The organism is Nocardia sp. NPDC051787, assembly GCF_040681325.1.
Classification (GTDB): domain Bacteria; phylum Actinomycetota; class Actinomycetes; order Mycobacteriales; family Mycobacteriaceae; genus Nocardia.
The window spans coordinates 56265-113935 of record NZ_JBFAYO010000017.1 but is presented as its reverse complement, the minus strand read 5'-3'; the positions used below and the strand labels follow the sequence as shown (position 1 = coordinate 113935).

Here is a 57671-nt window from a genome sequence, read left to right as displayed (position 1 = left end):
GTCGACCGACCCGGCGCTGCCGGTCTACGACCGTTCGAAGTGGGCAGGCGAGGTGGCACTGCGCAAGGTGATCGACCAGGGCCTGGACGCGGTGCTGTGCAATCCCACCGGCGTCTTCGGCCCACTGGACTATGGCAAGCCGCTGTCCAGGATCAACCGGACCATGAAGGATGCGGCGCTGGGGCGGGTGCCCGCCATGATCGGCGGCGGATTCGACCTGGTGGACGTACGCGACGTGGCCGAGGGCCTGGTGCTGGCCGGCGAACGCGGCCGCACCGGCGAGAACTACCTGCTGGGCGGGTCGATGATCTCGATGCTCGAGCTGTGCCGCGTCGCCGCGGCGCACGGCGGCAAGAAGGGCCCGAAATTCGCCATCCCCGCCAAGCTCGCCTCCGGCGTCATCCCGGTGCTGGCACCCATCGGCAAGCTGTTCAATTCCGACATCGTCTCCAAGGCCGCGCTCGGCGCGCTGATCTCCGCGCCGATCGTCGACTACGGCAAGGCCGCGCGCGAACTCGGGTACCAGCCGCGCCCGCTCGACGAGACCGTTCGCGACCTGGTCGCATTCTTCGCCGACCCCTCTCGGCTGGCGCCGCCCGGCGCCAAGCAGATCGCTTGACAGGTCTTAGAACACATGTTCGACTGAAGGGGTGCGGTGGCAAAGCCAAACCCTGGACGCCGAGGACGGCGCCCTGCCCGGGCTGTCCCGGGCAGGTTTGGTGCGCACCGTACAGACACCCGAGTTCGAGGGCATCACGTTCCACGAGGTGCTGTGCAAGAGCGCGTTGAACAAGGTGCCCGAGGCCACGAATCTGCCGTTCCAGTGGACGGTCAATCCGATGCGCGGCTGTTCGCACGCCTGCCGCTACTGTTTCGCGCGTGGCACGCACGAGTACCTGGACCTGGACGCGGGCCGGGACTTCGACACGCAGATCGTGGTGAAGACGAATATCGCCGCGGTGCTGCGCAAGGAACTCGGCAGGCGGTCCTGGCGGCGCGCACCGGTCGCGCTCGGCACCAACACCGATCCGTATCAGCGCGCGGAAGGCCGGTATCGCTTGATGCCGGGGATCATTCGCGCGCTGACCGAGTCCGGCACCCCGTTCTCCATCCTTACCAAGGGCACATTGCTGCGGCGGGATCTGCCGTTGCTCACCTCGGCCGCCCGCGAGGTTCGGGTCAGTCTGGCGGTGTCCATCGCGATCCTCGACGAGGACCTGCATCGCAGCCTGGAATCGGGCACGCCGTCACCGCGTGCGCGACTGGACTTGGTGCGCGCCCTCACCGACGCGGGGTTCGCGGTCGACGTCCTGGTCGCACCGGTCATCCCGTGTCTCACCGACAGCCGGGCACACCTGGACGCCATTTTCGGCGCTATCGCCGAGACCGGGGCGAGCTCGGCCGTCGCGTTCCCGATGCACCTGCGCGGCAGCACCAGGGGTTGGTTCCTGTCCTGGCTGGCCGAGCACCATCCGGCCCTGCTGCGCCGTTACCGTCAGCTCTACGGCCGCGGCGAGTCCGTGACGCCGGAATACTCGGCCTGGCTGCGCGCACGGGTCGATCCGCTGCTGGCCGAGCACGGTTTGACGCCGCACAGGCAGACCGAACCGGAGACACGGCCCGAAACCGCGGACACAACCGACCCGCAGCTGGCATTGTTCGCCTGACGCCGCCATCGCCGAATCTGGCGGGTCCGTGCGCTTCGCCGGGCGCGCACCGCATTCGACGGAGTAGTTTGGCGATGGCACCTCTCAGCGACGAGGAAGTGAAGCAGGCACATGGTTTCACACCAAAATGATGTCGGCACAGCAAAATTGGAAAAGGTCGTCATTCGGTTCGCCGGGGACTCCGGCGACGGAATGCAGCTGACCGGCGATCGCTTCACCCACGAGGCCGCCGCCTTCGGCAATGACCTGGCTACCCAGCCGAACTTCCCGGCCGAGATCAGAGCGCCGCAAGGCACCCTGCCGGGCGTCTCGTCGTTCCAGATCCAGATCGCCGACTACGACATTCTCACCGCGGGCGACCAGCCCGATGTACTGGTCGCGATGAACCCCGCCGCGCTGAAGGCGAATCTGGAGGACCTTCCGCGCGGCGCCACCGTCATCGTCAACACCGACGAGTTCACCAAGCGCACCCTCGCCAAGGTCGGTTACACCGCCGACCCACTGGCCGACGACACCCTGTCGGACTTTGTGGTCCACCGCGTCCCGATGACGTCGCTCACCCTGGGCGCCACCGAGTCGACCGGGGTGGGCAAGAAGGACGCCCAGCGCGCCAAGAACATGTTCGCCCTCGGCCTGCTGTCCTGGATGTACGGGCGCCCGATCGGCGGAACCGAGCGGTTCATGCGGGAGAAATTCGCCACGAAGCCGGACATCGCCGAGGCCAACGTGCTGGCGTTCCGTGCGGGCTGGAACTACGGCGAGACCACCGAGAGCTTCGCCACCACCTACGAGATCGCGCCGGCGAAGCTGGCGCCGGGAACCTACCGGCAGATCACCGGCAACACCGCGCTCGCCTACGGCCTGATCGCCGCCGGTCAGCTCGCGGGATTGCCCGTCTTCCTCGGTACCTACCCCATCACGCCCGCCTCGGACATCCTGCACGAGCTGAGCAAGCACAAGAACTTCGGCGTCACGACCTTCCAGGCCGAGGACGAGATCGCCGGGATCGGTGCGGCGCTGGGCGCTTCGCTCGGCGGCGCGCTGGGCGTCACCAGCACCTCCGGCCCCGGCCTCGCGCTCAAGAGCGAGACCATCGGCCTCGCGGTGATGACGGAGCTGCCACTGGTCGTCATCGATGTGCAGCGCGGCGGCCCCTCCACCGGCCTGCCGACCAAAACCGAGCAGGCCGACCTGTTGCAGGCCCTCTACGGCCGCAACGGTGAATCACCGGTGGCGGTGGTCGCGCCCCGCTCCCCCGCCGACTGCTTCGCCGCCGCGGTGGACGCGGCACGGATCGCACTCACCTACCGCACACCGGTGCTCTTGCTGTCCGACGGCGCGATCGCGAACGGTTCGGAACCATGGTCGATTCCCCGAGTGGCGGAGTTGCCCCCGATCGACCCGGCGTTCGAGCCGGAGGGCGACGACGGCGCCCCGTTCCAGCCCTACACCCGCGATCCCGACACGCTGGCGCGCCCGCTCGCAGTTCCGGGCACCAAGGGACGCGCGCACCGCATCGGCGGACTGGAGAAGGCGGACGGCAGCGGCAACATCTCCTACGATCCCGCCAACCACGAGCTCATGGTGCGATTGCGCCAGGCCAAGATCGACGGCATCACCGTGCCGGATGTCGAGGTGGACGATCCCGACGGCACGGCCGAGCTCCTGCTGATCGGCTGGGGCAGCTCCTACGGCCCGATCGGCGAGGCTTGCCGGCGCGCCCGCCGCCGCGGCGTTCCGGTCGCCCAGGCACACCTACGACATCTGAATCCATTGCCCGCCAACCTGGGTGAGGTCTTGCGCCGCTACCGCATCGTGGTGGCGCCGGAGATGAACGGCGGCCAGCTGGCCATGCTGCTGCGCGCGAGGTACCTGGTCGACGTGCGGCCGTGGACGAAGGTCGCGGGCACCGCGTTCTCCGCCCAGGAGCTGGTCGGCGTCATCGACGCGGCGCTGGACGGGTCGATCGGGGAGATGGAACAGAACAAGGTCTTCGCCGCCCGGGCGCGGGCCACCTATCGCACCACCACTGGGGGTAACGCATGACCATCGTGGAAACGTCGCTTGTCGGCACGGACCTGGGCCTGACCGGCCTGTCCGGGGTGCCGGCCGCGGACGGACCGCAGAAGGCGAAGGACTTCACCTCCGATCAGGAGGTCCGCTGGTGCCCCGGCTGCGGCGACTACGTGATCCTGGCGACGGTGCGCGGCTTCCTCGCCGAACTCGGCCTGCGCAGGGAGAATCTGATGTTCGTGTCCGGGATCGGCTGCTCCAGCCGCTTCCCGTACTACTTGGAGGCGTACGGCATCCACTCGATCCACGGCCGGGCTCCCGCGATCGCGACCGGCCTCGCGGTCAGCCGTCCCGATCTGTCGGTCTGGGTGGTGACCGGTGACGGCGACGCGCTGTCCATCGGGGGGAACCATCTCATTCACGCGTTGCGCCGCAATGTGAACATGACGATCCTGCTGTTCAACAACAGGATCTACGGGCTGACCAAGGGCCAGTACTCCCCGACCTCGGAGCAGGGCAAGATCACCAAATCCACCCCCATGGGTTCGCCTGACCACCCGTTCAACACCTTGTCGGTGGCGCTGGGCGCGGAAGCGACCTTCGCGGCCCGCGCGCTGGATTCCGATCGCGCGGGACTCACCGAGGTGCTGCGCGCCGCCGCCGAGCATCGCGGCACGTCGTTCGTAGAGATCCTGCAGGACTGCCCGATCTTCAACGACGGCTCGTTCGACGTGCTGCGCCGGGAGAACGCCGCGGAGCACCTCATCCCGCTGCGGCACGGCGAACCCATCCGGTTCGGCGCCGAAGGCGAATTCGCGGTGGTCCGAAGCGGTTTCGGGATGAAAGTGGCCCGTACCGACAGTGTCGCGGAGTCCGACATCGTGGTGCACGACGCGTACGCCGACAGCCCGGAGTATGCCTACGCGCTGTCGCGGCTGTCCGATCAGGGGCTCGACCATGTCGTCACCGGCGTCTTCCGCAGCGTCGCGCGGCCGACCTACGACGACGCCGTGCGCTACCAGACCGAGGTCGCACGGGAAACAAAACCGATCGGTCCGGAATCACTCCAAGCCCTGCTCACCGGGCCGGAAACCTGGACCGTCGAGTAGCGGCTCGGCGCACGCCGGCGCGGTGGAACGCGGCGTCGGCGGACCGGGCCGGACGCGCTGAGCGCCGCCGGGGCCGACGCTTGCGGGTCAGCCGAGCGCGGCGACCTCGGTGTCGGTCAGCACGATCGGCGACACCACGTCCTTGGCCCGCGCCAGCTGCACGGCCCGAAACAGCGGCCGCTCCTCCAGACCGGCATCGCGCGCCTCGGCACGCAATTGCTGCACCAGCATGGCGGAAACGGCCACCGCCGCGGCCAATCGACTGGCGGCGAGCGCGTCGGCGAGCCTGCGCAGGCCGAGCAGATGCAGCTCGCGGCCGCTGCCCGCATCGGTGTACATCGCCAGCGGGATGACCTGCGAGACCTCTCCGGCGGTGACCCGCAGGACGATACGGCTCAACCGCGCCGGGAAAACCAGCACCTCGACACCCGTCGCCGACGACATCTCCACCTGCCGTTCGCCGAACAGCCTGCGGGCGTGAATGATCGTCCCGGACAGCCACATTCGCCGCCGCCGCAACGCGATGGCGTACAAGACGGTTGGCGCGCCGACGACTACGCCGATGGCGACGGCGATCGGCCAGCTCACCACGGTCGCCGCCAGCAGCGCGGCGCCGAGTCCGATGCCCGACGCGGCCAGCGCGAGGCGGCGCAGCATCGGCGCGTACAGCTCGGGCGCGACCAAATCGAGCCCTACCGGCGCGAGCGCCTGCTCGTCATCAGAATTCGTCGACACTGTTCCGCCCTCTCGCGACCCCGGCATCGATGCGCCGGTCACGCTACCGTGCCCGCCGCTCGGCCGACGGCGGGTTCGGCGCAGAGTACCCCGGTCGCGGCGTCCATGCCGCGCAACCGGTGACCCGCGCCGACCTCGTCGCGGCTAGGCCAGCGACTCCCGGATCACCCCGACCACTTCGGCCAGCGGGATCTGCCGCTGCTCGCCGGTCGCCATGTCCTTGAGCCCGATGGTGTTCTCCGCGATGTCGCGGTCGCCCAGCACCAGGGTGAACGCCGCCCCCGACCGGTCGGCCGCCTTCATCGCGCCCTTCACACCGCGCCCGCCGTACGCGAGATCGACCCGCACGCCTGCCGCACGCAGCTGCGCCGCGAGCACGACCAGGCGCTGTTTGGCGGCATCGCCCAGCGGCACACCGAAGACCTCGCAGCGCGCCGGGTTGCCCGCCGACTTGCCTTCGGCCGCCAGCGCCAGCATGGTGCGGTCCACGCCGATACCGAAGCCGATGCCCGACAGCGGCTGCCCGCCGAGTTCGGCCATCAGGCCGTCGTAGCGGCCGCCGCCGCCGATGCCGGACTGCGCGCCGAGACCGTCGTGCACGAATTCGAACGTGGTCTTGGTGTAGTAGTCCAGGCCGCGCACCATGCGTGGGTTCACCACGTAGGGCACGCCGAGCGCTTCCAGGTGACCGAGCACCTGCTCGAAGTGCGCCTTGGCCGATTCCGACAGGTGATCGATCATCAACGGCGCGTTCGCGGTCATCGCGCGCACCTCGGGCCGCTTGTCGTCCAGGACGCGCAGCGGATTGAGCTGGGCGCGCCGCTTGGTCTCCTCGTCCAGCGGCAGCTGGAACAAAAACTCCTGCAGCAGTTCCCGGTACTGCGGGCGACAGGTCTCGTCGCCAAGCGAGGTGATCTCCAGCCGGAAGCCGTCCAGCCCGAGTCCACGGAATCCGGCATCGGCGATGGCGATCACCTCGGCGTCCAACGCCGGGTCGTCGACGCCGATCGCCTCGATCCCCACCTGCTGCAGCTGCCGGTACCGGCCGGCCTGCGGCCGCTCGTAGCGGAAGAACGGACCTGCGTAGCACAGCTTCACCGGCAGCTGGCCGCGGTCGAGGCCGTGCTCGATGACCGCGCGCATCACGCCGGCGGTCCCTTCGGGACGCAGTGTGACGCTGCGGTCACCGCGGTCGGGGAAGGTGTACATCTCCTTGGTGACCACGTCGGTCGACTCGCCGACACCACGGGCGAACAGGCCCGTGTCCTCGAAAACCGGCAGCTCGATATGTCCGTACCCGGCCAGTCGGGCGGCGCGGAGCAGGCCGTCGCGCACCGCGACGAACTCGGCCGAGCCGGGTGGCACGTAGTCCGGTACCCCCTTCGGGGCAGAGAAGCTGCTGGTCTTGGTCACGATGCTCCAGTTTCCACCACTACGCCCCCGCAAGTCCAACCGGTTCGCCGAACCGCCTCTCGGGAAGGATGCGGATCAGTCTCAGGAAGAAATGGCACACTCTTATCCCGATGTCACCGGATACGGGAGGAACGTGGTAGTGCCGAGCAACGAACAGCGACGAGCAGCGGCGAAACGCAAACTGGAGCGTCAGCTCGCCAACCGGGCCGAGCGGGCGCGCAAGCGGAAGCAACTCACGATCGCAGGATCGGTGCTGGGTATCGTCGTCGTGGTCGCCGCCGTCACCGGGGTGTACTTCCTGACCCGCGGCGAGGACAGCGGCTCCGACGCCGCCGACCCCTCGCTGTCCAGCGCCCCCACCGCCGCCACGCCGCCCGCGGCGAAGGCCAAGCCCGCGACGGTCGACTGTGTCTACCGCGACAGCGCCAAGCCCGCCGACAAGCCCGCGAGCAAGCCGAAGGCCGACGGCATCCCGACCACCGGGGTGGATGCCAAGGTCAGCGTCAGCATGGAGACCAGTCAGGGCCCGATCGGTCTGACGCTGAACAACGCCGAGTCGCCGTGCACGGTGAACAGCTTCGTCAGCCTGGCCGCGCAGAATTTCTTCGACGGCACCGATTGCCACCGGATGACCGCGGACGAGGGCCTGAAGGTGCTGCAGTGCGGTGACCCGACCGGTACCGGAATGGGCGGGCCCGGTTACGAATTCGACAACGAGTACCCGACCGATCAGTACGCGCCGGACGACCCGAACGCAACCAAGAACGCGATCGTCTACAAGCGCGGCGCCCTCGCCATGGCCAACGCCGGTCCCGGCACCAACGGCAGCCAGTTCTTCATCGTCTATGCGGATTCCCAGCTGCCACCGCAGTACACGATCTTCGGCACGGTGGACGAGAACAGCCTCGGCACCCTCGACAAGATCGCGCAGGTGGGCCAGGACAATTCCAACGGCCCCGGCGACGGCAAGCCGAACCAGCCGGTCACGCTCCAGTCGGTGCGCATCGACCGCTGATCGTCGAACTCTCGGGCCCGCCGCCGAACCGGCAGCGGGCCCGAGCCGTGTCCGGGGCGCATCCAGCCGGAGCGAGGATAGGCGAACCTTTGTTCGGCCAGGCTGTCCTCATCCCGAAGATCATCCGGCGCGTTCCGACGCGCGCCGGAAATGTGCGATATATGCTGATAAGCGGCACGCTCGTTCGATTGTGCCGACCTTTGTCGGGTAACCTCGAACCAAGGAGTTCCCGTAGCGTAGTCACCCCCTCGACAGGATCGCCCTGGGAGAGAGTGTGCGCCACGCCGCGAGTACTCCGGGTGTCCACGTTTGCAGGCGGGACCCGCTGCACGGGACTACAGTTCGCGTGGCGGCGTCCGTGACGAAGCACCACCATCATCCATAGTGATCACTGCAGCATCGGGGAGCAGCCATGTCCGAGGAACTGGACGACATCGGCCGGGAAACCGCGGCCATGATGAGGACAATGTTGCAGCTTGCGACACTCGTTGCCTTGAAGACCCGTGAGCGTGGTCAGAAGGAAGTCGAAGCGCGAGTCAAGCTCGCCGAGGCCCGCGTCAAAGAGGCAAGGGAACTGCAGGTCCGGGAGGCTCGCGACGCGAAGGCCAAGGATCCGCGGAACACGGAGCTGGCTCGGCTGATCGAGAAGCCGATCGCGGAAAAGGGTGTGTCCCTGGAGAAGGACCGCTTCTCCGCGCAAGCCGAGGCCTCGCGGATGGCCGCCACTGCCGCCGCCAACGCCAGGCCGGCGATGCAATACGACTCCCCGGAACGGCGGATGGCGATCGCCGCCCATCTCGCCAAAATGGGTGTCGCGCCGGAACTGGCCGCGGTGCGGATGCTGATCGAAGTAGGGCAGGCACAACCACCGGGCGAAGCGGTGCGCACTCGCCCCGGCGAGGCGGCGACGGTGACCAGAGGGGCGAGAGAACAGGAATCTCGCGGCTTGGAACGGACCAGATAAGCACCAGGAGTGAACGCCCGCTGGAGTTACCCAGCGGGCGTTGTTCTTTCGATGGCATTCGCGAGAATGGCTGCCACGCAACCGGTTAGGTGTGGAAGTCGCCGATGGTCGGATCGCCGAACATGCCGTGCTGCGGCGATTTCGTCGGCAGCGGGCTGAGCATGTCCTTGTGGCCGTTGCGCACACTGCAGTACTTGAACGGCCCTTTGGGGTCGAACAGCTTCGCCATGTGCGGGTCCGCGTGATCCAGGAACCAGACGCTCAGGCCGGTCGCCCCGTCCTGGCGGTAATGTTCCCAGGCCCGCCACAGCGCATCCAGCCGAGCGATCGCCTCGGCGTGCTGCCACCATTCCGGGCACCACACCGTGTCGCTGAGATCGGTGACCTGCCGCCGGTAGATTCCGCTGAGGTAGTTCTCGACGAAATCCACCACATTCGAGTAGGCCATCGGTTGTTGCTGCTGCTCGGTCATAGCGGCCGAACCTCCTCGATCGGTCCGTGCTCTGGCGGCGGCGTCGACTTGCTCAGCGAAGGCGCGCCGACCAGGTCCGTGATCTGGGTCTTGCGTTCCGGATCATGACGCGAGATGGACTGCTTCACGTCGGCAGCGTACTCGCCCTCCCACCACGGCACCGTACGCAGCAGCACCGGCGGCGCCCCGGACGGGAACAGGATGGCCCGGCCGCGCGGCAATGTCGCCAGCGCGTTGACCGTGAACGTCTTGGACGAACTCAGAGAGCGCGAATAGCTCTTGCCGCCTTTGGATTCGGAGACCGACTGCGAGATCGCGTCGTATTCGCCCAGCACGTCCGAACGCTCCTGCAGGAACTTGGTGTCGTCCACGCCGCTGCCGAGCACCTTGATGTTCGCCGCCGACCACAGGGCGTTCATGCCGCTCTCACCCCAGCAGCGCGCCCCCTGTGCCCAGGACTGCAGCACCGTCATCACCACGATGCCGCGCGAGCCGAAGTGGCTGTACTGCTTGGGCAGATCCTTCCAGCGCACCACGTTCGCGGCCTCGTCGAGCACCGCGAGCAACGGAATCGCCAGTCGCCCACCGGCCGACTGCGAGGCCTTGCGCATCGCGACGTCGATCACCGCCTCGGTGAGCGCGCTCACCAGCGGCGCGGCCGAGCCGCGGCCCTCCAGCGACAGACTGTACAGCGTTCCATTGTGGTTCAGGAACTCCATCTCGTCGAACTCCCTGCGGTCGCCGCCCCGGGTGATCCACGGGTGCACGTTCGACAGCTTCAGGCAGCGGATCATCTTCTTGGCGGTGCCGAAGATGCCGCTGCGCGTTCGCGGGTCGGTGTTGTACTGCGAGGAGAGGCCGGAAGCCGTGTAGTGGTGGCGGGCGGCGCGCAGGAGTTCGATGGGCTCGGTGTCCTGCGGATTGGTCACCCATTCCCAGACCTGCACGATCGGGCGGCTGCCGTTGCGGTCGCCGACCGCGGCGGCGAGGAACAGTCCGGCCAGCAGGTCCTCCGCCTCGGGATCGAAGAACGCGTCGGTGTTGGTGTCGCGGCCGTCGTCGCCGTCGGCGAAGTGCCCGGCCAGCCGCGCCGCGCGCATCTCGCACCCTTCGCGCTTCGCGTCCACCCAGGACAACGGATCCCAGAACCAGGTCGGCAATTCACCCGCGACGCCCTGCGGGTCGAAGACGAACGTGGGACTTCCCTTGGCCTCCCGGACATCTCGGGTGGCGTCCACCACATCGCGCTTGTTCGAGGTGGCTAGCACCGGCCCGATCGCGGTGAGGATCGCCGGGATCACGCGCGAGGTCGACTTGCCTTGGCGTGGGCCCCAGATGTCCAGGTGCAGATCCTCGTACGAGCCGTAGAGCATGACTCCGTCGGCCACGCCGACGCCGATCGGCACGCCGGGAACGCCACCGTCACGAAGTTTCACACCGAGCTGCTGGGCCTTCTCCCGCACGCCCGCCTCGGTGAGCATCGAGATCGCGCCGCCATTGCCCATCACGTCGGCCTTGTCGTCGACCGGTAGCCTGCCCTTGGACTGGCGCTGCTGCAGCCGCTTGCGAATCACAAGATAGCCGACCACGCTCATGATCACCAGCAGGACGATCACCGTGGCCGCGCCGGGCCACTGAAGCTTTCCCCTGGCCAGGTCGGCGGCGATGGCAATGGGGTTGATCGGGACTTTCTGCGGGCTGCCCGCGAGCATGTTGCCCAGATGGAGAGCGAGCCAGAGGGTTCCGAAGATCGCGAAGCCTGCGTAGATCAGGATCAGGCTGACGTCGGGTCCGGGTACGGCCGGATCCGTCACCTTTTTCTTCTTCGCCATGTGTGCCTCCTGGGTGGGCCGTCCGGTGGGAAAGCGGGTGGTCAGCGGAACGCGTCGAGCCGCCAGCCGTCGGGTGTGCGCACGACGGTGGCGATCACCGTCGCGGGCGGCAACGCCTCCTTGCGCCCGTTCGGGTAGACGACGGTCTGCTCGATCCCGATCTTGAACTGCTGGACGTTCGGATCGGTGAGGATCGGCGCCTTCTCGCCGGACGCGAAAGTGAACGCCTCCACACGCGCCTCTTCTCTCGCCCAATCCGCCCACTGCAGCGACGACTTCGGGGCTTCCACCACGGTCGGCGCCGTATCCAGCATACGAATCAGGCTGGGGCCGAGAAACTTCCGTGCCCGCGACAGCGAAGCACCCTGACTCTCGGTGGCGGGTTGCCAGCTGTAGATCTCCCGCAGCGCCGCGACCGCGACGCCGTCGGGAGTCACCGGATCCGGCGCGGGAGCGACCTCGAGGAGGCGGGTCGTGGACGTAGCCGGATGCGCCGCATCGGATCCCTTGTCCGCGCGGTCCGCGCGACCGCAGGCCGCGCTCAGCACCGCGACGCTCAGCACCAGCATCACCACCAGTTTCGCGCGTGCACTTGCTTTGTCATTCCAGGCTAGCCGCATCGCGCCGCGTCGCGGCAGCTCCCCGACCGCGTGTTCGGCGCGGGCACGCATTCCCGCACCTGCCACGCTCGGCTCCGTCATGACCGTCGAGGCGGCTGTACCGATCGCTCGCTCACTCATGCCTGCGCCTCGCTGACGCTCAGCTCCGGCACGAGCGAGTGCTCAGCTGTGCCGATTGTTCGCTCGCTCACAGCACCCTCCTCGCTCGTCCGTCTCCAGGCACCGCGACTTCCGAGACGCCGCCAGCGGATCGGGCGTCCGCGCCCGGAACCGACTGGATCATCCGGCCGTTCCCGGCGTAGATGCCGACCAGCGCCGGTCCGCGCGGCCCGAATGAACTGAACACCAGATCACCCGGCTGAATTCGGCTCATCGGCACCTCCGCACCTGCCTCCCATTGCTGTTCGGCCGTGCGCGGCAATGTCACGGTGCCGGAGGACGCCGCGAACACCGCAGCCGAGGTCAGTCCGGGCCCGTCCAGACCGCCTCCGCTGGGCCCCTGCGGCCCGCCACCGCCCCAGACATAAGGCGTACCGAGCCATTCGTGGGCGGCTTCGACGATCTGGTCGCCGGTCGAGCTCTCCCCCGGCGTGAACCGGCCGACCGAGCCCGGCGCGCGGTACTGCGCCTCCATCGCGAGAATGCTCCGCACATACGGCTGGGTCTCGGCGTAGTGCGCGGCGACCTGGTTGGGCATGCCGCCAGAGGCCAGCACCGCGCCCTCGCCCGCGTTGTACGCCGCCAGCGTGAGCGCGACAACGTCGCCTTGCACTCTGCCTTCGGACTGCCACCGCAGGATCTTGTGCGCGATCGCGCACATGTAGCGGCCCTGGCCGATGATCGCGTCGCCGTCGTCCCACACGCTGGCCACGCCGTTGCCGTCGGCATCGATGACATATGGCTGGCCATCATCGGGATTGATGCTCGCCGCGGTGCTCGGCAGGAACTGGGCCAGGCCCTGCGCACCCGCGGGCGAGACCGCGCCGCGCCGGAAACCGGACTCCTGCCTGCCCTGCGCGGCGAGCAGCGACGGCGTGACCTGCGGGCAGATCGAACCCGCGCGCCGGTACCAGATCTCCAGTTCCGGTGGCACCTTGCCCGTCGCGAGCGCGCCACCGGCGGTACCGAAGCCGAGGCTGCACCGCGGATCGCTGGAATAGGCATGCGCGCCACCGATATCCGGCGTCGGCGCGCCATCCAGCCAGGGCAACGGATCGATCTGCCGCCCGCCGGTGAACCGGCCGCCCGGCACGATCTCGAAATGCAGGTGTGGCCCACTGGATTCGCCTGCCGAGCCGACCGCACCGATGTGCTGACCCGCGGCCACCGTGTCGCCGGCGCGGACCAGCACACCCGAGTCCCACATGTGGCCGTAGACAGCCGAATACGCACGGCCGTTGGTGTCCACCGAATCGACGACGATCCAGTTGCCGAAGCCCGACGCCGGGCCGGCGGCGACGACACGGCCGTCGGACACCGAGAAGATCGGGGTGCCGTCGGCCGCGGCCAGGTCGACACCTCTGTGCGCGCCCCCACGTGAGCCGAAAACATCTGAGAGGGTGAACGTTCCGATAGCCAGTGGCAGAGTACGGCGCAGCGGACCGACACCCGCCGCCAGCGACGGCGTAGCAGTAGCGGACGGATTCGTCTGTGTTCCAGTGGGATTCGCTGTCGCTGCGGCGCGCCGATCGCCCGGCGTGTACCCGCCGAGCGGCGGCAGCGCCGACTGTGAGCCGAGCACCGAGCCGCCCTCGCAAGGGTCGTCCACCGCGGGCATGACGATGACCAGCACGACGGTCACCAGTCCGAGAACCGCGCCGAGCGCCGTCCACAACACCGATTTGCCGCTCATCACCGCACCCCGGCAGAATGCCGCGCACAGGCGTGTTTCACGTCCGGCGCCGGGCTTCGTTGAGAGTGTCGGCCAAGGTGCGGTTCATCTCGGCGGCAGCGGCCAATTGCTGTTGCAACAGAGCCACCTTGCGCCGCAACGCGGTCGCGTCCATGCGCTCCAGGCTGGGGCCTTCGGCCGCGCGCACCCAATTCCGCACCGAATTCGTGTGCACACCGATCTGGTCGGCGACCACGCGACAGGCCTCCGATTCGCTGCGCAGCTTGCCCGTGAGCGCGATGACCTGCGCGACCGCGGCCTCGCGCACCTCGGGTGAGACGCGGCGGTAGGACCGGTGCGGCATCATGCGGCACTCCCTGGCGAATCCGTTCCGCGCGAGGTCGATTCGGTGAATTCACTGAACCGCTGGTTGGTGTCGTGGATCCCGCTTTCCTTCTCCGAGAGCGTGAATTCCATGTGGAACGGGATGCCGGGCCTGCGGTCCTCACCGATCTTGAGCAGGAATTTACCGGTACCGGGCGGAGACGGCCGCAGCTGTCCGGGCTTGAGCGCCTCGCCCGTCAACGCTTGCGGTGCGGACCATCCGGTCACCATCTCCTCCTCGGCCGATGTGAACGGAACCGTGCTGTCGAGTCGTTTGATCTCCTCGGCCGGGAGCGCGCCGAAGATCTTCGCACGTGCGCGCTCGAGAAAACCGAGCGCTTTCGCTATCGCGGCTTCCGATCCGAGTGCTTGCAGGTCCTTGATGGTATGGCTGATCATGATCAGCGCGGTGGCGATGCCACGCTGTAGTCGGGTCAGCTCGTCGACGCGGTCGACCATGAAGTCGCCGAGACCGAGCACCTGCCACAGCTCGTCCATCACCACCTGGAAGTAGCGCTGCGGGCCGAGCTTCGCGTCGGCCAGCACGTGCGCGGCCTCGACCGAGGCGAATCCGTCGGCCCAGCAGGCCAGCATGACCGCGGCCTTGAGCTTCTTGTCGCCGGTCGGGATATGCGAGACGTCCATGCACACCGCGACCGCGCTGGTGTCGATCGGCACGGTGGTCTGTCCGTTGAAGACCGCGCCGAACGGGCCCTGGGTGAGCGCGCGCAGCGAGCGGCGCAGGCCCTTGATCGCCTCCTGGTACTCGGCCGGGTTGTCGGCGCCCGCGTCCAGCATCAATTCGTCACCGCCACTGACGATCACGTCGAGGAGGTTCTCCATGATCGGCGGCTTGTCCGGCGTATATCCACTGCCGGGCCGGTACAGGATGCGCAGTGCGGTGGAGATCAGCGTCTCCTCGTAGTCGCGGACGCGGTCGCCGCGCACCAGTTCGACCAGACCGGCGATCAGCGTCACCTGCCTGGCGCGCAGGTCCTGCAACACTTGCAGCTGCAGGGCCGGGAACTCTTCCAGCCGCGGAACCACCGCGCCGAGCACACCCGCGGCGAGCGGATTGAGCTTGCCGTGCCCGTAACCCAGGTCGATCACCTGACCGCCGACCAGCTCGACCATCTTGCGGTAGTCCGGTTTGACGTCGGCCAGGATCAGCGGCGTGATGCCCTGCGCGATGCCGCCGAGCACGATCCGGCGCACCAGCGAGGACTTGCCGAAACCGTTGAGGCCGAGCACGAACAGGCTGGGCGCGGTGATGAAGCTGCCGCGCATGAACCAGTTCATCGGGTCGAAGCACACCGGGGCTCCAGTGTGCAGATGCGAGCCGAGTGGGGTGCCGATCAGCGGCGCACCCGCGCCGACCGACCACGGCCACAAGCCGGCGACCTGGGCGGTGGTGGCGCGGTATTCGACCGGCCGGCCGACCACGTTCATCCGGCCGCCGCCCGGCCCCGCGTAACCGCGGTCGGTGAGTTGCGCCGTGCTGCGGTCGAATCCGTCCTCGATCGACTGCTCCGCCCTGGCCGCGTAGTTGCGGCGGCGGATGTCGTCGGTGCGGACCCGGAACTGCGCCCACGCCGCCCGCAGACCGCTGCCCTCGCGGGCGATCATCTCCAGCTTGGCGCGGGTGGCGTCGTCGAGCAGCGGAGGGCCGGACTGTTTGCGCCGATCCGCCTTCGCCTTCGCGCGGCGGGCCGCTTTGTCCTGGTACGGGGTACCCATGGCGCGATCGGCCGTGTAGTCGACCTTGGCGGGCCGCGCCACCCGGCCGTTCCTGGCGCCGTTGCGATCCGGCCGCCTGGCGATGCGCTCGGTGGCCGCGTCACGGGGGACGCGGGAGCCGCGCTCGCCGTGGGGGCGGTCTGCGCCCGCTCGCGAACGCCGCTCGGCTTCGCGTGCCGCGCGCCGATCGGACGTCTCGACGCCGTGCCGGTCCCCGCCGTTCACCCGCGCCGAATCCCGTGCGGGGTGCCGCGGCCGGGCCTGCCGCTGGCCCGAGTCGTCCCGACCGGACTGCTCGAGCCGTCTGCGGCGCGCGTCCTCGTCCCGTTCCCGTACGGGTGGCTCGTAGTCCCGTGCCATGAATCGCTCACCCCGCCAGTACCTTCGGAATAGTCGCGTGCTCCGGCAGGATCACCCCGCAACCGAGCGAAGCCGCGAAGGCCGCCGCCTGGTAGCGGTAACACCGCCGAATCTTCAAGCGCGCCTGGGTCGACAGATCGCGCGTGATGGCTTCGATGCGCGGCAGGTCGCCGCGCAGTGGCTCGGTGATGGTCACCAGCGCCCCGAAGCGGGTCACACCGTGACCCCTGGCCTGCTCCTCGCGGGCCTGCTGGGTCGCGCCCACCCGCAGCGTCGCCGCCGCGGACACGACCCCGCGTTCGCTTTGTTGGGCCACCAGCGCGTTCTTGAAATCGTCGTCGACGATTTCGGCGGCGTCGGCGGCTGAGTGCGGACGGTACACGATCGCGATACGTTTGCGCGGTACTTCCGGATTCGGCGCGAGCAACCGCTGCAGGACCCGCTCGTCGACCGCGCCCTCCGGGGCCGCGTCCATCTCCCAGGTGACCGACCGGCCGCCGTCGTGCACCAGATGATCCCACTTCTCGTCATGGGACACCGGACCCGCGTCCGCCCAATCCAGGCCGTGCCCTTCGGGTTCGCCCGCGGCGACCTCCAGATCGGCCTGCGAGGCGGGGTCGTAGCTGCGCCGGATGAACGCGATCACCTCGTCGGCCGACATCGGCTGTGCGCGCACGCCTGCCTCGGCGAGCGCGGCGCAGATACCGGGCAGGCGGCGGCCGATCTCGACGGCCTCCTCCGCCGGGTTCTTGCGGCGCTCGGCGGTGGTGGCCTTGAACGTGATCGCCACGCGCGGCAGCAGCTGCACCCGTTCCTGCGGCAGCTCGGTGGCCAGCTCGTACATCACCTGCTGGGCCAGTTCCGGCGCCTCAGGCCTGGTGATCGTGGAAACTTCGGTGAGCAACCGGTTTCCGGTCTCCGGCACGGTGTCGATGACCGGAACGACGGCGACGATGTCGCTGGTCTGGCCGACCGAGGCGAGGAAGGTGCCCCACGCCGAGACCCATCGGTCGATGACGGGTTGGTCCACCGCCTCGTGTCCTTGCGGCCACGCCCGCAGCACCACCGTGTACTGCGCGAATTGCGGCAGGTGGATCATGCCGAAGCTGTAGCCGCCCGCGTCGATGCCCTCGTAGAGCTTGGAGGGCGCCAGCAGACCGGGCAAACGGGTGACGCCGCCCGGGATCCGGGAGAAGCGGCCACCGCGGTATACATGCTCGCCACGACTACGCGAGCGCATCCAGTTGAACATCATCAATCCCGTCTCGTAGCCCGAACGACCTCCGGTCCGCCACACCAGGGGAACCATCACGACGACACCGGTGCCGCCGACGATCAGACCCCACTGGAAGCCGCCGACCATCGCGGTGATCAGCGCCGTGATCACGACCGCGAAGCCGAGTACGGTCTCTTCCCAGCGCAGGCCGAAAAGGCCCGCGCTGCGCGGCTTCTGCCAGAGCCCGTACGAGCGCCGCTCGTAGGTGTCGGTGACTGTCATCGCGGAATGGTGCTCCTCCCGAGGTCGGGTGAACGGTTCGTCCAGCGGTCGCCCGCGACGTCACCCATGGCTTGCTCGGCCCGGTTCAGTCCGCCGCTCGCGGCGCGCGCCGCGCCGATCCGGCCTGCCGTCCTGGCCGATCCGGAGGCTACTCCGGCCGCGCCCGCGGGTCCGGAGGCGCGCGGTGCCGCGCCGCCTTGACCGCCGCCACCACCCCGGGGCGTAGTCGGCGGCCGCGGCGCGCCGCCGCGCGGGCCACCCGCGCCGCCCGGCCGCGGACCGGTCCCGCTGCCGCTCACGTAACCCGCCGCGCCCGGCGCCGCGGCGCCCTTGACGCCAACGGCCTTGGTACCCATGGCACCCAAGCCCGCCACCGCGAGCAGGGTGCCGCCGGTCGCGGTGAGACCCGAACCGCCGCTACCGACGATCGCGACGGCCGGGGTGACCAGCCGCATGAGCGCGGGCAGCACGAACGCCACGCTGCACAGCAGCACGATCGCGACCAGCATGCGCTGGGCCTGCTCGCCGTCGGGCAGGCCACCGGTCGGGGTGAGCGAGTCGACGTGACCCGCGGTGGTGAAGGCGATCATGTAGACGATCGCCGCCACCGGTTTCCACAGCATGAAGGCGATGATCCAGCCGATCAGCTTCTGATAGGACTGCTTGCCCACGTTCATGCCGGAGGCCGCCGCCGCCAGCGGCAGCACTCCGGCCGCGATCACCAGCAGGCCTTGGCGGACAATGGCGAGCACGATCTGCGCCAGCGCGCCGAGCAGGCCGACGATCGCGATGATCAGCACCAGTCCGGGTGAAAAGGCTTGCAGCTTGCTGGTTTTCACCATCAGCTCGGCAAGGTCCTTGGCATTGCCGTTGGTCGAGTCGCTGATGATCCACTCCGCGAACCGATCCGAGGCCTGCGTGCCGGCCACGATCACCGCGCCGAGCATCCAGGAGCTGAACACCACGCGGGTGAACATCCGGAACGACTCGGCCGCCTCGTTCATCACGGCTCCGCGTCTGGCCTCGGCCAGTCGCGCGCCGGAAATGATCACCGACGCGATCAGCAGCAAGATCTGTGCCTGATAGGTGTAGTCGTTGATCTTCGTGAACAGTGAGCCCGAATCGCTGACGGCCTCGTTGGGCACCTTCATCCAGAAGGTCAACGCCAGGATGATGGCCTCGCCGAGGCCGTTCATCAGCGAGTCGACCACCTTGCCGAACGTCGAGTCCCAGGCCTTGTCCTTGACCGCCGTCGCCGCCTGACCCGGATGCGAGGCGGCATTGCCCGCCTTGCACGCGGCGGAGGCGGCGTCACCGAGGGAGATGCCGGGCAGGCCGACATTGTCGAGCGTGTCGTGGATTTCATTGCACGTCTCGTCGAAACCGTAGGTTTGTCCGTAGGCCACGGTCGGCGTCGCGATCATCACCGTGAAGATGACCGCGAATATCGTGACTATCCGCCTCACCATTGTGTCCACCCCTCGATGCTCCGCAGGGACTCGATCTGCACTCGCTCGTCGCCTGTCACCGCGGTGAGCTTCCAATCTCCGTCTCGCCACATGACCGCCAGGCGCATGCCCACCCATGTTGGTTGGCCATCAACTGTTTCTCGAGCCTTTCTCGCAAACTGCACTTTCGCGAAATCATCTGCATAGCTTTCGATCCGGAACGCGTCCGAAGCGAACAACAGGGGTCTGAGCTTGTCGGGCAGACGATCGGACACCTTGCCCTCGGCGACCAGCCGGTCGTACTCGGCCAGATACCCCGGCGTCACGTCGACCAGACGGACCAGCAGGTCACGATCCTTGGGATTGGCGTTGGTCCGCCAGTAGATCTGCTCGGCGGCCAGTGCGGCGCCCTGCGGCGTATGCGCGAATCCCACCGCGGCGGAACCATCGATCCTGGACGGCCCGTCGGATGTCGAGAAGCGCACGACGGGACCGCCGAATATCCGCTGCCACACCCCTTCGCCGTTGGACGGCACCGGCGCGGCGGCGGTCCCTCCCGGCGTGCCGGGTTGCTGCCGCTGGTCCGGATGCTGTTGCAGGGCAACGCCGGCAGCGGCGACCGGGACATCGACGCGTCGGCCGAACATGTCGGTCTCGGGGTTGCCGAATACCGCGGCGGCGCTGGGGACGGCAGACCCGAGTGCCGGAGCGCTCGCCGACATCGTGCCGGGCGTCGAGGCGCGGTCGTCACCGGAGGCGCTGTCCCCCACGGTGACAACCGTGACGATCGCGGCGATCGCAACGCTGAGCACCGCGCCCGCGCCGAGCAGGGCCAGGGGCGGACGACCGGAACCTCGCGTTGTCACCACTTCGTCCACCCCGCCAGCGACTCGAGATACTCCGTCTGCGCGTTGTTGGACGTGGAAGGCTTCAAGCGCCAGTCACCCGCGTCCCACACCATGACCAGGCGAGTAGCCGCCCACAGCTGCTTGCCGTCCACCACCGGTCCCCTGGTGGCCAGGCGGACGATGGCGAGATCGTCGGCGTAATCGTCGACTTTGAACGCATCGGAGGCGACGAAGTAGCGGGTCACCTTCTCTGGCTGCTGCTCGGGCAGGCGGTCGTCGGCCAGCGCCCTGTCGTAGGCGGCGATCTGCTGCGCGGAGACCCGGACCTGACGCATATACAGGTCGCGGTGGGCGGGGCGAGCGTTGAGCCGGTAGGTGATCTGCGCCGCCGCCAGCACCGCACCCTGCGGGGTATGCGAGTATCCGACGGCCAAGTCGTCCTCGATGCGGGTGGGCCCGTCGGAGGTGGAGAAGGGCACCGAGGCGCCGTACACGCGCTGCCAACCGTGTGGTTCGGTGGTACCTTCCGGCGCCGCGGTCAACCAGTCCGGGTCGCTGGGCTTGCGCTGCCGCGCGGGATCCTGCGGAAGGGTTTGTCCCGCCGCATTGTTCGGGACGTCGACGCGCCTGCCGAGGATGTCCACCTCCGGGCTGGCGAACCCGGTGCCGCCCGAACCTTCCGTGACGGCCGGAGCGCCGCCGACGCCTTGGTCGTCGCGGCCGACGAAGACGAAGATGCCGACGACCACGATGAGCGCTAGTACGGCAGCGGACGCGACGACACCGAAGGAGACACGATCGCGCGCGTACGACTCTCTGTCGCTCACGACTGCGCCTCGCCGGCGCTCGGCTCCGTCGTGCGCGAAGGCGCGCGGCGTCCTCGGTTCGCTCGCTGACGCTCGCTCACGTCGGTGCCTCCAATTTCACGATGTCAGTGGGTAATGCGTCGATCGAGTCGATGGGTCGTGCGGTCGAGCTGGGGTCGGGCAGTCGTAATCTCCAGTCGTCGCCGAACCACTCGACGGCGGTGTGGTGCACCGCCTTCGATCGATCGGAATACTCGGTGTACACGTCGACGGTGGAGTTCTGCTCGGTGAAGCCGGTGATCTGGTAGCCGAGCAGCCTCGGCGCGAACTCGGCGCTCGCCGGACCGGTGATCGACAGCTGCACCCGATTGATCGCCCACTCGTCCTTGGCTGGGCCCGGAACTACTTCCCGCGCGGCTACTTTCGCCCACTGGGTGTCGGCGGCCACCGCCAGCCGCACGGAATGGGTGACCGCGGCGACACCGGCGCCGCGCGGCGAATGCTCGAAACCGGTTGCCGCGCCGTCAGCCGTCGACTTCGGGCCCTGGTCGGTGATCGGCAGCGGCACGCCTTGGAACGGCTGCCAGCGCACGTTGGTCGGGGCCGCGGACAGATCCGGTCCCGCTGTGTCGTCGCCACCGCCGCAGCCGACCGCCGCCGCCAGCAGCGCGGCACCGACGAGTCCGGCCGCGGGCAGGCGGATGTCGCTGCGCCACCCCGCGCTGTCCGCCGTCCGCATTACCGTGGAAGTCATTCCCGCGTCGTCCCCATCCCGCCGCGGCTCACGCGGGCAGGAACGCCAGGGCGATCCCCGACGCCGTACTCGCCACCACAGCACCCAGCAGGCTCATCAGGACACCGTGCGAGGCGTCGTTCATGGCCAGATCGCTGCGGAAGGTCAGCCACAGCTTTCCCGCCGACAGGATCATCCAGGCCAGGCACACCAGCAGCACGAACCACAACAGCCAGTTCAGCAGCTGCATCAGCGGTGCGAGGACCTCGGCGGGCATTCGTTTGTAGGCCAGCAATTCGGCGGCCGATATGCGCACGATACTCATCGCGGACCTCAGGTGCCGATCACGGCGTTCATGATGGTGCCCGCGCTGGTGGCGACCACGCCGCCGATCATCGCTCCCGCCACCATCTTCGGCGACTCGAGACCACCGCCGGTCCACTTCTCCCACGCGAACTTGCCGCCCGCGTAGGTGATGCCGCAGATCCCGGACAGCAGGACGAACCAGGTGAGATACCGCACCAGCTGCAGGATCTTCTCCGAGCCCGGAGGCGCCTCGGGCGTCGGATTACCGACTTGCGCGAGTACGGTGCCGTACGTGTCCTGCACGGCGAGGAGGATCATGCTCATCGGGTGCCTTTCTCGAATAATGGTGTGTTGTCGCCGATTCGATGCGTACGTTCACTGATCGGGCGGCTTCCTCGGATCCGGACCCCGGCGATCGAAGGTGGTCTCCTCCAGTGCCGTCCGAGCGGCCGCGACGATGTCGGCGCCGAGCTCCCGGACATCGAGCGGGACTTCCTCCAGCAGATCGAGCTTGCGCTTCTTCGGTGGCAGCGGATCGCCGGGCGACCACACCGGCAGCTGCTCCGGTTCGACCAACGTCCATTCCTCGTACCACGGCACCTGCCACACCTGCCCGGCCAGTGAGCCGACCACGTCGCGGTAGCGCCGGATCTCGGGAGCCATCCTGCCGGGACGCGCGGCGACCGTGATCAGTCCGAGCACCTCGGAAGGGCCGGCGAAGCCCGAAAGATGCTGGCGCAGAAGGTCGTGCGCGCGGGACAGTCCTCCGATGGTCTCCCTGGCGACGAGGACGACGAACGGACTCTCGCGGTCGAAGACGCCGGGCCAGCGGCGGCCCGAATCCGCCGCTGGCGCAAGCACATGCGCGAGGGTACTTGCTCCCGCACCGCCGTGCACACCGAGCAGCCAGATCAGCGGAGCGCGGCCGACGCCGGGCACCGGGCGGTCCCAGATGGCGGCACGACGGGCCTCCGGCGGGGCGATCACACCGGCGGGCGCGGGATCGGGGTCGGGCTGACGCGGAAAAATCATGGCGGCGGTCATGATGCCACCCCGGCGAGCAGGCGCCCATATGCCCGGCGCGTCTCGGTGGCCAGCGCGGCGTGCCGCACGAGTTCACCACGGGCCAGGTGCGGATCGTACGGAATCTCCCTGATATCGCGAACCCACCCGGAGAGGTGTTCGCGCAAATGATCCGCTACCCGCGAATCACCGTCCGGATACTGGTGCGAAACAACAATGGTCGTGTCGCCGACGACCCCACCGCCATGTCCCTCGCCGGTGTCGCCGAACTGGTCGTCGAGCCATTCCAGCGCGACCCGCAACCGGTTGGCCGCGTCGTTGCGCGCCGGAATCGTCAGGACCAGAGCCACATCCGCGTCGTCGAGCAAGGGCAGCAGTTGCCTGGCGGCAATCGGATGCCCTCCGTCGTAGACCGCGGTGTATCCCGCGTCGCGCACCGCGCGGGCGACCGTGAGATACGTCGCACGCCTGCGCAACGGCGCGGCATCGCGCCAGAGCAGTCCGATGCCCGACGTCGCGCGCGACAGGCATTCCTTCAACGGCGCGGGCTCGTCGCCACCGCGACCGTACAACCAGGACTGCAGGCTGATCGGGTGCAGATGCTCGTCCGCACCGCGCAGCGCGAGATCGCTGCCCGCCGAGGTCGCGTCCACCGCGACCGTCGGCGTTCCGCCCGTGCCGAGCTCACCCGCCAGGCCCAATGCCGTCGTGGTGGTACCCGCGCCACCGCACCCGCCGACCACCAGAATCGGCCGCGGCACCGGATGATCCGCCCCGGACCCCTCATCTCTGCCGCGTCGCAACCGCACCACCGGAGCCTTGGAGCGCACCGGCCGGCCCGGCGGTTCGCCCTCCCCGGGCGACTCGTCGAGCCAGCGGCTCCAGTCCTCTCCCATCGCCTCTGCTCTCCTCTATCCGGCCGCGATACCCGTGATGAGGGTGCGGCCGTCGATCACCGCGGTGGTGACCATCTGCCTGTTGTACGTGGCGGGCACACCGCCGGGCCGGTATTCGGTGACCTCCACCGAATACCGGTTGTCACCGATCGTCACGATCCGCACGCAATGCGTGGTGCCCGCCGGGACGGTGTCGATACCCCGTTGGATGACCCACGCGGGCTGGACGGCGGCGTCCGGCGCGACCGCCGTCCTGGCGCGCTCCCCGGAACGTTCGACGTAGTACGCGTACTGGAACAACAGCACCGCGTCCGGCCCGGAGGCCGTCCCGCCCGCCTCCGCGCTGCGCACGATCGCGTCGCTGCGTTCGGTCGGGCAAGCGCCCGCGCCGATCGCGCGTGCGTCACCGGCCGCCTGCGCACTGCCGACGGTGAGCTGCACCGACGCGGGCCCGCGCGAGTCTCGCGGCGCGGCGGCGCGATCGGCCGCCGTACGCAGCACGACCAGCACGCACACGGCGGCCACCGCCAGCACCAGCACCGCCGCGATCACGATGAGCAGGATGCGGGCCCTGCGCATGGCGGGGTGGTCGCGGGCGGCTTGGCGCAGTGCCCGCGACACCAGTGGACGCGGTTGGCCGACCTGGTCGCTCTCGTCCTCGCCGGCCCACGGGATACGCGCGGGATCGGTCTGCTGCGGCGCGACGTAGTCGTCGTCGGGACCGGGCGCCCGACCGCTGACCACCCAATCCGACCAGCCGCCGGTGAATTCGCTGCGCTGCGCGGGTAGGTCCGCCGGGACGTCACCGGGCCTGCGCTGCGGCGGTTCGTCATCGTCACGAATGTAGCGCCGAGTGCGCGCGGGTTCGTCATCCTCCGCGGGGATGATGGTGTTCGCCTCACGTGGGTCTTCTGTTTCCGGGGCACCGGTTTCCGGCTCCAATGCGCCGTACCAGCGGGAAAGCTGTTTGTACGACTTCAACATTCCCCCATTCCCGCAGAGCAGGGCACGCAGTATCGCATCGTCGGACCCTCTCGGCGATCAGTTCGTGGAGAACGGGTAGGTGTTGGGTGTGCCGGGTCGGGCGGTGGGCGGAATCGATGTCACGCCGCCGGATGAGGCGCCATCGGCTCCTGTCCCGAACGGAAATTGTCCCGTACCGGACGAACTCGGCGTGGGCGACGCGCCGGAGCTGTCGCCGAAGAATCCGGTCGGCTGCTTCTCCAGCACCGCTCGCGGCGTGGCGTTGCCGCCGAAAGCGTCGGCGAGGTCGCGGGCGACGGCCGCGAACCACTCGGCGACGAAGTGGGTGGGAGCAGCACCGTTCGCCGACACGCTCGCACTGTTGTAGGCGGTGTGGCGCTGGATGGTGTCCCAGTAGCGCACCCACGTGGTGGTATTCAGCAGCTCGCTGTTGTCCGTGATGTTCTGCACCACAGCGTCGAACGCCTGCGTGACCAACCGGGCACCGGTCGTCGGCGGAACAAGCTGCGGGATGGCGCCGAGCAGCTTCGCGCCGAGCGACAGCAGCGCGACGGGCGGGTTGGACAGGCCCGCGGTGGCCAGTTCGGAGATGGCCGCCGGGTTGATGATCGTCCTGACCACCGTGACCACGGCGTTCAACCCGATCATGCCGATCTTCAGCATGGCCTGGAGCGCGCCGGGCAGATCCAGGGGGGTGCGCGGATCCGAGGCGTCGGCCAGACGCTGCGAGATCGACTTCTTCGGCGAGATCGATAGGGTCGCCAGCGAATTGCCCTGTACGTCCTCGTTGACCACCTCGGTAGCGGTCTTGATCGAGCTGAACGCCAGCGCCTGCGCGATCGACACCAGCGATGCGATCGGGTCGCCGCCGCTGAGCTTGGATTGGCCGACGAGGTTGGCGACCGCCTTCAGGACGGGGGCGCCCTCCGGGGCGTCGCAGGCGAGATCGCCCGCCGCGCAAAAGCTCGCCACGCGACCGGTGAGCGCCCCGAAGTTGGCGGCTTTGTCCCGTTCCGGTCCGATGCCGCCGCCACTGGCCGACGTCTGCGGAAGCGCCGCGAGGGACGCGAGCCGATCGCCCGAGGTTCCGGGCGCGGCCTCCGGCGTCGCCTTGCCGGGTGCGCCAGGGAACAGCGGCGCGCCCGGGTTGCGGGTCGGGTCGGCGAACAAGGCAACCGCGGCGACCTTCTCGGCGGGCAGCACGCCCTCGCCGTGGCCGATCTCCTGGGCGAACACCGACGCGACATGGGCGCCCTGTGAGTAGCCGACTATCGCGAAGCGGGTGTTGGGGCAGGTATTGGCGACGGTCGCGGCCATGGTCCGCAAACGGGCGAGGCCGCCGGCCACCGACTCCGAGTACGGCGCCGCGCCACCGGCTGTCGCACCGCCGAAGCCGGATTCGTATGGCACATAGGCCCGATCGACCAGACCGCTGTCGGGCGCTTTGGCCAGCATCGGCCGGAAGACCGTCGAGAGCATGCCGGTGTCGGTGCTGGGCGCCGCGTCCGGCGAGGATTCACCGGTGCCCTGAATTCCCAAGGCGTACAAGGCAGGACAGGTCGCGATCGAGATGTTCGTGGAAGGGCCGGCGGGATTCGGCGGCTGCGCCGCGGCGACTCCGGCGGTCGCCACAGCCACGGCGAATGCGACCAGCATCCCCGAGAGTCGTGCCGTGTATCCAGTCATAGCGATCCGCAATCAAGTCGTTTGCCGAACTACCCTCAACGCCATGAAACGCCATAGACCGTAACAGATTCCGGCTATTACCGCCGCATCGACGTAAAACTTCCGCGAAACGCCGACCTGCACGCGACACGCCGTGGCGCGTCCCGGGAGACGACCCGGCAAGTTTCCGATAGCCAGCAGCGTAGGACAACCCGGGGAAGCGGCCGACTACCCGCCACGCGAAACCACTTGGCGCATTAGCTAATTGGCAGCAACAATCGGCGGAAGTGCGCGGAGCGGTCAGGCGGCGGACGTGACCCGATAGACGTCGTAGACGCCCTCGACGTTGCGCACCACATTCAGCAAGTGCCCCAGATGTTTCGGGTCGCCCATCTCGAAGGTGAACTTGCTGATCGCCACCCGGTCGCCGTGCGTGGCCACCGATGCGGACAGAATGTTCACCTTCTCGTCGGCCAGCACTTTCGTCACATCGGACAGCAGGCGGGTGCGATCCAGCGCCTCGATCTGGATGGCGACCAGGAACACCGAGGACGGCGACGGCGCCCAGGACACGTCGATGATGCGTTCGGCCTGATCACGCAGCGAACCGGCGTTGGTGCAGTCGGTGCGGTGCACGCTCACCGCGCCGCCGCGGGTCACGAAGCCCATGATCTCGTCACCGGGCACCGGGGTGCAGCATTTCGCCAGCTTGGCGACCGTGCCGGGCGCGCCGGGGATCAGCACGCCCGCGTCGCCGGTGACACGCTGCCTGCTCGGCGTCGTCGACGGTGTGGAGCGCTCGGCCAGCTCGTTCTCCACGTCGCCGATGCCGCCGAGCTGGGCCATCAGCCGCTGCACCACATGGTGCGCGGAGACCTGGTGCTCACCGACCGCGGTGTAGAGCGTGGAAATGTCGCTGTAGTGCAGTTCATGGGCCACCGCGGTCATCGCGTCGACACTCATCAACCGCTGCAGCGGCAGCCCGACACGGCGGACCTCCTTGGAGATCTGCTCCTTGCCGCTTTCCAGGGCCTCCTCGCGCCGCTCCTTGGCGAACCACTGGCGAATCTTCGCCTTGGCGCGTGGGGACACCACGAAGTTCTGCCAGTCGCGACTGGGTCCGGCGTTCTGCGCCTTGGAGGTGAACACCTCGACGACCTCGCCGTTCTCCAGCTGGCGCTCCAGCGCGACCAGGCGCCCGTTCACCCGGGCGCCGATGCAGCGGTGCCCGACCTCGGTGTGCACGGCGTAGGCGAAGTCGACCGGCGTCGACTTCTGCGGCAGCGTGATCACGTCGCCCTTCGGCGTGAAGACGAAGATCTCCGGCGACTTCAGGTCGAAGCGCAGCGACTCCAGGAACTCGGCCGGGTCGGCGGCCTCCCGCTGCCAGTCCAGCAACTGCCGCATCCACGCCATGTCGTCGACCTCGGCGGTGTCGTTGGAGTGCTTACCGCGGGTCTCCTTGTAGCGCCAGTGCGCGGCAATGCCGAACTCCGCGGTGCGGTGCATGTCCTGGGTGCGAATCTGCACTTCCAGCGGCTTGCCGTCCGGCCCGACCACCGTGGTGTGCAGGGACTGGTAGACGCCGTAACGCGGCTGGGCGATGTAGTCCTTGAACCGGCCCGCCATCGGCTGCCACAGCGAGTGCACGACGCCGACTGCCGCGTAGCAATCGCGCACCTCGTCGCAGAGGATGCGGATGCCGACCAGGTCGTGGATGTCGTCGAAGTCCTTACCCTTGACGATCATCTTCTGGTAGATCGACCAGTAGTGCTTCGGGCGGCCTTCGACGATCGCGTTGATCCGGGAGGCGGCCAGCGTGTTGACGATCTCGGCGCGCACCTTCGCCAGGTAGGTGTCGCGTGAGGGCGCGCGGTCGGCGACCAGACGGACGATCTCGTCGTACTTCTTCGGATGCAGGATCGCGAAGGCGAGGTCCTCCAACTCCCACTTCACCGTCGCCATGCCGAGGCGATGGGCAAGCGGCGCAATGACTTCCAAGGTCTCCTTGGCCTTCTTGGCCTGCTTCTCCGGCGGCAGGAAACGCATGGTGCGCATGTTGTGCAGCCGGTCGGCCACCTTGATCACCAGCACGCGCGGGTCGCGCGCCATCGCGATGATCATCTTGCGGATGGTCTCCGCCTCGGCGGCCGCGCCCAGGTTGACCTTGTCCAGTTTGGTGACGCCGTCGACCAGGTGGGCAACCTCGGAGCCGAAATCCTGGGTGAGCTGCTCCAGGCTGTAGCCGGTGTCCTCCACGGTGTCGTGCAGCAGCGCGGCCACCAGCGTGGTGGTGTCCATGCCGAGCTCGGCCAGGATGTTGGCCACGGCGAGCGGATGGGTGATGTAGGGGTCGCCGGATTTGCGGAATTGATGCTTGTGCCGCTCGTCGGCCACGTCGAACGCGCGCTGCAGCAGCGTGAGGTTCGCCTTCGGGTAGAGCTCGCGGTGTACGGTGGCCAGCGGTTCCAGCACCGGTTTGACCGCGGCGATACCGCGCTGACCGGTCATGCGGCGGGCCAAGCGGGCACGAACGCGGCGGGAAGCCGAGGTCGGGACGGCGGCGGTGGTGCCGGGCTGACGCGCGGGCGACGCGTTCACGGCTGCCGGTTGCTTCGCGGGCTGCGCGGCGTCGGAGGCGGGCGCGGCACCGTTCGACTGCGGGCCCGATGTCGATTGCTCGACCTTCGCCTCGCCCAGATGCTGAGTCATGCCACCACCTCTCCGCGCCTCGATCGGAACACCCTATCCGACCGGTGCAACCTCCCGGACCACCACTTTAGTCCGGCCGAAGCACGCTCGTCCCGCTGAGCTGACACGGGACGCCCGCAGCGGTCTCCGCACCGGCCGCGGACACGGTCTCCGAGCAGGTCAGGCCGTCCGCACAACTGTCACGTAACAGACACGCCCGGGCCGCCCGCCCGGCGTGCGCGCCGCGAACGCGACTGTTCGACCACCCGCTCTACCAGCGTGAACAGGATTCTCGCCGCTACGAGTCGCCGCGTGGGTCAGGAGTCGCCGCGCCACGTCCCGCTCCCCGCACTGGCCGAGATCGGCGGTGCCCGGCTGGTCCGGCAGGGCGTGCGGCACGCCTCCGGAGTGGGCTATGGCGGCCCAGCCGTTCACTCTTCCGCGCCGAATGCCCAGACCGCGGCCGGTCGCCCGGTCGCTTTGACGCGACGCCGTTCAGCGGTGCGCGCCAGCCCCGGGATCGCCGCCAGGGTGCGGTTGAGGTTGGCGGCGTCGGGCCGCGCGCCCGACAGCGCCGTGGCGGCCTCGACCGCCCTGGTCGCCGGAAACTCCTCGCCGAGCAGGGCCCGGGTGAAGGTCAGGTCTTTCCACAGCAACCGCGTCAGCTGACGGCGGGCCACCTCGACGATGCGGTTGTGGTCGAACGCCAATTCGGGTATCTCGTCGAACTCGACCCACCGCGCCGGTCCCTCGTGCGGCCCTACCACTGCCCACATCGCGATGGAGAGTGTCGGTCCACGCGGATCACGGTTCGGCTCGTCGAAGGTGACCAGCTGTCCGACCGCGGCGATCGCGGCCTCCGGGACGCCCAGCTTCACGCACACCGCCCGCCGCGCCGCGACCGCCAGCCGCTCCCCTCGCCCGAGCAGCACGCCGGGCAACGCCAACTCGCCCGCGTACGGCTCCATCGTCCGAGGCGCGACCCCGATCCGCACTGCGCCGTCCTCGTCCCAGAACCGCACCGCCACGACATCCACCGAAACCACGGATTGCTCCACGCCGATCCATCCTGCCCGACGACCCGCACACCACGCGGACCCGTCTCGCGACTCGCCCGAAGGGTGCCCGCGCGGATTCACCGGCGGCGACCTACGTCACCAGCGTCTCGACCAGGCCGTCGGTGGTGAGCTCCAGCCGCCGGGTGACCCCGATGTCGTCGAGGAAGCGCGGATCGTGACTGACCACGATCAGCGCGCCCTCGAAGCCCGCCAGCGCCTGGGTGAGGTGCTCCAGACTGGGCAGGTCGAGGTTGTTGGTCGGCTCGTCCAGCAGCAGCAGCTTCGGCGCCGGCTCGGCCAGCAGCAGCATGGCCAGCGCGGCGCGCAACCGTTCGCCGCCGGACAGCGCCGCGGCGACGACGTCCGCGTCCGCGCCGCGGAACAGGAAGCGGGCCAGCTGGGCCCGGATCCGTTCCGCGGACGCGTGCGGCGCCGTCGACGCGACGTTCTCGAACACCGATCGCCGCTCGTCGAACACGTCCAGCCGTTGCGGCAGCATGCGCCACGGGACTTTCGGGCCCTGCTGCACTATGCGGCGCAGCAGCGTCGTCTTGCCGACACCATTGCGGCCGGTCAGCGCGATCCGCTCTGGGCCGGACACCCGCAACGACACCGTCGGACCGCAGGCCAGCTCCACCCGGTCCAGCTCGATCACGTCCTGGCCCGGATATAGGCGCGTGTCCGGCAGGTCCACCCGGATCTCCCGGTCGTCACGCAACAACTCCTTGGCCTGCTCGAGCTGCTCCTTGGCGGTATCCAGCTTCTCGATGTGGTTGTTGCGCAGCTTGCCCGCCGACACCTGCGCCTGCCGTTTACGTTCGCCCATCACGATTTTCGGCTCCCGCTTCTGGTCCCACATCTTCTGCCCGTAGCGCAGCCGGCGATCGAGTTTGATGCGTGCCTCGACGAGTTCTCTCGCCTGCTTGCGCACGTCGCCGCGCGCGTCCCGGATCGCCGCGCGGGCGGCTTCCTGCTCCGCGGTGATGATGCGCTCGTACTCGCTGAAATTGCCGCCGAACAACCGCAATTCGCCGTTGCGCAGCTCCGCGATGGCCGACATCCGCTCCAGCAGCTCACGGTCGTGGCTGACCGTGAGCACCGTGCCGGAGACCTGCCCGACCACCTCGTAGAGCCGTGCGCGGGCCACTTGGTCCAGGTTGTTCGTCGGTTCGTCCAGCAGCAGGACATCGGGCTCGGCGAGCAGCTCGGCGACCAGCCCGAGCAGGACGGTCTCACCACCGGAGAGGGTGTCGAGCGTGCGATCCAGCTGCTGCGCCGAGTCGGCGACGTAGTGCAAGCCGAGCCTGGCCAGTAGTGCCAGCGCCCGTTCCTCGACGTCCCAGTGATTGCCGACAACGTCGAAGTCGGTGTCGCTGCCAGCGCCGGATTCGATGCGATGCAACGCCTTTCGAATCTCCGCGATGCCGAGCACGGTGTCCACTCGCTGCCCGGCGGCCAGACCGAGGTCCTGGCGCAGATACCCGAGATGCCCGGGCACCGTGATGGACCCGCGCGCGGGCTGCAGCTGACCGGCGATCAACCGCAGGAGAGTGGACTTGCCCGCACCGTTTCCGCCGACCAGGCCGATGTGGCCGGGACCGAGGACGGCGTCGAGCCCGTCGAAGACGGGGGTGCCGTCCGGCCAGGAGAACGTGAGATCGGAAAAAGACAGATTGGTCATGCCAGCTCCCAGAGGTTGCGACGGATACGCGGTGCGCGAATGCGGACCGCCCGAGTGGCTACCTCAGATGAGCAACGGCATGACTCCGATCAACGGGAACAAGACCCGTCTAGGTTAAACACAGTATCGGCGGATGCGCCAGTGAAATTCCGATCACATCGATCCGGTTGTCCCGCAGGACGCCCGGTCGTAGCGCTAGACCTGCACGATGGAGGTCAGCGAGTAGTCACCCTGCCGTTCGCGGCCGCCGAGGAAGGTGAGTTCCAGCACCACCGCCGCGGCGACGACCTCCGCCCCCGCCTGCTTGAACAGCTCGGCCGCGGCGGCGAGGGTGCCACCGGTGGCGAGAACGTCGTCGAGCAGCAGAACGCGGCGGCCCCGCAGTTCGACGCCGTTCGCAGGGATCTCCAACGCGGCCGTGCCGTACTCGAGGCTGAATTCCCGGCTGATCACCGGCGGCGGCAACTTGCCCGCCTTGCGGACCGCGAGCACCCCGGTGCCGAGGCTCGCGGCGACACCGGCTCCCAGCAGGAAACCGCGGGCGTCGATGCCGGCCACGAGATCGGCGCCGGGTGCGCACCCGGCCAAGCAGTCGATCACCGCACGGAATCCCTCGGCGTCGGCGAACACCGGTGTCAGATCCGCGAAACGCACACCGGCTGTGGGAAAGTCGTCGTGCCAGCGGGTCAAACGATCGACCACCTCGGCGGCTTTGGTGGTCCGTTCGGCGGCTACGTCGTCGGATTCGATCGCCGCGTGCTTGCTCATCGACACCTCTCCATGATCACATCACCCACACCATCTGTCACCGCTCGAGCACCCACCGGTCCATGTTCCAGCCCGACCCGACCTGGGTGGGGGCTGCTATTCCGTTGCGCAGCCCCTTGCCGAAGGCGATCGTGCGCGGGGTGGCGAACAACGGGATGCTCGGCAGTTCCGCCCACAGCAGGTTCTCGGCCTCGGTGAGCAGATTCAGCTGCGCGGCCGAGTTGTTGTCGGCCGCAAGCTGCTCGGTGATCGCATCGTAACGGCCGTTGCCGAACCGCCCGACATTGAGCCCGTTACCGGTGCGCAACGCGCTGGTCGCGGCCACTCCCTCGATCGAGCCGGCCGGACCGGGCGCCGCTGCCGTGCCGCCGAGTACCGCGTCCACCTTGCCCTCGGTGAGCCGTGCCGGGGTGAAATCGGGCGCACCGGCGTCCACCACGGTGATGCCGGCCGGCTTGCAGGCGTCGGCGATCATCGTGACGGTCTGTGCGCGGCGATCGTCCGGACCCAGGTAGCCGATGCGGACGGTCGGGTTCGGCGCACCGGATGCGGCGACCGCCTTGGTCGCATTCGCCACATCGCCGCCGGAGTACTTCCCCGCCGCGCCGATGACCGCCGGATAGAACAGCGAATCCTGCTGGACGATATGCGCGTTCAGCGGGCCGGACCCGAGGCCGGACTTCGGCGCGTCCGGGACCTTGCCGAGTTTGTCGAACAGGGTCTGCCGCGGCAGGCACAGCGCGAACGCCCGGCGCGCCTGCACCGAGGCGAACACTCCACCGGTCGACAGCACCAACTGCTCGGCGCCGCGTCCCGGTACGGTGTGCACCGAAAAGCCGCCCAGGTTCAGGTCTTTCACCGAACCGGTCCCGATGTCGACCACGCCGACGGCGTTCTGGCCGACCTTCTGCTTCAGGTCGAAGGCCTTGGGCCACACTACGATACGCCCGGTCGCCGGCTTGTTGCCCCACCAGCGCTCGTTGGCGACCAGCACCAAACCCTCCTCCTTGCTGAAGGATTGGATGCGGTAGGGCCCCGACGATGGGAATCGCGCCGGATCGAGCGAGCCGTCGGCCGATATGGTCCAGCCGGTGTTCCAGAACTCCGCGAGCCTGCCGACCGCGTTCGGATCACCGGCCTGCAACGCCGACACCACGTTGGGCACGTTCGCCGCCCTGGCCGCGACGTGCGCGGGCATCAGCTCGCCCGCCGCGAACAGAGTGCGCCACGGCAGGTAATGCCGCCCGGGACGGAAGACCACCGTGGCATCCCGCGAGCCGGGCTGGCACTCGACCCGCTCGATGTCGTCGTAACCGGCGGTGCTCGCGGCGTCGAACAGGGGAACCGGCCCTCGGTCACCGGGTTTGGTGAACCGCCCGCTGCGGGCGGCCCAGGCCAGCACCAGGTCGTCGCACGAGGTCGGCACGCCGTCGGAGTACACCCCGTCGGGGTTCAGGCGGTACTGGATGGTCTGCGACTCGCCGGGCACCTCCTTGGCGGTGCCCAGGTCGGTATCGGCGACCTGCTGACCGTCCGGACCGGTGTAGAAGAACCCGGTGAGCACCCGGGAGAACACCGCGATGGAGCCGGAACTCGCACCTAGGGTGCTGCCGCCGTTGTAGCTGGCGATGGTGGCGTCGGTGGCGTAGCCGATCGACGGCACCTGGCTCGTGCTGGAGCAGCCCGCCACCAGCCCGGCGGCCAGCGTGCCCGCGGCGAGTGCCCCGATCAGTCGTACCGCCGTGCGTGGCTGTCGCATGAAACCCCCTGCCTCGTGGTGGTCAGTGCCGCCTCTTGTGCCGTTTTCCGCTCGGCCGCGCCCCCGGCCGCGGCGCCTGCCCGGCCGGACGCTGTCTGCGCGGCGTCTCCTCGAAGTTCCGGCCCGCCGCCATGCTCGCCCTGCGCTCGGCGGCGACGCCCGCGCGGGCACTGGCCGCCCCGGAGCGCTTGGCCAAGACCCTCTTCGTATGCGCCGCAACCGGTCCCCGGCGCTCCTTGATCGACACCAGCAGCGGTGTGGCGAAGAAGATCGAGGAGTACGTGCCGACCAGCAGGCCGACCAGCTGCACCAGCGCCAAGTCCTTGAGCGTACCGACGCCGAGCATCCAGACCGCGATCACCATCAGGCCGACGATCGGCAGAATACCGATCAGCGCGGTGTTGATCGAGCGCATCAGCGTCTGGTTCACCGCGAGATTCGCCTGCTCGCCGTAGGTGCGCCTGGTCAGGTGCAGGATGCCGCGGGTGTTCTCCTCGACTTTGTCGAACACGACCACCGAGTCGTAGAGCGAGAAGCCGAGAATGGTCAGGATGCCGATCACCGTCGCCGGGGTGACCTCGAATCCGACGAGCGAGTACACGCCCGCGGTGACGGCGACGTCGAAGGCAAGCGCGGCCAGCGCGGCGATGGCCATGTGCGGCTCGAAACGGACCGCGATGTAGACCGCGACGAGCACGAGGAACACCGCCAGCGCGATGAGCGCCTTGCGGGTGATCTGGCTGCCCCAGGTCTCGCTGACATCGGAGGTGCTGATCGCGGCCAGGCTCGGCTTGCCGCTGGAGTCCTTCGGCTGGAACTCGGCGAACAGCGCGTTGTTCAGCGCCTCCACTTGCTGCTGGTTCAGCGCCTCGGAACGGATCAGCATGGTCGCCGCGCCGCCGGTGCCCACGGTCTGCACCGAGACCGGGTCGGCACCGATCGCTCCGCGGTAGACGTCCTCGACCTCGCTGGTGCTCGCATTCCCCGCCGGGAACTGGATGCGCGAGCCGCCCTCGAAGTCGATGCCGAAGTTGAAGCCGCGCAAGAGCATGCTGCCCAAGGAGATCAGCACGATGGCAGCGGTGATGAGGTACCACATCCGCCGCTTGCCGATGACGTCGACGGCGCCGGTTCCGGTGTAGAGGCGATTGAAGAAGCCGTGCTCGGGCGGCTGCGGCTCGGTGACCGCCTGGAACACGTCGGTGATCTCGGCCGCGTTCGCCTTGTCGAGCGACCGGGTGGTGTGACTGTTGGTCATCGCGTCCTCACGCCTTCCCGAGGGCGGCTTCGGCCGCCTTCCGCTCGCGGGCGATCTGCTGGATCGCGCCGAGGCCGTTCACCGACGGTTTGGACCAGAACGCCGTCCGCGAGGCGAGCAGCACCAGCGGCGAGGTCACCATGAACACCACGACGACGTCGAGGATGGTGGTGAGGCCGAGGGTGAACGCGAAGCCCTTCACCTGTCCGACGGCCAGGACGTAGAGCACGGCCGCGGCGAGGAAGCTGACCGCGTTGCCGGACAGGATGGTCCGGCGGGCGCGCTGCCAGCCGCGCGGCGCGGCGGAACGGAAGCTGCGGCCCTCGCGCATCTCGTCCTTGATGCGCTCGAAGAACACCACGAACGAGTCGGCGGTCATGCCGATACCGATGATCAGACCGGCGATGCCGGCCAAGTCGAGCGTGAAGCCGATCCAGCGGCCGAGCAGCACCATGATGCCGTAGACCGCCAAGCCGGACGTCAGCAGGGACAAACCGGTGACCAACCCCAGCATGCGGTAGTAGACAAGGCAGTAGAGCAACACCACCGCCAAGCCGATCGCACCGGCGAGCAGGCCCGCCTTCAGCGAGGACAAGCCGAGTGTCGCCGACACCGTCTCGGCCTCCGAGGTCTGGAACGACAGCGGCAGCGAACCGTACTTCAGGGTGTTGGCCAGCTCCTTGGCGCTCGTCGCGGTGAAGTTGCCCGAGATCTGGGTGCGGCCGCCCTGCTGCGGTCCCTGTTGCACGACCGGCGCGCTGACCACCTTGGAGTCGAGCACGAAAGCGACCCGCTTGTAGACGTACTCGCCGGTGAGCGCGGCCCACGCGTCGCTGCCGCCGGACTTGAAGTCCAGATAGACCTCATGCCTGGCCTGCTGCTGGTTCAGTCCCGAGGTGGCGTCCTTGATCTCCTGGCCGTCGATGCGGCTCTTGTCCAGCAGGAAGACCTCGGTGCCGTCGGTCGAGCAGGTCACCAGCGGAAGGGCAGGGTCGTCGTTGCCCACGAGTGGATCGGCCTTCGCGCAGTCCAGCATGGCCATCGCGGCCTGCTGCACGGACGGGTCGGCGCTCTGCCGCAGCGCCTTCGCCGCCTGGATCTCCTTGGTGGCCGCTTCGGTGGGCGTCAGGTTCGGCTCGGCCGGCGGCTGGGTCGGCGCTTGGGCGGGGAAAACCCGCTGTTGCGGAGCCGGGGTTGCCTCCGACGCGCCCGGCGCCTCCGGCGTCGTTGGCTGGGCCGCGGGTGGGGCTTGCGTACCGGGCGCCGTCTGCGGTGTCGCACCGCGTCCCGCCGCGGGCACGGCCTGCAGCACCGGACGGATGTACAGCTTGGCCGTCGTCGCCAGCGCGCGCGCCTGCTGTCCGTCGTCGCCGGGCACGGTGATCACGATGTTGTCGCCGTCGATGACGACCTCGGACCCGGAGACGCCGAGCCCGTTGACTCGGTTCTCGATGATGTCCTGCGCCTTCTTCAGGCTGTCCTGGCTCGGTTTGCTGCCGTCCGGCGTGCGCGCGGACAGCGTGACCCGGGTACCACCCTGCAGGTCGATGCCGAGCTTGGGTGTCGGGGACTTGTCACCGGTGAAGAACACCAGCGCATAAACCACGGCCAGCAGCGCGGCATAGGCGCCGAGCAGCCGCAGCGGGTGCGCCGATCCCTGGGAAGGTGGCACAGTAGGTCATCTCCTAGGCAGGAAGTCGAGGATGGAACAAGCGGGCATGCCCCAGCGACGCCGGGTGCGCGGACGGCAAGCCGCGGCGACATCCGGCGAGTTGCGGCAGGACCGGAAGAATCAGTCCTTGGTCAGCCGGGTCTCGGTCTGCTCGGTGGATTCCTCGGCGGCGTCGGTCGCGTCCGAGCCCTCGGCGCCGGCATCCGAGCCGGTCTCCTCGGTGCTCACCGCGTCATCGGCGCGCACCTCGCGGATGGCCTGGCGCAGCCACGTGGTGACCACGTCCTCGGCAATCTCGAGGTCGACCGTGGTGTCGTCGAGCTCGACCACGGTGCCGTACAGACCCGACGTGGTGATGACCTGATCGCCGGTCTTCAGGTTGTCCTGCATGCTCGCGACCTTCTCGGCTTCCCGCTTCTGACGGCGGACACCGAGGAACATCGGCACGAGCAGGGCTACCAGTAGCAGCGGAAACAGCAGTTCCATCGTCGAAGTCAGTCCCTAGTGTCGTGGGTGGGATGGACAGGTACCCACACAGTCTGCCAGTTCGTTGCGCGCGTGCCACACCCGCACACCCGCTGGGCAGCTACAACAGCTTCGTCACGAACCGGAACGCCCCCGTCCCCGGCCCCGCCGCCGCGACACGCGGGCCGTATGCGAGACGGGCGACGAGACGCGCTCAGGCGGTCTTGCCGTAGACGTAATCGTCCAGCGGGAAGCTCACCGCCTCGCGATGTGCGGTGAGCGTGCTGGTCGGACGCAGCAGGGCGGCCTCGCCGTGCGGGTTGAAGTAGTAGCTGCGCGCGGTGGCACAGTCGCCGCCATAGAAGACCGAGGAGCCGAGCTTGGCGGTGACCCGGTCCAGGAACTCGGCGTTGGCCCGCTCGGTGACTTCGAAGATGGTCTCGCCGCGGCGGCGCAGTTCGCCGAACAGCCTGCCCATGTGCTTCATCTGCGCCTCGATGGTGGTGAAGTAGGACAGGCCGCTGTAGGAGTACGGGCTGTTGAGGCTGAGGAAGTTCGGGAACCTCGGCACCGTGATGCCCTCGTAGGCCTGGAAACGGTTGTCCCGCCAGAACTTTCCGAGGTTCACTCCGTCGCGGCCGATGATCTCGATGGCCGGGAAGTTCACGTCCCACAAATTGAAGCCGGTGGCCAGGATCAGCGTGTCGATCTCGGTCTTGTGCCCGTCGGCGGTGACGATGCCGTCGGGCTCGATGTGGTCGATGGAGTTCGTCTCCAGCCGCACGTGCGGCTGATTGAACGTGGTGAAGTAGTGGTTGGAGAAGGTGGGCCGCTTGCACCCGAAGTCGTAGTGCGGCGTGAGCCGCCTGCGCGTCTGCTTGTCCCGCACCGACGCCCGCAGATGCGCCTTGGCCAGCACGCCCGCGCCCTTGTTCATCAGTTTGGCCTGCTTGAAGTGCAGCACGCCCACCACCATCAGCGCCTCCAGCAGGCTGGTGTTGATCAGTCGCGCGGCCTTCTGCGTCGCGGGGACCCGCTCGAACAGCTTCCGCACCGGCGCCGGGATGGCGGTGTCGATCTTCGGGACCACCCAGATCGGGGTGCGCTGGAAGACGGTGAGCTCCTGCGCCTTCTTGGCCACCTCGGGCACCAGCTGCACGGCGGTGGCACCGGTGCCGATGATCGCGGCCTTGCGGCCGGTGAGGTCGAAGCCGTCCTCCCACGCGGTGGTGTGGATGATCTTGCCCGAGAACGAGTCGATGCCGGGGAACGGCGGCGTGTAGGGCTGGGACAGGAACCCGGTCGCGGTGAGCAGGTATCGGCCGGTGACGGTTTCGCCGCCCGCGATCGAGACCACCCACTGCTCGTGTTCGGAGTCCCAGCGCGCGCCGTCGACGACGGTGCGGAAGCGCATCCGGCGGCGCAGACCGTACTTGTCGGCGATGTGCTCGGCGTATTTCTTCAGCTCCGCGCCGGGTGCGAAAAGCCGCGACCAATGCGGGTTCGGCTCGAACGAGTAGGAGTAGGTGACCGAGGCGATGTCGACCGCGAGGCCGGGATAGTGGTTGACGTGCCAGGTGCCGCCGAGATCGTCCTCGCGTTCGAGGATGACGTAATTGCTCAAACCGAGCCGGTCGAGCTGAATGCCCGCCCCCATTCCCCCGAACCCCGCACCGACCACGACCGCATCGTATTGAGGCGCCACGCCGAACCTCCTGCTATCTGAACCGCTTATCACGGAATGACATATCATTCCGTTTCGGACGACTGTATCATCGGCCTGGTGACGAAGCCACCCACGCGTGCCGAGCGACGCAAGGCCGAACTGCGCCAGGAGATCATCGACACGGCCTTCGTCTGTTTCGCGGAGAAGGGCTATCACGCCACCGGCATCGCCGACATCGCAGGCCAGCTCGGCATCGGGCACGGCACCTTCTATCGCTACTTCAGCAACAAGCGCGACATCATCGACCACGTCATCGACGATCTGTCCGCGCGCATCATCGCCGCCCTCGGCACCGAGAACGCCCCGGACGCCGCCAGCACGCTGGACGAATACCGCGCCCAGATCGACCGCATCGGCGTCGCTCTCACCGAGATCCTGCTCGCCGATCGCCGGGTGGCCCAGCTGCTGCTGTTCCACGCCACCGGCATCGACGACGAGCTCACCCAGCGGTTGTACGGCCTGCTCGACACCGCCGACGCGCTGACGGCAGGATATCTCGACCACGGTGTCGAGCTCGGCTACCTGCGTGCGGACCTGGATACCGTCAACACCGCACGGGCGGTCACCGGCATGCTGATCGCCGGCATCGTGTATTCGCTGCGCGAACTCGACAAGGCCTCGATCACCCGGCTGAACGAAGCGATCCGCCGCCTGCTCGTCGACGGCGTCCGCAAGGACTGAGCAACGTGCCAATCCCCCTGACCGGACCGTTGGCGCTAGGGTGAGGCGCACTGATCCGGCGTTTCACCAGAGGGACGGCCGTTGTTCGCAAAAGGCCAGGAGAGTCCGAAATTTCGCTTTCGAGCGGCGCAGCGCACCCCGCCTGACAGAATGTCGCCCGTGACTCCCGAGGATGTGCTCCGGACCCGTTTCGCGACCCCACCACTCGGGCATCGCGGCTACCGCGCGAACGAGGTGGACGCCTTCCTCGAACTCGTCGCCGCGACCCTGGCCGGACATGGTGCGCTCACCGCCGACGATCTGCGGCACATCAGCTTCGACGCGCCGCGGCTCGGCGAGCGTGGCTACCGCGCCGACCAGGTGGACGAGTACCTCGACCAGATCCAGGCCGAGCTCGAATTCCGCCAGCGCGGCGTCCGGCCGGTGCCGGCGGCCAACGGCAACGGACACACCCTGCTCACCCCCGACGACGTGCATCGGATGCGATTCACCCAGGCCCCCGTCGGACGGCGCGGTTACAACGAGGAAGAGGTCGGCGCGTTCCTCGACTTGGTCGCCGCGACCCTCGCGCACGGCGGGCCGGGCAGCCTCACCATCGACGATGTCCGCGCCGTCCGCTTCACCGAGGCCCGCCTCGGCGCCCGCGGCTACCAGCGCGACGAGGTCGACGCATTCCTCGATCTGGTCGCCGCCGCCTTGCGCAACCGCCGCTGACCACGGGCGTGCCAGCTCGCGTCAGGCGCGAACAGCGGAGCCAGGAGTCATTCGAAGAGGTCGAGGGTGGGGTGCGGCTCGCGGCCGCGGACTTCGATCGAGCCGAAGACCAGGTCGGGGGGCGGAACCAGGCCGAGATGCTCCCAGGCCGCTGCCGTGGCGACGCGGCCGCGCGGGGTACGCGCGATCATGCCCGCGCGCACCAGGAAGGGTTCGCATACCTCCTCGACGGTGGCGGCCTCCTCGCCGACCGCGACCGCCAGCGTGGACACGCCCACGGGGCCGCCGCCGAAACTGCGGACCAGCGCGCCGAGCACCGCGCGGTCCAGGCGGTCCAGGCCGAGTACGTCCACGTCGTAGACCTCCAGCGCGGCCTGCGCAATGGGACGGGTGATCCAGCCGTCGGCGCGCACCTCCGCGTAGTCGCGCACCCGGCGCAGCAGGCGATTGGCGATCCGGGGCGTGCCGCGCGAGCGGCCCGCGATCTCGGCGGCCGCGTCCTCCTCGATGCCGACGCCGAGGATGTGGGCCGAACGCTGCAGAATGCGCAGCAGCTCGCCGGGCTCGTAGAAGTCCATGTGCCCGGTGAACCCGAAGCGGTCGCGCAGCGGACCGGTCAGCGCTCCTGACCTCGTGGTGGCGCCGACCAGGGTGAACGGCGCGATATCGAGGGGAATCGAGGTCGCGCCGGGACCTTTGCCGACGACCACGTCGACCCGGAAGTCCTCCATCGCCAGATACAGCATCTCTTCGGCGGGCCGGGCCATGCGGTGGATCTCGTCGATGAACAACACGTCGCCTTCGACGAGGTTGCTGAGCATGGCCGCGAGGTCGCCGGCCCGTTCCAGCGCGGGTCCGGAGGTGATCCGCAATGCGGTGCCCAGTTCCGCGGCGATGATCATCGCCATGCTGGTCTTGCCGAGACCGGGCGGACCGGACAGCAGGACGTGATCCGGTGTGCCACCGCGTTGTTTGGCACCGCGCAAGACCAATGCGAGCTGTTCACGAACCCGGGGTTGGCCGATGAAGTCGTCCAGCGACTTCGGGCGCAGGCTCGCCTCGATCTCCCCATCGGACGTCAGATAGCGCGGGCTGACCTGGGATTCGGTTGGTTCCTCTGGATAGTCCATGACGCCTTACCGGTTCTTGCCGAGCAGGCCGAGCGCGGCTCGCAGGGCGGCGGACGTATCGGCGGCAGGCTGGTCGGCCAGCACCGCGTCGATCGCCTGCTCGGCCTGCTTGGCGGCGAAGCCGAGGCCGACGAGCGCCTCCACGACTTGATCGCGCACCGGCGTGAGCACCGCGGCCGGCGTCGATCCGGGCGGGCCGGACGGCACCGGAACGAGATTCACCTTGTCGCGCAGTTCGACCACCATGCGCTCGGCGCCGCGCTTGCCGATGCCGGGCACCCTGGTCAGCGCCGCCACGTTGCTCTCGGCGAGCGCCTTGCGCAGCGCCTCGGGCTCGAGCACGGCCAACACCGCCATCGCGAGACGAGGGCCGACGCCGGAGACCGTTTGCAGCAAGCCGAACAGGTCGCGGGCCTCGGTGTCGGCGAAACCGTAGAGCGTCATCGAGTCCTCGCGAACGATCATCGCGGTGTAGAGCCTGATTTCCGCACCACGGGTGAGCCCGGCCAGCGTGGCGGGAGTGGCGTTGAGCCGGTAACCGACCCCGCTCGCCTCGATCACCGCGTGGTCGAGGGCGATCTCCAGCACCTCACCGCGAACCGACGCGATCACCTGTGCACCGCCTTCCGTTGTTCGGCCAGCCGTTCCCGGTATCGTCGCTGCGCCGCGGCCGCCGTGGCCTCGGCCTGCGCCATCCGCTCCAGCAGCGGCGCCCGCCAACAATGGCAGATGGCCAGCGCGAGCGCATCCGCCGCGTCCGCAGGTGTGGGTGCGGCCGGCAAGCCGAGGATGCGGGTGACCATGGCGGCCACCTGCTTCTTGTCGGCGGTGCCGCTGCCGGTGACCGCCGCTTTCACCTCACTCGGGGTGTGGAAGGCGACCGGGATCCCGCGTCGCGCCGCGGCCAGCGCGATCACTGCGCCCGCCTGTGCGGTGCCCATGGCGGTACGGACATTGTGCTGGGCGAAGACACGTTCGATCGCCACGGCTTCTGGCTCGTGGACGTCCATCCAGCGTTCGGCGGCATCGGCGACCGCCAGCAGGCGCTGGGCCAGATCCATGTCGGCGGGAGTGCGGACCACGCCGACATCCAAGGCGGTGACCTGCCGCCCCGACCCGCCCTCGACAATGCTGAGGCCGCACCGGGTGAGTCCGGGGTCGATGCCCATCACCCGCACGACAACCCCTCTCGCAGACGCGAACAACTGTTCGAGAGTCTAGCGGAGCCTTGATCTTTCGCCGACCAGCGACACGACCCGCTAGCCGCCGAGTGCCGCGGCGTCCGGCAGCCCGAGCAATTCGGGGCGGCTCGCCCGTGTCGCCCACTGTTGCGCGGGATCGGCGACCAAGCGCCGCGCTGCCAAGTCGAGCAGACCGCTGACGTTGCTCACCGTCGCGGCCACAACCCCGTCGCTGCGCGTGAGAACGTGCTCGACCCGATAGGTCCTGCCCTCGCCCCACTGCCAGGTACAGGACACGTCCACGGCGTCGCCGCCGCGTAATTCGCGCTGGAAACGAAGCACGGTCTCCAGATTGACCGGCCCGAGCCCCGCCGCGATCAGCTCGTCGACGGAGACGCCCGCCGCCTGCACACACGCGAAACGCGCGTGGTCGGCGAACTGATGGTAGGCGGCGCCGGTGACGTGCAATTGCGGATCCAGATCGGTCACGCGGACTTCGATACGGGTACTGAACGACACGGGCCCGAGTATGCCAGCGGGCACCGACATTCGGATCAGTCGCGGTGCCGGGCTTCGGAGACCCGCCCCGCGAACGCCGCGTAAGCCGACTCGCCGAAGAGAACGAACCGGACTTCCGCCACCCCTGTCGCGGTCGCGCGCACCGTCTCGACGGCTATCCGGGCACCGTCATCCATGGGCCAGCCGTAAATGCCGGTGGAGATGGCCGGGAACGCGACCGTTCGCGCTCCCAATTCGTCCGCCACGCGCAGGGATTCGCGATAACAGGAAGTCAGCAACGCTGAGCGGTCCTCAGCCGCCGACCATTCGGGGCCGACCGTGTGGATCACCCAGCGCGCGGGCAAGCGACCGGCCGTGGTGGCGACCGCCGCACCGGTCGGCAGTCCGGCGCGGTACCGAGAAGCACGCAATCGGCGACATTCGGCCAAGATCTCGGGGCCGCCGCGCCGATGGATCGCACCGTCGACTCCCCCGCCTCCGAGCAGCGACGAGTTCGCCGCGTTGACCACCGCGTCGACCTCCTGCTCGGTGATGTCGCCGCGCATGAGCACCAGTTCGGCCATGTCCGTATTCTGCCCGTCCTCGACTCAGGCCACCGTTCGCCGCGTCACGGCGGCCTCGGCACGGAACGTACGCCGATAAGTCTGCGGTGCGACGCCGATCGACTCGACCAGATGCTGTCGCAGCGAGGTACCGGTGGCGAATCCGACCTCGCCCGCGATCCGGTCGACGGTCAGATCGGTGGTCTCCAGCAGATGCCTGGCGCGGAAAACTCGCTGCTGGATCAGCCAGCGGCCCGGGCTCATGCCCACCTCGTCGCGGAAGCGGCGGGCGAAGGTGCGCTTGCTCATCCGGGCGCGTTCGGCCAGCTCCTCGACGGTGAGCGGCGACCGCAGGTTCTCCAAGGCCCACTGCCGGGCCGCCGCGGTCCCGGCCGACGTCGCGGGCGGAACCGGCTGCTCGATGTACTGTGCCTGGCCGCCGTCGCGCCACGGCGGGACGACGCAGCGGCGCGCGACCGCGTTCGCTACTGCGCTGCCGTGGTCGCGGCGCACCAGGTGCAAACACACATCGAGCCCCGCCGCGGCACCCGCCGAGGTGAGGACGTCCCCGTCGTCGACGTACAGCACGTCCGGGTCGAGGCGAACGCTCGGGAAGATGCGGCGGAACCGTTCGGCCTGATTCCAGTGCGTGGTGGCCGGGCGACCGTCGAGCAGCCCCGCGGCGGCGGCGATGAAAGCGCCGGTGCAGATCGCGACGATCCGCGCGCCGGGCCGGATCCGAGCGAACGCGTCGAGCACCGGCTGCGGCAGCGTGCCGGACAAGGTCATCGAGATATCGCAGGCGGGCAGAACTACCGTCTCGGCGGCCTCCAGCGCGCGGCTGTCATGCGCCACGGCGATCGCAAAATCCGCGGCACTGCGCACCGGGCCTCCGTCGATCGAGCAGGTGGTCACTTCGTATTTACCCGCGGCGCTGCCGAATACCCGATTCGGAATGCCGAGTTCGAACGGGTACACCCCGTCCAACGCCAGCACCACCACTCGATGGGGTGCGGCTTCATCCGCCAGCATGGCACGATCATATCGAAGAATGGCAATCGTGCCATTTCCGTCGGCGGGCGGGCCCGGCAGGCTGGCAGCCATGACCGATATCGACAGCACCGCGACCATGCGCGCGATCAGCCAGCACGTCCTCGGCGGCCCCGAGGTGCTCACCGAAGCGCAACTCCCCCAACCGGTTCCGGGCCCGGGCGAGATCCTCGTCCGGGTGCGCGCAGCCGGACTCAATCCGACCGACTGGCGCCACCGCGCAGTCGCGGGCCTGTTCCTGTCCGAGCCGCCGTTCGTGCTCGGCTGGGACGTCTCCGGCGAGGTGGCCGCCGTCGGCATCGGCGTGACCCTGTTCCGCCCCGGCGACGAGGTCTTCGGCATGCTCCCCTACCCGGGCGGCCACGGCGCCTGCGCGGAATACACCGTCGGCCCTGCCCGCGCTTTCGCACGCAAACCGGCCGTGCTCGACCACGCGCAGGCCGCGGCCATCCCGCTCGCCGCGCTCACCGCGTGGCAGGCGTTGGTCGACACCGCCCGGCTGGGCGCGGGGCAGCGCCTGCTGATCCACGCGGCCGCGGGCGGCGTCGGCCACTTCGCGGTGCAGATCGCCAAGGCGCGCGGCGCGTACGTCATCGGCACCGCCAGCGCGCCCAATCACGCGTTCCTGCGCGCGATCGGGGCCGACGAAGTCATCGACTACCGCAGCACCGACATCGCCGAGGTGGTCGGTGAGGTCGACGTCGTGCTGGACTCGATCGATGACGACAACAGCATTCGCTCGCTGCACACCCTGCGACCCGGCGGGCTGCTGGTGACGTTGCGCGCCATGGGCCCGCGCGACCTCGCGGCCGAGGCGGAGGCACTCGGCGTCCGGGCGGTCCGGATGCTGGTGGAACACGACCACGCAGGCATGGCCGCGCTGGCCGGACTCGTCGAGTCCGGAGCCCTCCGCCCAACGATCGCCGGGACCTTTCCGCTGCGGGAGGCGGCCGAAGCGCACGCTTTGGGCGATACCGGGCGAACCGTAGGCAAATTGGTACTCACCGTGCCCTGAATCTGCCACGATCCGGACCGTCGCGCTTCTACCATCCGAGGATGAGCAATGCGGTCAAGGCTTTCCTCGAGGGTGGGCCGGAAGGCTTGCCCCAGCGCATCGTGCCGATCACCCCGCCGGGGGTCGAGCTGAAGGTCCCGTACCGGGGCGGATACGAACACTTCAAGGTCACCCCGCGGCACCTGGACACGCCCGAAGGGCAACTGCCCGTCTACGAGTGGTGGGAGCGCACCGAGGTCGCGGAGTAGCACCGCGCCTTCCCTGTCGGCGGCGTGCCGCGCCGACCGGCGGTGAAGTGCTGGTCGCATGCGGGGGGCATACCGCTGGACAAAAGCGTAACCAAGCGGTTACGCTTTTGTCCGTGGACGAGGTGGCAGCGGCGATCGCCGATCCGGTTCGACGGGAAATCATGGAGTTACTGCTCGGCGCCCGGCGCACCGCCGGTGAGATCGCCGGGCATTTCGCCATCAGCCGTCCTGCCGTCAGCCGGCACCTGCGTGTGCTGCGCGAAAGCGGGCTGGTGCGTGACGAACTGGTCGGCAGACAACGTTTCTACGTGCTCGACACCGGACCGCTGGCCGCACTCACCGAGTGGCTCACGCGCTTCGACCAGCCGACGGACTGGGCACACCACCTCGACGCACTCGAGACCGAGGTCTACCGGACCAGGCGCGAGCGCCGTTCCGCCGACCAGAACAGAGAACAGGGCATGAGTAGTGCGGCCCGGAAAGCGGCAGCGCGAGATGACAGCGCGGCACCGGCTCATGCCAGAAAGGACACCGCATGACCAAGCGACCCACCGGACGGCTCTTCCCCGCAAGCACGGGCAAGGACCTGGTATTGGTCCGCACCTACCGCGCCCCGATCGAGGACGTGTGGGCCAGCGTCACCGAATCCGACCGCACGGCACGCTGGTTCGGCCCGTGGGAAGGCGAGGCGGCACCGGGACGAACGATCAAGGTGCAGATGGCTTTCGAAGACGAGCAGCCGTGGAACGAGTGGCACATCGACGCCTGCGAACCGCCGCACCGGCTGGCCGTCTCGGCGATCGACGAGCACGGCTCCTGGCGGCTGGACCTGACGCTGAGCGAGTCGGCGGGCACGACCGAATTGCGCTTCACCCATCACCTGCGCACCGACACCGAGATCGCCCAGCTTCCCCACGTCGGCCCCGGGTGGGAGTACTACCTGGACATGCTCGGGGCGGCCCGCGCGCAGACCGACCGCCCCGATTTCGACGCGTACTACCCCGCCATGCAGGAGTACTACGCGCGGCTGCTCGACTAGTCGTCGAGTTCGGCGAGCACCTCGTCCGGGATGTCGGCGTTGGTGTAGACGTTCTGCACGTCATCGCTGTCTTCGAGGGCGTCGACGAGCTTGATCACCTTGCGGGCGCCGTCGGCGTCCACCGCGACCGACACCGATGGCTGGAAACCGGATTCGGCGGAGTCGTAGTCGATCCCGGCGCTCTGCAGCGCGGTGCGCACGGCGATCAGATCGCTGGGCTCGCTGATGATCTCGAACGACTCGCCGAGGTCGTTGACCTCTTCTGCGCCCGCGTCGAGCACCGCCAGCAGCACGTCGTCCTCGGACAGACCGTTCTTCTCCAAGGTGACGATGCCCTTGCGGTGGAACAGGTAGGCCACCGAGCCCGGGTCGGCCATGTTGCCGCCGTTGCGGGTCATCGCGACCCGGACCTCGCCCGCGGCACGATTGCGGTTATCGGTGAGGCACTCGATCAGCACGGCGACACCGTTGGGGCCGTAGCCCTCGTACATGATCGTCTGCCAGTCGGCGCCGCCGGCCTCCTCGCCGCCGCCGCGCTTACGGGCGCGCTCGATGTTGTCGTTGGGTACCGACGACTTCTTGGCCTTCTGGATGGCGTCGTACAGCGTCGGGTTGCCATCCGGGTCACCACCACCGGTCCGGGCCGCCACCTCGATGTTCTTGATCAGCTTCGCGAACAGCTTGCCGCGCTTCGCGTCGATCGCAGCCTTCTTGTGCTTGGTGGTGGCCCATTTGGAGTGGCCGCTCATTCCCTACTTCCTTCAGGTCGATGGCACGTCTGGTGGTGTGTACCGTACCGGCACGGCCGGGCGGACAACTTCCCCAGCCTACTCGGGCGCCCGCTACGACCGCGCAAAGCGGCCTCCGCTCAGGCCGCCCGGACCAGGTCGACGAACATCCGGTGCACCCGCAGATCGCCGGTCACCTCGGGATGGAACGACGTCGCCAGGACATTGCCCTGCCGCACCGCCACGATCCGGCCCGCCGCGGGACCGTCCGGCACGGTGGCGAGCACGTCGACGCCCTCGCCGACCCGCTCGACCCACGGCGCGCGGATGAATACCGCCCGCACCGGGCCGCCGGTCAGTCCGGCGAATGGCAGGTCGGTCTCGAATGAGTCGACCTGACGTCCGAACGCGTTGCGGCGCACCGTCATATCGATCCCGGACAGGTGCTTCGCGTCCGGACGGGTGTCGAGCACCTCCGAGGCGAGCAGGATCATGCCCGCGCACGAACCGAAGGCGGGCATCCCGTCGCGCAGCCGAGCGCGCAGCGGCTCCAGCAGTTCGAAGGCCTCCAGCAGCTTGCTGATCGCGGTCGACTCGCCGCCGGGCAGCACCAGGGCGTCCACCGCGGCGAGCTCGGACTCGCGACGGACCAGCACGGGCATCGCACCGCACCGTTCGAGAGCCGCGACGTGCTCCCGGACGTCGCCCTGCAATGCGAGCACACCGACGGTGGGACCGGATCGCACCGGCCCGGTGGCGGCGGCGGGTGCGGTGACCGAGGTAGCGTTCACGCCGGAAAGCTTACGAGCCCTGCCGATGTGGGCCTGCTCACGGTCGCAGATCGGCGATCAGCTCTCGCGCAGAGTGCGGATGAGGCCTTCCTGGACCACGGCGGCGACCAGCGTGCCGTCCCGGGTGAAGATTTTGCCGCCGGTCAGGGCCCGGCCGAAACCGGCCGAGGGTGCGGACTGGTCGTACAGCAGCCACTCGTCGGCGCGGAACGGGCGCAGAAACCACATCGCGTGATCGAGTGAGGCGTTCTGGGTCGGCTCGTCGGGGTGGATGACCTTCGAGGAACCGAGCAGCGTCATATCGCTCATGTAGGCCAGGGTGCACACGTGCACCAGCGGGTCGTCGGGCAGCGTGTGCCGGTAGCGGAACCACACCTGCTGCTGGGAGACCACACCGTCGCGGCGGGACACGTTCTCCTGCGGCACCATGCGGATGTCCCAGTGCTCCCACTCGCGCATCAACCACAGCCGCTCAGGGCTCATGGTTGTCTCCGCGTCGGGCAGGTCATCCGGCGCTTGCACCTCCGGCATGACGTCCTGGTGCTCGGGACCCTGATCGCCGACGTGGAACGAGGCCGACATGGTGAAGATGGCCGCACCGTCCTGGATGCCGGTCACGCGGCGGGTGCAGAAGGAGCGGCCGTCCCGGATGCGCTCGACCTGGTAGACGGTGCGTTCCTCCGGATTACCCGGGCGCAGGAAGTATCCGTGCAGCGAGTGCACCTGGAATCGCGGTTCCACCGTCCGGACCGCGGAGACCAGCGCCTGGCCGGCAACCTGTCCGCCGAACGTGCGCGGGAGCTGGGTCTTGGTGGACGCGCCACGGAAGATATCCCGCTCGAGCCGCTCTATCTCCAGCGCCTCTTCGATTGTCGCCATGCGGTGAGACTAACCCGGCCGCCGCCCGGCGCGCGCCGGGCCCACCGGTGAACACCCGGCAACAGCGGCAGCTTCCCGACCCGCGGCACGGCACGGTTTGCTGAGATGGACGGGTGCCCCGTTTCCTGCCGATTACCGTCGACAGCCTCGTCGAGCTGGTGATCCGCCCCGTCCGCACCGCACGCTCCCACACGGTGATCGCCGTCGATGGCGCGGACGCCGCGCATCCCGTGGCGTTCGCCGCGCGGATCGCCGCCGCCCTGCGTGACGCCGGCCGCGGCGCCGACGTGGTCTCGCTGCACGACTACGTGCGTCCCGCTTCGCTGCGCATGGAGTTCGGCCGCACCGACGAGATGTCCTATCGCACAGCGTGGTTCGACTACGCTGCGGTGCGCCGCGAGGTGGTCGGCGCACTGCGCGACCACGGCCGGTGGCTGCCCGCCCTCTGGGATGAAGCCGCCGACCGTTCGGCACGTGCGGCGATCCGCACGGCACCGCCGGCGACCACGATCGTCGTCGCGGGACCGATGCTCTCCGGCCGTCGCCTCGACACCGACGTGACCGTGCGCCTGGACCTGTCCGAGGCCGCCCTCCGCCGCACCACTCCGGCGGACGCGCAGTGGACCATTCCGGCACTGCTCCGGCACGATGCCGAAAACCCTGGCACACCAACGTTCTTCGTTCGATGGGACCACCCCGATCGCCCGGCGCTGCGAGTCGATGACGGCCGTGCGACGTAGACCCTCCCTCGTCCGTGCCAACTTTTGCTCACTGTCGACGGGGGTGTTCTCGGCTCAGGGTCCACATATTGATAGATGCGCATGACAACGTATCCATATGTCTGCGCTGCTAGGTCAGACCAGGCGATGACCGCCGTCCACGTGCAGCACGGTGCCGGTGATGAACGGATTGCGCATGAGGCCGACCATGGCCTGGGCCTTAGCTCGAAGCTGACACCGGAGCCCTGAAAACGGTTCGGCCCGGCAATCGCGCAGGCGTTGCCGGGCCGGAACCGGTCGAGCGAAGCGCGACGCGACCGAGCCACCGAGGACGGTCAGGGGGCGCAGGCCGGGGACTGCTGGTTCAGGTTGGCCAGCGCCTGGCAGGCCCATGCCTTCTGGACTTTCCATTTGCCGCCGTCCAACACGAAGGGCACGTCGACCTGGTTCTCCTGGCCGTTGAGGATGAACTTGGCCTGTGCGGTGACGCTGTCGCCGAAGGCGGTGACGCCGGTGACCACGACCGTGGCGTTGGACTGCCGGAACGCCTCTGCCAAGCGGTTCGGCAGTCCGGGGTCGGCCTCGATCCCCTGCACGGAGTCGAGCTTTTCCTCGTTCGGCACCGCGGGATCCAGCGCGCGTTGCAGCAGGGCGTTGAGTTGATCGACGGTGGGCGGTGCGGGCGTGGTGGGAGTCGCCGCGGCGCCGGTCGTGGTGCGGGCCGGCGGGCTGGAGTCACTCGTTTCGTCGTTGCCGCAGGCGGCCAGGCTCAGGGCGGCCGCCATAGCCAACCCCATGACGGTAATACGTCCGGTCTTACGAAGCTTCAACTGTTCGTCCTTTGCGTTCGGAGGTTCCCCGACGGTGCGAGGACACGAAACGGCTATAAGCAATCGAATGGCGAAGCTACTGAGCGTGTTTGTGGGAACCCTGAGACTACTTTCTGGCCGCCGTGAGAGTCGGACGGCAGCGGCCGACACGCGGGTCGCGCTACGCCGGGGACAGTTCCTCCGCTGGCGCGGCGACCAACCCCGTCGGCCGCCCGCGCCAACCCACGCCGATCATGTCGGGCCGGTACCGCAGCTGCCGCAGTTCCACGCGGCAGACGCTACCGGCCCGCGATCACCAACCGCGCTCGGCCAACCGGTGCGGCTGCGCGATCTCCTCGACGTTGATGCCGACCATGGCCTCGCCCAGACCGCGCGACACCTTGGCCAGCACGTCCGGATCGTCGTAGAACGTGGTGGCCTTGACGATCGCGGCGGCGCGCTGTGCCGGGTTGCCGGACTTGAAGATGCCCGAACCCACGAAGACGCCCTCGGCACCGAGCTGCATCATCATCGCGGCGTCGGCCGGGGTCGCGATACCGCCCGCGGTGAACAGCACGACCGGAAGCTTGCCGGTCTCGGCGATCTCGCGCACCAGCTCGTACGGTGCCTGCAGTTCCTTGGCCGCGACGAACAGCTCGTCCTCAGGCAGCGCCGACAGCCTGCGGATCTCCTGACGGATCTTGCGCATGTGCGTGGTCGCGTTGGACACGTCACCGGTGCCCGCCTCGCCCTTCGAGCGAATCATGGCGGCGCCCTCGGTGATCCGGCGCAGCGCCTCACCCAGATTCGTCGCGCCACAGACGAACGGCACGGTGAAGTTCCACTTGTCGATGTGGTTGGCGTAGTCGGCCGGGGTGAGCACCTCGGACTCGTCGATGTAGTCGACGCCGAGGCTCTGCAGGATCTGCGCCTCCACGAAGTGACCGATGCGGGCCTTCGCCATGACCGGGATGGAGACGGCGGAGATAATGCCCTCGATCATGTCCGGATCGCTCATCCGGGACACACCGCCTTGGGCACGGATGTCGGCCGGAACGCGCTCCAGTGCCATCACCGCGACCGCGCCGGCGTCCTCGGCGATCTTGGCCTGCTCCGGCGTGACGACATCCATGATCACCCCGCCCTTGAGCATCTCGGCCATGCCGCGCTTTACGCGGGCGGTGCCGACGGTCTGGGTGGTCTCGGGCGTGGTCACGGCAAACTCCTCCAGGCATGTGCGCCAATTGGTTGCTCGGAATCGAACGCCACGATTCTAGGCGGCCGCAAAAGGCCACTTGATAGCCAGTTGGAGTGCACTGGCCTGGTGCGATCCAGCCAGACAGTGCCCTACGCCGGGAAGACTCGGCGAGCGTGCCGTCCCGGCGCGGCATTTCTCACAGCGGGCCGACCACCAGCAACTGCGCCCAGTACTCCGCGGCAGCGGGGCCGAGCAGCGGCAACAGGAAATCGAACAGCAGGTACGACATGAACGAACTACCTCCACGACCGAGCAGGAACGGCCCCGTTTATCGGGGCCACGACGCCGAATTCCTCCGCGTCCAACGACAGCACTACCCTTCGGCGCCCTGATTCATCGCGACGGTATCACGATCGTGAAACACGACACATCCGCTCAGCGGATGGAGCGGACCTCGGGGTCGGTGGTTCCCGACGCGGCCGCGGCGGCTTCGGCGAGCAATTCATCCAGGTGATACGGGTACACGGTTTCACCGCCGCGGTCCAGCGCGACGATGTCGGCGGCCGTGCACCATTTGTGACCGGTGATGGAGCGGCGCTCGATCACGGTCTGGTTCGCGGCGTGCGGTTCGAAACCGTGCACTCGCAGAGCGAAGAACAGCTCTTCGGAACGGATCAGCTCACCATTGAAAGGGAATACCGCCACCCGCCGCCAGATCGGGCCGCGCAGGGCGGCCGGGTCGGCGCGGTACCCGGTTTCCTCGTAGAGCTCCCGCACCGCCGCGACGCGCAGGCTCTCCCCCGGCTCCACCCCGCCGCCTACGGTGAACCAGAACGACACCTCCGGCGTTTTGGGATCGTTGCCGCGCATCAGCAGGGTCCGGTCGTGCTCGTCGAACAGCACGATGCGCGCGGTGGTGCGGATGGTGTCGACCGCAAGGCCGGTGGACGCGGCGGGCGTGGCGCGCTCGGTGATCTCGAAATAGGACGGCAGCGGGGCCGTGCCGCCGAGGTGCAGGATGCGGACCGGGCGGCGGGTGCGCAGCGCGAGCGTGTCCCGCACGGCGTCGTTGTGGAAGCGGCGCGCGATCAGCACCCTGGCTTCGGCGTCGGCCAGCTCGGCGACCAGTTGCGGACGCAGCATGCCGATGTCGACCGCCGACAGCACCGAAGACAACTGGTTCTCCACCGTCTCCCGGTCTGCGGGACCGGCCCGCTCGGCCCGGTCCGCCAGCGCCGACAGATGCCGGGCCTGCTCCGACAGCCTCGGATCGGACACCGGGCCCGCGATGGCCATGGCGACCGACCGGGCCACCACCGCGCGCCGTGCCAACGCCGCGTCGAGGGCCTGCCAGGACAAATCGGAGCGCACATGCAGCCGGTCGAGCCGATGGGCGGTGGAGTACGCCCACAGCCCGATCGCGATGACCACCGCGGCGATGAGCGCGAGAACGAGGACGGTCGTCGCGGAGAAGGTGATCATCCGGCGGCCCGCACCCTGGTGTCGCCCACGGTCACCGTCTCGTAGACGCGCAGGATCTGTTCGGCCACCACCGGCCAGTCGTACTCGCTCACCACCTGCGTCGCGGTATGCACCAGCGCCTCCCTGCGCACCTCGTCGGTGAGCACGGTGTGCAGTGCGGCGGCCAGTGCCACCGAATCACCGACCGGGACGAGCATGCCGGCCGTGCCGTCGCGCAGGACCCGGCGGAACGCGTCCAGTTCGCTGGCCACGACGGGGGTGCCCGCGGCCATCGCCTCGATCAGGATGATGCCGAAGCTCTCGCCGCCCAGGTTGGGCGCGACGTAGACGTCCGCGCTCCGCATCGCCGAGGCCTTGTCCTCGTCGGACACCTGCCCGAGGAAGCGCAGATGCCCGGACAGGGCACCGGACTCACGGCGCAGCCGGTCTTCATCCCCCCGGCCCACGATGAGAATCTCGACGTCGGGATGTCGGCGCACCAGATCGGGCAGCGCGCCGAGCAAGACCTCCATCCCCTTGCGCGGCTCGTCGTAGCGGCCCAGGAACAGCACCGTGCCCCCGGCGCGGGGATAGCCCGGCAGCATTGGCGCCCTGGCAAACGCGGGAACATCGACGCCGTTGGGGATCTCCACCGCATCCGAGCCCAATGCCTCCACCTGCCAGCGCCGCGCCAGCTCGGAGACCGCGATACGGCCGGCGATCTTCTCGTGATACGGCCGCAATACGCCCTGAAAAGTGCTCAGCACCAACGATTTCGTCGTCGAGGTATGGAAGGTCGCGACGATCGGGCCCTCGGCGATCTTCAGCGCGAGCATCGACAGACTGGGCGCGTTGGGCTCGTGGATGTGCAGCACGTCGAAATCGTTGCCGTCGATCCATCGGCGAATCCTGGTGTAAGCCATGGGACCGAACGACAATCGCGCCACCGACCCGTTGTAGGGGATGGCGACCGCGCGTCCCGCCGAGACCACGAACTCCGGCAGCGGCGTATCGTCCGACGCCGGCGCCAGCACGCTCACCTTGTGCCCGCGTTCGATGAACACCCGCGCCAGCTCGACCACATGCGCCTGCACTCCACCCGGGACATCGAACGAATAGGGGCAGACCATGCCGATCTTCATGTCGTTACGTCCCCCTGCTGGGCCCGGATGCTCGCCTGGGCGGCGGCGATCATGGCGCGACGCTGCGGCGACAGGTCGCTCTCCCACAGCGGTTGCAGCATGTGCCAATCCGCCGGATGCTCGGCGATATTCGCCGCGAAGCGGTCCGCCAATTGCTGGGTAGCCGCGGCGACACCACCGGAAACGTCCAGCGGCGCCTCGGCTTTCAGGCCCCAGCCCTCGCGCCCTTCGGCATCAGTGTCGAACCACGCGTGCACCGGCATCAGCGCGGCGCCGGTCTCGATAGCCAGCTTCGCCGCGCCCGCGGGCATCCAGGTGCGCTCACCGAAGAACTGAACGGGAACACCTTTGCCGGTGAGGTCGCGCTCGCCCATCAGGCAAACGAACTTGTTCTCCCGCAGCCGTGCAGCCAACTGCTCGAACGGCGGCTGCTCGCCGCCGGTCAGCGGGAACACTTCGAACCCGAGGCTCTCCCGGTAGGCGACGAACCGCTCGAACAGCGATTCCGGCTTCAGCCGCTCGGCCACGGTGGTCAGATTGCCGTAGTGCTGCACCAGCCAGACACCGGCCATATCCCAGTTGCCGGAGTGCGGCAGCACGAAGATCACGCCCCGGCCCTCGGCGAGCGCGGCGTCGATGAATGGCACACCGTCCACGAAGTAGTCGATCGCGGAATGGTCCATCGCCGGCAGCCGGAACGCCTCGCGCCAGTACCGGGCGTAGGACCGCATGCCGGCGCGAATCAGCTCGTCGGGCACGTCGGCGGGGAGCACCCTCAGCACGCGGGCCAGGTTGCGCCGCAATTGGTTCGGCGCACCGCCCGCATGGAACTCCCGATTGGCGCGCCGGGCTGCCCGGTCGCCGCCCCAGTCGAACAAACGCCGGGCCGTCGGTTCCGGCAACGCACGCACCAGCCGCCAGCCCGCCGCGTATCCGGTGGCGGCGAGCTGCTCCCCGATGCTCATGCTGTGTCCTCTCGCGCATGAGCGGAGCCCGCCATGGTCACGCTGCGCTGCCTCCTCCGGGCCTGACCACTCATGCGCACCTCTCCGCTGCTCGTCCGTGCTCCATCGGCATGGGCGTCCGGACGCCACCGTCGACAGGTCGGCGTCCGGCACCGGGTGAGGTCACGACGGGAGCCCTGTGGCGTCGGCGGTTCCCGTGCTCGAATTGCGCGGCTGCATGGCCGGTATCACGGTTCGCGCCCCTGGCGAATTACGCACGGCCAGCACCCGCTGGACGACGGTGACGATGCTGAGCACCGCGAGAATCCACATGGCGACGTGGACGGCGTAGGTGAGCCATTCGATGCCCCAGTGCCCGCCGATACCCGTGAAACCGGCGCCGACCAGCACGATGATCAGGCGGTCCGGTCGTTCGATGAGGCCGCCGTCCGCGGACAGCCCACTTGCTTCGGCGCGCGCCTTGGCGTAGGAGATCACCTGCGAGGTCACCAGGACGACAAGCGTCGCGACGAACAATGGTTTGTGCTGCTCATGGTAGACAGCCCACCACGCAAGACCCCCGAAGATCGCTCCGTCGGCGAGACGGTCACAGGTGGCGTCCAGCACCGCGCCGTATTTCGTACCGCCGCCGCGCGCCCTGGCCATGGCCCCGTCGAGCAAGTCGAACATGACGAACAACCAGATCACCATGGTTCCCCAGAACAGGTGTCCGGTCGGGAACAACGTGACCGCGGCGATGATGGAAGCGGTGGTGCCGATCAGCGTCATGGCATCGGGCGTGAGGCCGGTGCCGACCAGGGCCCGGCCCAGCGGCGCCGTCGCCTTGGCGAACGCCTCGCGGCCGAGGAAACTCAGCACGGCCGATCCGCCCGGTCGCTCATCTACGCCTCCTTCCAGGCCGCCGCGAGCAGCGCCCTGGTCTCCCGCAACAATTGCGGCATCACCTTCACCCCGCCGATCACGGTGATGAAGTTAGCGTCACCGCCCCAGCGCGGCACGATGTGCTGGTGCAGGTGGTCGGCCAGCGAACCGCCGGCCACCCCGCCGAGGTTCAACCCGACGTTGAAGCCGTGTGGCCGGGACACCTTCTTCACCACCCGGATGGCCTGCTGGGTGAAGGCCATCAGTTCGGCGCTCTCGGCCTCGGTGAGGTCCTCCAGGTTGGCCACCTTGCGGTACGGCACCACCATCATGTGCCCGGGGTTGTACGGGTACAGGTTGAGTACCGCGTACACCAGCTCTCCCCTGGCGATCACCAGTCCGTCCTCGTCGGACATCTTCGGGATATCCGTGAACGGATGACCCGTCGAATCCTTGGGCCCGGTTGCCGCCTCCGCGATGTAGGACATGCGGTAAGGCGTCCACAGCCGCAGCAGCCGATCCGGTTCCCCGGCGCCGGCGTCCACGATGGCGCCCCGTTCGG

The 57671-nt window shown here is 68.7% G+C and carries 57 protein-coding genes (2 of these 57 cut by a window edge); 13 read left to right on the top strand and 44 right to left on the bottom strand.

The genetic code is table 11. The features are described 5' to 3' along the window. The 4 genes from AB0M45_RS19775 to AB0M45_RS19760 form a co-directional block, all read left to right on the top strand. Positions 1-619: the 3' portion of an NAD-dependent epimerase/dehydratase family protein gene (locus AB0M45_RS19775; protein WP_364330792.1), read on the top strand. The gene continues 386 nt to the left of window position 1, outside the view; only the last 619 of its 1005 coding nucleotides appear in the window; the start codon falls outside the window, past its left edge; it ends in the stop codon at positions 617-619. Between the two features lie 31 nt (positions 620-650). Beyond that, positions 651-1667, top strand: a complete 1017-nt coding sequence (locus AB0M45_RS19770) for an Rv2578c family radical SAM protein (protein ID WP_364330789.1) — start codon at positions 651-653, stop codon at positions 1665-1667. Between the two features lie 111 nt (positions 1668-1778). Next, positions 1779-3713, top strand: a complete 1935-nt coding sequence (locus tag AB0M45_RS19765; RefSeq protein ID WP_364330785.1) for a 2-oxoacid:acceptor oxidoreductase subunit alpha — start codon at positions 1779-1781, stop codon at positions 3711-3713. Continuing rightward, positions 3710-4789 (top strand): 2-oxoacid:ferredoxin oxidoreductase subunit beta, encoded by a 1080-nt coding sequence (locus tag AB0M45_RS19760; RefSeq protein ID WP_364330782.1) that lies wholly within the window; start codon positions 3710-3712, stop codon positions 4787-4789. Before AB0M45_RS19765 ends, AB0M45_RS19760 begins: the two co-directional genes overlap by 4 nt. Positions 4790-4876: 87 nt before the next feature. On the opposite strand, the gene AB0M45_RS19755 is transcribed toward AB0M45_RS19760, so the two are convergent. Continuing rightward, entirely contained in the window at positions 4877-5524 is a 648-nt protein-coding gene (locus AB0M45_RS19755) for a hypothetical protein (protein ID WP_364330779.1), read from the bottom strand. Positions 5525-5668: 144 nt separating this feature from the next. Beyond that, entirely contained in the window at positions 5669-6937 is a 1269-nt protein-coding gene (hisS, locus tag AB0M45_RS19750; RefSeq protein WP_364330776.1) for a histidine--tRNA ligase, read from the bottom strand. A 139-nt stretch (positions 6938-7076) separates the two neighbouring features. Between hisS and AB0M45_RS19745 the strand changes: the two genes are divergently transcribed. Together AB0M45_RS19745 and AB0M45_RS19740 are read left to right on the top strand one after the other, a co-directional pair. Next, a complete protein-coding gene (locus AB0M45_RS19745; RefSeq protein WP_364330773.1) occupies positions 7077-7952 on the top strand; it encodes a peptidylprolyl isomerase in 876 nt (291 codons plus the stop codon). A gap of 412 nt (positions 7953-8364) precedes the next feature. After that, entirely contained in the window at positions 8365-8916 is a 552-nt protein-coding gene (locus AB0M45_RS19740; RefSeq protein WP_364330770.1) for a hypothetical protein, read from the top strand. Positions 8917-9001: 85 nt separating this feature from the next. On the opposite strand, the gene AB0M45_RS19735 is transcribed toward AB0M45_RS19740, so the two are convergent. The 26 genes from AB0M45_RS19735 to AB0M45_RS19610 all read right to left on the bottom strand — a co-directional run bounded on the left by AB0M45_RS19735 (position 9002) and on the right by AB0M45_RS19610 (position 39416). After that, positions 9002-9388, bottom strand: coding sequence for a DUF4913 domain-containing protein (locus tag AB0M45_RS19735; RefSeq protein WP_364330767.1), 387 nt, complete (start codon positions 9386-9388; stop codon positions 9002-9004). Then, on the bottom strand, positions 9385-11220 hold the full coding sequence (locus AB0M45_RS19730; RefSeq protein ID WP_364330764.1) for a TraM recognition domain-containing protein: 1836 nt from the start codon (positions 11218-11220) through the stop codon (positions 9385-9387). The genes AB0M45_RS19735 and AB0M45_RS19730 overlap by 4 nt, the downstream gene beginning before the upstream one ends. Positions 11221-11261: 41 nt before the next feature. Then, positions 11262-11960, bottom strand: a complete 699-nt coding sequence (locus AB0M45_RS19725) for a hypothetical protein (protein WP_364330761.1) — start codon at positions 11958-11960, stop codon at positions 11262-11264. Positions 11961-12027: 67 nt separating this feature from the next. Further along, positions 12028-13692: a peptidoglycan DD-metalloendopeptidase family protein gene (locus tag AB0M45_RS19720; RefSeq protein WP_364330758.1), complete on the bottom strand. Its 1665-nt coding sequence runs from the start codon at positions 13690-13692 to the stop codon at positions 12028-12030. Between the two features lie 37 nt (positions 13693-13729). Continuing rightward, positions 13730-14038 (bottom strand): transposase, encoded by a 309-nt coding sequence (locus AB0M45_RS19715; protein WP_364330755.1) that lies wholly within the window; start codon positions 14036-14038, stop codon positions 13730-13732. Next, entirely contained in the window at positions 14035-16152 is a 2118-nt protein-coding gene (locus tag AB0M45_RS19710) for a hypothetical protein (protein WP_364330752.1), read from the bottom strand. Before AB0M45_RS19710 ends, AB0M45_RS19715 begins: the two co-directional genes overlap by 4 nt. 7 nt (positions 16153-16159) lie before the next feature. After that, entirely contained in the window at positions 16160-17650 is a 1491-nt protein-coding gene (locus tag AB0M45_RS19705) for an SCO6880 family protein (protein WP_364330750.1), read from the bottom strand. Next, entirely contained in the window at positions 17647-19119 is a 1473-nt protein-coding gene (locus tag AB0M45_RS19700; protein WP_364330939.1) for a hypothetical protein, read from the bottom strand. Before AB0M45_RS19700 ends, AB0M45_RS19705 begins: the two co-directional genes overlap by 4 nt. Then, positions 19113-19967 (bottom strand): hypothetical protein, encoded by an 855-nt coding sequence (locus tag AB0M45_RS19695; RefSeq protein WP_364330747.1) that lies wholly within the window; start codon positions 19965-19967, stop codon positions 19113-19115. Before AB0M45_RS19695 ends, AB0M45_RS19700 begins: the two co-directional genes overlap by 7 nt. Further along, positions 19961-20773 carry a hypothetical protein gene (locus AB0M45_RS19690; RefSeq protein WP_364330744.1) on the bottom strand — a complete coding sequence of 271 codons (813 nt, stop codon included), beginning with the start codon at positions 20771-20773 and terminating at the stop codon, positions 19961-19963. The genes AB0M45_RS19695 and AB0M45_RS19690 overlap by 7 nt, the downstream gene beginning before the upstream one ends. 76 nt (positions 20774-20849) lie before the next feature. Beyond that, complete coding sequence (locus AB0M45_RS19685) at positions 20850-21506, bottom strand: hypothetical protein (protein ID WP_364330741.1); 657 nt, start codon at positions 21504-21506, stop codon at positions 20850-20852. A gap of 28 nt (positions 21507-21534) precedes the next feature. Continuing rightward, on the bottom strand, positions 21535-21810 hold the full coding sequence (locus AB0M45_RS19680; RefSeq protein ID WP_364330738.1) for a hypothetical protein: 276 nt from the start codon (positions 21808-21810) through the stop codon (positions 21535-21537). An 8-nt stretch (positions 21811-21818) separates the two neighbouring features. Then, a complete protein-coding gene (locus tag AB0M45_RS19675) occupies positions 21819-22115 on the bottom strand; it encodes a hypothetical protein (RefSeq protein ID WP_040692318.1) in 297 nt (98 codons plus the stop codon). Positions 22116-22166: 51 nt separating this feature from the next. Beyond that, entirely contained in the window at positions 22167-22835 is a 669-nt protein-coding gene (locus AB0M45_RS19670; RefSeq protein ID WP_364330735.1) for a hypothetical protein, read from the bottom strand. Next, on the bottom strand, positions 22832-23710 hold the full coding sequence (locus AB0M45_RS19665) for a hypothetical protein (RefSeq protein ID WP_364330733.1): 879 nt from the start codon (positions 23708-23710) through the stop codon (positions 22832-22834). The genes AB0M45_RS19670 and AB0M45_RS19665 overlap by 4 nt, the downstream gene beginning before the upstream one ends. A gap of 15 nt (positions 23711-23725) precedes the next feature. After that, on the bottom strand, positions 23726-24694 hold the full coding sequence (locus AB0M45_RS19660; protein ID WP_364330730.1) for a hypothetical protein: 969 nt from the start codon (positions 24692-24694) through the stop codon (positions 23726-23728). A gap of 57 nt (positions 24695-24751) precedes the next feature. Then, positions 24752-26380, bottom strand: coding sequence for a cutinase family protein (locus AB0M45_RS19655; RefSeq protein ID WP_364330726.1), 1629 nt, complete (start codon positions 26378-26380; stop codon positions 24752-24754). A 279-nt stretch (positions 26381-26659) separates the two neighbouring features. After that, positions 26660-29071 carry a RelA/SpoT family protein gene (locus tag AB0M45_RS19650; protein WP_364330723.1) on the bottom strand — a complete coding sequence of 804 codons (2412 nt, stop codon included), beginning with the start codon at positions 29069-29071 and terminating at the stop codon, positions 26660-26662. A 410-nt stretch (positions 29072-29481) separates the two neighbouring features. Beyond that, a complete protein-coding gene (locus AB0M45_RS19645; RefSeq protein WP_364330720.1) occupies positions 29482-30108 on the bottom strand; it encodes an NUDIX hydrolase in 627 nt (208 codons plus the stop codon). Between the two features lie 91 nt (positions 30109-30199). Beyond that, complete coding sequence (locus AB0M45_RS19640; protein WP_364330718.1) at positions 30200-31789, bottom strand: ATP-binding cassette domain-containing protein; 1590 nt, start codon at positions 31787-31789, stop codon at positions 30200-30202. Positions 31790-31984: 195 nt separating this feature from the next. Beyond that, positions 31985-32557, bottom strand: coding sequence for an adenine phosphoribosyltransferase (locus AB0M45_RS19635; protein WP_364330715.1), 573 nt, complete (start codon positions 32555-32557; stop codon positions 31985-31987). 37 nt (positions 32558-32594) lie between these two features. Next, a complete protein-coding gene (locus AB0M45_RS19630) occupies positions 32595-34316 on the bottom strand; it encodes an ABC transporter substrate-binding protein (RefSeq protein WP_364330712.1) in 1722 nt (573 codons plus the stop codon). Between the two features lie 22 nt (positions 34317-34338). Then, the gene (gene secF, locus AB0M45_RS19625) at positions 34339-35574 is read right to left on the bottom strand and encodes a protein translocase subunit SecF (RefSeq protein WP_364330709.1); all 1236 of its coding nucleotides are present in this window, start codon (positions 35572-35574) and stop codon (positions 34339-34341) included. Between the two features lie 7 nt (positions 35575-35581). Further along, a complete protein-coding gene (secD, locus tag AB0M45_RS19620) occupies positions 35582-37246 on the bottom strand; it encodes a protein translocase subunit SecD (protein WP_364330705.1) in 1665 nt (554 codons plus the stop codon). Positions 37247-37366: 120 nt separating this feature from the next. Further along, complete coding sequence (yajC, locus tag AB0M45_RS19615; RefSeq protein WP_364330702.1) at positions 37367-37732, bottom strand: preprotein translocase subunit YajC; 366 nt, start codon at positions 37730-37732, stop codon at positions 37367-37369. A gap of 193 nt (positions 37733-37925) precedes the next feature. Next, complete coding sequence (locus AB0M45_RS19610; protein WP_364330699.1) at positions 37926-39416, bottom strand: NAD(P)/FAD-dependent oxidoreductase; 1491 nt, start codon at positions 39414-39416, stop codon at positions 37926-37928. Positions 39417-39452: 36 nt separating this feature from the next. Here AB0M45_RS19610 and AB0M45_RS19605 point away from each other — a divergent pair, with 36 nt between their 5' ends. After that, positions 39453-40118, top strand: a complete 666-nt coding sequence (locus AB0M45_RS19605) for a TetR/AcrR family transcriptional regulator (RefSeq protein WP_364330696.1) — start codon at positions 39453-39455, stop codon at positions 40116-40118. Positions 40119-40268: 150 nt separating this feature from the next. Beyond that, complete coding sequence (locus AB0M45_RS19600) at positions 40269-40832, top strand: DivIVA domain-containing protein (RefSeq protein ID WP_364330694.1); 564 nt, start codon at positions 40269-40271, stop codon at positions 40830-40832. A gap of 47 nt (positions 40833-40879) precedes the next feature. Here AB0M45_RS19600 and ruvB read toward each other — a convergent pair whose 3' ends face one another. From ruvB to AB0M45_RS19570, 6 genes are all read right to left on the bottom strand, one after another. Next, the gene (ruvB, locus tag AB0M45_RS19595) at positions 40880-41962 is read right to left on the bottom strand and encodes a Holliday junction branch migration DNA helicase RuvB (RefSeq protein ID WP_364330691.1); all 1083 of its coding nucleotides are present in this window, start codon (positions 41960-41962) and stop codon (positions 40880-40882) included. Between the two features lie 6 nt (positions 41963-41968). Further along, the gene (gene ruvA, locus AB0M45_RS19590) at positions 41969-42574 is read right to left on the bottom strand and encodes a Holliday junction branch migration protein RuvA (protein WP_364330688.1); all 606 of its coding nucleotides are present in this window, start codon (positions 42572-42574) and stop codon (positions 41969-41971) included. Next, positions 42571-43140 (bottom strand): crossover junction endodeoxyribonuclease RuvC, encoded by a 570-nt coding sequence (ruvC, locus tag AB0M45_RS19585; RefSeq protein WP_364330684.1) that lies wholly within the window; start codon positions 43138-43140, stop codon positions 42571-42573. The genes ruvA and ruvC overlap by 4 nt, the downstream gene beginning before the upstream one ends. An 81-nt stretch (positions 43141-43221) precedes the next feature. Further along, positions 43222-43662 (bottom strand): acyl-CoA thioesterase, encoded by a 441-nt coding sequence (locus tag AB0M45_RS19580; protein WP_364330681.1) that lies wholly within the window; start codon positions 43660-43662, stop codon positions 43222-43224. Between the two features lie 35 nt (positions 43663-43697). Beyond that, the gene (locus AB0M45_RS19575) at positions 43698-44225 is read right to left on the bottom strand and encodes an O-acetyl-ADP-ribose deacetylase (protein WP_364330678.1); all 528 of its coding nucleotides are present in this window, start codon (positions 44223-44225) and stop codon (positions 43698-43700) included. A gap of 24 nt (positions 44226-44249) precedes the next feature. Further along, the gene (locus AB0M45_RS19570; RefSeq protein WP_364330675.1) at positions 44250-45236 is read right to left on the bottom strand and encodes a helix-turn-helix domain-containing protein; all 987 of its coding nucleotides are present in this window, start codon (positions 45234-45236) and stop codon (positions 44250-44252) included. A gap of 28 nt (positions 45237-45264) precedes the next feature. Between AB0M45_RS19570 and AB0M45_RS19565 the strand changes: the two genes are divergently transcribed. The 4 genes from AB0M45_RS19565 (at position 45265) to AB0M45_RS19550 (ending at position 47556) form a co-directional block, all read left to right on the top strand. Beyond that, complete coding sequence (locus AB0M45_RS19565; RefSeq protein WP_364330672.1) at positions 45265-46269, top strand: NADP-dependent oxidoreductase; 1005 nt, start codon at positions 45265-45267, stop codon at positions 46267-46269. Positions 46270-46310: 41 nt separating this feature from the next. Beyond that, positions 46311-46517, top strand: a complete 207-nt coding sequence (locus AB0M45_RS19560) for a DUF5988 family protein (RefSeq protein WP_364330669.1) — start codon at positions 46311-46313, stop codon at positions 46515-46517. A gap of 113 nt (positions 46518-46630) precedes the next feature. Then, positions 46631-47056, top strand: coding sequence for a metalloregulator ArsR/SmtB family transcription factor (locus AB0M45_RS19555; RefSeq protein WP_364330666.1), 426 nt, complete (start codon positions 46631-46633; stop codon positions 47054-47056). After that, a complete protein-coding gene (locus AB0M45_RS19550; protein ID WP_364330663.1) occupies positions 47053-47556 on the top strand; it encodes an SRPBCC family protein in 504 nt (167 codons plus the stop codon). The genes AB0M45_RS19555 and AB0M45_RS19550 overlap by 4 nt, the downstream gene beginning before the upstream one ends. On the opposite strand, the gene AB0M45_RS19545 is transcribed toward AB0M45_RS19550, so the two are convergent. From AB0M45_RS19545 to AB0M45_RS19535, 3 genes are all read right to left on the bottom strand, one after another. After that, positions 47553-48305, bottom strand: coding sequence for a YebC/PmpR family DNA-binding transcriptional regulator (locus tag AB0M45_RS19545; protein ID WP_364330660.1), 753 nt, complete (start codon positions 48303-48305; stop codon positions 47553-47555). The genes AB0M45_RS19550 and AB0M45_RS19545 overlap by 4 nt on opposite strands. A gap of 119 nt (positions 48306-48424) precedes the next feature. Then, the gene (gene pdxT, locus AB0M45_RS19540) at positions 48425-49075 is read right to left on the bottom strand and encodes a pyridoxal 5'-phosphate synthase glutaminase subunit PdxT (protein ID WP_364330656.1); all 651 of its coding nucleotides are present in this window, start codon (positions 49073-49075) and stop codon (positions 48425-48427) included. A gap of 57 nt (positions 49076-49132) precedes the next feature. Beyond that, on the bottom strand, positions 49133-49954 hold the full coding sequence (locus AB0M45_RS19535; RefSeq protein WP_364330653.1) for an acyl-CoA thioesterase II: 822 nt from the start codon (positions 49952-49954) through the stop codon (positions 49133-49135). Positions 49955-50067: 113 nt separating this feature from the next. Between AB0M45_RS19535 and AB0M45_RS19530 the strand changes: the two genes are divergently transcribed. Further along, positions 50068-50694, top strand: a complete 627-nt coding sequence (locus AB0M45_RS19530; RefSeq protein WP_364330650.1) for a hypothetical protein — start codon at positions 50068-50070, stop codon at positions 50692-50694. Between the two features lie 314 nt (positions 50695-51008). Here the strand turns inward: AB0M45_RS19530 and AB0M45_RS19525 are convergent, their stop codons facing one another. The 7 genes from AB0M45_RS19525 to AB0M45_RS19495 form a co-directional block, all read right to left on the bottom strand. Beyond that, positions 51009-51503 (bottom strand): hypothetical protein, encoded by a 495-nt coding sequence (locus AB0M45_RS19525; protein ID WP_364330647.1) that lies wholly within the window; start codon positions 51501-51503, stop codon positions 51009-51011. Between the two features lie 292 nt (positions 51504-51795). Continuing rightward, complete coding sequence (gene pdxS, locus AB0M45_RS19520; RefSeq protein WP_364330644.1) at positions 51796-52698, bottom strand: pyridoxal 5'-phosphate synthase lyase subunit PdxS; 903 nt, start codon at positions 52696-52698, stop codon at positions 51796-51798. A 417-nt stretch (positions 52699-53115) separates the two neighbouring features. Further along, on the bottom strand, positions 53116-54159 hold the full coding sequence (locus tag AB0M45_RS19515; RefSeq protein ID WP_364330936.1) for an NUDIX domain-containing protein: 1044 nt from the start codon (positions 54157-54159) through the stop codon (positions 53116-53118). Next, positions 54159-55283, bottom strand: coding sequence for a glycosyltransferase family 4 protein (locus tag AB0M45_RS19510; RefSeq protein ID WP_364330641.1), 1125 nt, complete (start codon positions 55281-55283; stop codon positions 54159-54161). The genes AB0M45_RS19515 and AB0M45_RS19510 overlap by 1 nt, the downstream gene beginning before the upstream one ends. Further along, complete coding sequence (locus AB0M45_RS19505) at positions 55280-56248, bottom strand: phosphatidylinositol mannoside acyltransferase (protein ID WP_364330638.1); 969 nt, start codon at positions 56246-56248, stop codon at positions 55280-55282. Before AB0M45_RS19505 ends, AB0M45_RS19510 begins: the two co-directional genes overlap by 4 nt. Positions 56249-56410: 162 nt before the next feature. Next, complete coding sequence (gene pgsA / locus AB0M45_RS19500) at positions 56411-57106, bottom strand: phosphatidylinositol phosphate synthase (RefSeq protein WP_364330635.1); 696 nt, start codon at positions 57104-57106, stop codon at positions 56411-56413. 23 nt (positions 57107-57129) lie between these two features. After that, positions 57130-57671 carry the 3' portion of an HIT domain-containing protein gene (locus AB0M45_RS19495; RefSeq protein ID WP_364330632.1) on the bottom strand. 58 nt of this gene lie beyond the right edge of the window, so only the last 542 of its 600 coding nucleotides appear in the window; its start codon lies off the right edge, out of view; it ends in the stop codon at positions 57130-57132.

Coding starts and splice junctions, on each gene's coding strand:
- AB0M45_RS19765 (WP_364330785.1), top strand. CDS start 1,779: ATGGTTTCACACCAAAATGATGTCGGCACAGCAAAATTGGAAAAGGTC.
- AB0M45_RS19760 (WP_364330782.1), top strand. CDS start 3,710: ATGACCATCGTGGAAACGTCGCTTGTCGGCACGGACCTGGGCCTGACC.
- AB0M45_RS19740 (WP_364330770.1), top strand. CDS start 8,365: ATGTCCGAGGAACTGGACGACATCGGCCGGGAAACCGCGGCCATGATG.
- AB0M45_RS19735 (WP_364330767.1), bottom strand. CDS start 9,388: ATGACCGAGCAGCAGCAACAACCGATGGCCTACTCGAATGTGGTGGAT.
- AB0M45_RS19730 (WP_364330764.1), bottom strand. CDS start 11,220: ATGGCGAAGAAGAAAAAGGTGACGGATCCGGCCGTACCCGGACCCGAC.
- AB0M45_RS19725 (WP_364330761.1), bottom strand. CDS start 11,960: ATGAGTGAGCGAGCGATCGGTACAGCCGCCTCGACGGTCATGACGGAG.
- AB0M45_RS19720 (WP_364330758.1), bottom strand. CDS start 13,692: ATGAGCGGCAAATCGGTGTTGTGGACGGCGCTCGGCGCGGTTCTCGGA.
- AB0M45_RS19715 (WP_364330755.1), bottom strand. CDS start 14,038: ATGATGCCGCACCGGTCCTACCGCCGCGTCTCACCCGAGGTGCGCGAG.
- AB0M45_RS19710 (WP_364330752.1), bottom strand. CDS start 16,152: ATGGCACGGGACTACGAGCCACCCGTACGGGAACGGGACGAGGACGCG.
- AB0M45_RS19705 (WP_364330750.1), bottom strand. CDS start 17,650: ATGACAGTCACCGACACCTACGAGCGGCGCTCGTACGGGCTCTGGCAG.
- AB0M45_RS19700 (WP_364330939.1), bottom strand. CDS start 19,119: ATGGTGAGGCGGATAGTCACGATATTCGCGGTCATCTTCACGGTGATG.
- AB0M45_RS19685 (WP_364330741.1), bottom strand. CDS start 21,506: ATGACTTCCACGGTAATGCGGACGGCGGACAGCGCGGGGTGGCGCAGC.
- AB0M45_RS19680 (WP_364330738.1), bottom strand. CDS start 21,810: ATGAGTATCGTGCGCATATCGGCCGCCGAATTGCTGGCCTACAAACGA.
- AB0M45_RS19675 (WP_040692318.1), bottom strand. CDS start 22,115: ATGAGCATGATCCTCCTCGCCGTGCAGGACACGTACGGCACCGTACTC.
- AB0M45_RS19670 (WP_364330735.1), bottom strand. CDS start 22,835: ATGACCGCCGCCATGATTTTTCCGCGTCAGCCCGACCCCGATCCCGCG.
- AB0M45_RS19665 (WP_364330733.1), bottom strand. CDS start 23,710: ATGGGAGAGGACTGGAGCCGCTGGCTCGACGAGTCGCCCGGGGAGGGC.
- AB0M45_RS19660 (WP_364330730.1), bottom strand. CDS start 24,694: ATGTTGAAGTCGTACAAACAGCTTTCCCGCTGGTACGGCGCATTGGAG.
- AB0M45_RS19655 (WP_364330726.1), bottom strand. CDS start 26,380: ATGACTGGATACACGGCACGACTCTCGGGGATGCTGGTCGCATTCGCC.
- AB0M45_RS19650 (WP_364330723.1), bottom strand. CDS start 29,071: ATGACTCAGCATCTGGGCGAGGCGAAGGTCGAGCAATCGACATCGGGC.
- AB0M45_RS19640 (WP_364330718.1), bottom strand. CDS start 31,789: ATGACCAATCTGTCTTTTTCCGATCTCACGTTCTCCTGGCCGGACGGC.
- AB0M45_RS19635 (WP_364330715.1), bottom strand. CDS start 32,557: ATGAGCAAGCACGCGGCGATCGAATCCGACGACGTAGCCGCCGAACGG.
- AB0M45_RS19630 (WP_364330712.1), bottom strand. CDS start 34,316: ATGCGACAGCCACGCACGGCGGTACGACTGATCGGGGCACTCGCCGCG.
- secF (WP_364330709.1), bottom strand. CDS start 35,574: ATGACCAACAGTCACACCACCCGGTCGCTCGACAAGGCGAACGCGGCC.
- yajC (WP_364330702.1), bottom strand. CDS start 37,732: ATGGAACTGCTGTTTCCGCTGCTACTGGTAGCCCTGCTCGTGCCGATG.
- AB0M45_RS19605 (WP_364330696.1), top strand. CDS start 39,453: ATGACATATCATTCCGTTTCGGACGACTGTATCATCGGCCTGGTGACG.
- AB0M45_RS19600 (WP_364330694.1), top strand. CDS start 40,269: ATGTCGCCCGTGACTCCCGAGGATGTGCTCCGGACCCGTTTCGCGACC.
- ruvB (WP_364330691.1), bottom strand. CDS start 41,962: ATGGACTATCCAGAGGAACCAACCGAATCCCAGGTCAGCCCGCGCTAT.
- AB0M45_RS19575 (WP_364330678.1), bottom strand. CDS start 44,225: ATGGCCGAACTGGTGCTCATGCGCGGCGACATCACCGAGCAGGAGGTC.
- AB0M45_RS19570 (WP_364330675.1), bottom strand. CDS start 45,236: ATGCTGGCGGATGAAGCCGCACCCCATCGAGTGGTGGTGCTGGCGTTG.
- AB0M45_RS19560 (WP_364330669.1), top strand. CDS start 46,311: ATGAGCAATGCGGTCAAGGCTTTCCTCGAGGGTGGGCCGGAAGGCTTG.
- AB0M45_RS19550 (WP_364330663.1), top strand. CDS start 47,053: ATGACCAAGCGACCCACCGGACGGCTCTTCCCCGCAAGCACGGGCAAG.
- AB0M45_RS19545 (WP_364330660.1), bottom strand. CDS start 48,305: ATGAGCGGCCACTCCAAATGGGCCACCACCAAGCACAAGAAGGCTGCG.
- AB0M45_RS19535 (WP_364330653.1), bottom strand. CDS start 49,954: ATGGCGACAATCGAAGAGGCGCTGGAGATAGAGCGGCTCGAGCGGGAT.
- AB0M45_RS19510 (WP_364330641.1), bottom strand. CDS start 55,283: ATGAAGATCGGCATGGTCTGCCCCTATTCGTTCGATGTCCCGGGTGGA.
- AB0M45_RS19505 (WP_364330638.1), bottom strand. CDS start 56,248: ATGAGCATCGGGGAGCAGCTCGCCGCCACCGGATACGCGGCGGGCTGG.